Source organism: Mycobacterium sp. WUMAC-067, assembly GCF_020217485.1.
Classification (GTDB): Bacteria; Actinomycetota; Actinomycetes; order Mycobacteriales; family Mycobacteriaceae; genus Mycobacterium.
The window spans coordinates 1-56,019 of the sequence record NZ_JAEKMI010000005.1 but is presented as its reverse complement, the minus strand read 5'-3'; the positions used below and the strand labels follow the sequence as shown (position 1 = coordinate 56,019).

General features: G+C 69.5%; 57 protein-coding genes and 1 pseudogene (1 of these 58 only partly in view). 22 read left to right on the top strand and 36 right to left on the bottom strand.

What is annotated here, in order from left to right:
• Both ipdF and ipdE1 read right to left on the bottom strand, forming a co-directional pair.
• Positions 1-440, bottom strand: the 5' portion of a protein-coding gene (gene ipdF / locus JF781_RS04775) for a (5R,7aS)-5-hydroxy-7a-methyl-1-oxo-2,3,5,6,7,7a-hexahydro-1H-indene-carboxyl-CoA reductase (protein WP_225326251.1). The gene continues 349 nt to the left of window position 1, outside the view; only the first 440 of its 789 coding nucleotides appear in the window; it begins with the start codon at positions 438-440; its stop codon lies beyond the left edge, outside the window.
• The gene (ipdE1, locus tag JF781_RS04770) at positions 437-1,585 is read right to left on the bottom strand and encodes an acyl-CoA dehydrogenase IpdE1 (protein ID WP_225326250.1); all 1,149 of its coding nucleotides are present in this window, start codon (positions 1,583-1,585) and stop codon (positions 437-439) included. Before ipdE1 ends, ipdF begins: the two co-directional genes overlap by 4 nt.
• Positions 1,586-1,701: 116 nt before the next feature.
• Between ipdE1 and fadD3 the strand changes: the two genes are divergently transcribed.
• Genes fadD3 through JF781_RS04745 form a run of 5 tightly spaced genes read left to right on the top strand, consistent with a single transcriptional unit; the run spans position 1,702 to position 7,442 of the window.
• The gene (fadD3, locus tag JF781_RS04765) at positions 1,702-3,237 is read left to right on the top strand and encodes a 3-((3aS,4S,7aS)-7a-methyl-1,5-dioxo-octahydro-1H-inden-4-yl)propanoate--CoA ligase FadD3 (RefSeq protein WP_225326249.1); all 1,536 of its coding nucleotides are present in this window, start codon (positions 1,702-1,704) and stop codon (positions 3,235-3,237) included.
• Positions 3,237-4,382, top strand: coding sequence for an acyl-CoA dehydrogenase family protein (locus tag JF781_RS04760; protein WP_225326248.1), 1,146 nt, complete (start codon positions 3,237-3,239; stop codon positions 4,380-4,382). The genes fadD3 and JF781_RS04760 overlap by 1 nt, the downstream gene beginning before the upstream one ends.
• Positions 4,379-5,332 (top strand): acyl-CoA dehydrogenase family protein, encoded by a 954-nt coding sequence (locus JF781_RS04755; protein ID WP_225326247.1) that lies wholly within the window; start codon positions 4,379-4,381, stop codon positions 5,330-5,332. The genes JF781_RS04760 and JF781_RS04755 overlap by 4 nt, the downstream gene beginning before the upstream one ends.
• A complete protein-coding gene (locus JF781_RS04750) occupies positions 5,329-6,279 on the top strand; it encodes an acyl-CoA dehydrogenase family protein (protein WP_225326246.1) in 951 nt (316 codons plus the stop codon). Before JF781_RS04755 ends, JF781_RS04750 begins: the two co-directional genes overlap by 4 nt.
• Positions 6,276-7,442, top strand: coding sequence for a pyridoxal phosphate-dependent aminotransferase (locus JF781_RS04745; protein WP_225326245.1), 1,167 nt, complete (start codon positions 6,276-6,278; stop codon positions 7,440-7,442). The genes JF781_RS04750 and JF781_RS04745 overlap by 4 nt, the downstream gene beginning before the upstream one ends.
• 7 nt (positions 7,443-7,449) lie before the next feature.
• Here JF781_RS04745 and JF781_RS04740 read toward each other — a convergent pair whose 3' ends face one another.
• From JF781_RS04740 to hsaA, 5 genes are all read right to left on the bottom strand, one after another.
• Positions 7,450-8,280: an arylamine N-acetyltransferase gene (locus JF781_RS04740; protein WP_225326244.1), complete on the bottom strand. Its 831-nt coding sequence runs from the start codon at positions 8,278-8,280 to the stop codon at positions 7,450-7,452.
• A 115-nt stretch (positions 8,281-8,395) separates the two neighbouring features.
• A complete protein-coding gene (hsaB, locus tag JF781_RS04735) occupies positions 8,396-8,959 on the bottom strand; it encodes a 3-hydroxy-9,10-secoandrosta-1,3,5(10)-triene-9,17-dione monooxygenase reductase subunit (RefSeq protein ID WP_225326243.1) in 564 nt (187 codons plus the stop codon).
• A gap of 2 nt (positions 8,960-8,961) precedes the next feature.
• Positions 8,962-9,864, bottom strand: a complete 903-nt coding sequence (gene hsaC / locus JF781_RS04730; protein WP_225326242.1) for an iron-dependent extradiol dioxygenase HsaC — start codon at positions 9,862-9,864, stop codon at positions 8,962-8,964.
• Positions 9,861-10,736 (bottom strand): 4,5:9,10-diseco-3-hydroxy-5,9,17-trioxoandrosta-1(10),2-diene-4-oate hydrolase, encoded by an 876-nt coding sequence (hsaD, locus tag JF781_RS04725; protein ID WP_225326241.1) that lies wholly within the window; start codon positions 10,734-10,736, stop codon positions 9,861-9,863. The genes hsaC and hsaD overlap by 4 nt, the downstream gene beginning before the upstream one ends.
• Positions 10,737-10,739: 3 nt before the next feature.
• Positions 10,740-11,924, bottom strand: coding sequence for a 3-hydroxy-9,10-secoandrosta-1,3,5(10)-triene-9,17-dione monooxygenase oxygenase subunit (hsaA, locus tag JF781_RS04720; protein WP_225326240.1), 1,185 nt, complete (start codon positions 11,922-11,924; stop codon positions 10,740-10,742).
• Positions 11,925-12,136: 212 nt separating this feature from the next.
• Here hsaA and JF781_RS04715 point away from each other — a divergent pair, with 212 nt between their 5' ends.
• A complete protein-coding gene (locus JF781_RS04715; RefSeq protein ID WP_225326239.1) occupies positions 12,137-13,231 on the top strand; it encodes a ferredoxin--NADP reductase in 1,095 nt (364 codons plus the stop codon).
• A 52-nt stretch (positions 13,232-13,283) separates the two neighbouring features.
• Positions 13,284-13,817 carry a hypothetical protein gene (locus JF781_RS04710; RefSeq protein WP_225326238.1) on the top strand — a complete coding sequence of 178 codons (534 nt, stop codon included), beginning with the start codon at positions 13,284-13,286 and terminating at the stop codon, positions 13,815-13,817.
• 4 nt (positions 13,818-13,821) lie between these two features.
• Here JF781_RS04710 and JF781_RS04705 read toward each other — a convergent pair whose 3' ends face one another.
• Positions 13,822-14,712, bottom strand: a complete 891-nt coding sequence (locus JF781_RS04705; protein WP_225326237.1) for an SDR family oxidoreductase — start codon at positions 14,710-14,712, stop codon at positions 13,822-13,824.
• Positions 14,713-14,796: 84 nt separating this feature from the next.
• Between JF781_RS04705 and JF781_RS04700 the strand changes: the two genes are divergently transcribed.
• Entirely contained in the window at positions 14,797-15,369 is a 573-nt protein-coding gene (locus JF781_RS04700; RefSeq protein WP_225326236.1) for a TetR/AcrR family transcriptional regulator, read from the top strand.
• On the opposite strand, the gene JF781_RS04695 is transcribed toward JF781_RS04700, so the two are convergent.
• Entirely contained in the window at positions 15,366-17,513 is a 2,148-nt protein-coding gene (locus tag JF781_RS04695) for an acyl-CoA dehydrogenase (protein WP_225326235.1), read from the bottom strand. The two genes, JF781_RS04700 and JF781_RS04695, sit on opposite strands and share 4 nt — an antisense overlap.
• Positions 17,514-17,817: 304 nt before the next feature.
• Here JF781_RS04695 and kstR point away from each other — a divergent pair, with 304 nt between their 5' ends.
• Positions 17,818-18,417: a cholesterol catabolism transcriptional regulator KstR gene (kstR, locus tag JF781_RS04690; protein WP_008263559.1), complete on the top strand. Its 600-nt coding sequence runs from the start codon at positions 17,818-17,820 to the stop codon at positions 18,415-18,417.
• A 6-nt stretch (positions 18,418-18,423) separates the two neighbouring features.
• Here kstR and JF781_RS04685 read toward each other — a convergent pair whose 3' ends face one another.
• The gene (locus JF781_RS04685) at positions 18,424-19,512 is read right to left on the bottom strand and encodes a LacI family DNA-binding transcriptional regulator (RefSeq protein ID WP_225326234.1); all 1,089 of its coding nucleotides are present in this window, start codon (positions 19,510-19,512) and stop codon (positions 18,424-18,426) included.
• A gap of 127 nt (positions 19,513-19,639) precedes the next feature.
• On the opposite strand from JF781_RS04685, the gene JF781_RS04680 reads away from it, so the two are divergent.
• From JF781_RS04680 to JF781_RS04650, 7 genes are read left to right on the top strand one after another with little or no spacing between them, the layout of a single operon-like run.
• Positions 19,640-20,569: a metal ABC transporter solute-binding protein, Zn/Mn family gene (locus JF781_RS04680; RefSeq protein ID WP_225326323.1), complete on the top strand. Its 930-nt coding sequence runs from the start codon at positions 19,640-19,642 to the stop codon at positions 20,567-20,569.
• On the top strand, positions 20,566-21,387 hold the full coding sequence (locus tag JF781_RS04675; RefSeq protein ID WP_225326233.1) for a metal ABC transporter ATP-binding protein: 822 nt from the start codon (positions 20,566-20,568) through the stop codon (positions 21,385-21,387). The genes JF781_RS04680 and JF781_RS04675 overlap by 4 nt, the downstream gene beginning before the upstream one ends.
• A complete protein-coding gene (locus JF781_RS04670; RefSeq protein WP_225326232.1) occupies positions 21,387-22,247 on the top strand; it encodes a metal ABC transporter permease in 861 nt (286 codons plus the stop codon). Before JF781_RS04675 ends, JF781_RS04670 begins: the two co-directional genes overlap by 1 nt.
• 48 nt (positions 22,248-22,295) lie before the next feature.
• A complete protein-coding gene (locus JF781_RS04665; protein WP_225326231.1) occupies positions 22,296-23,006 on the top strand; it encodes a sensor domain-containing protein in 711 nt (236 codons plus the stop codon).
• Between the two features lie 21 nt (positions 23,007-23,027).
• Positions 23,028-23,786 (top strand): LamB/YcsF family protein, encoded by a 759-nt coding sequence (locus tag JF781_RS04660; protein WP_225326230.1) that lies wholly within the window; start codon positions 23,028-23,030, stop codon positions 23,784-23,786.
• Complete coding sequence (locus JF781_RS04655; RefSeq protein WP_225326229.1) at positions 23,786-24,712, top strand: MBL fold metallo-hydrolase; 927 nt, start codon at positions 23,786-23,788, stop codon at positions 24,710-24,712. Before JF781_RS04660 ends, JF781_RS04655 begins: the two co-directional genes overlap by 1 nt.
• Positions 24,713-24,715: 3 nt before the next feature.
• Positions 24,716-25,957: an SLC13 family permease gene (locus tag JF781_RS04650; RefSeq protein ID WP_225326228.1), complete on the top strand. Its 1,242-nt coding sequence runs from the start codon at positions 24,716-24,718 to the stop codon at positions 25,955-25,957.
• On the opposite strand, the gene JF781_RS04645 is transcribed toward JF781_RS04650, so the two are convergent.
• From JF781_RS04645 to carD, 6 genes are read right to left on the bottom strand one after another with little or no spacing between them, the layout of a single operon-like run.
• Positions 25,954-26,883: a glycerophosphodiester phosphodiesterase gene (locus tag JF781_RS04645; protein ID WP_225326227.1), complete on the bottom strand. Its 930-nt coding sequence runs from the start codon at positions 26,881-26,883 to the stop codon at positions 25,954-25,956. The two genes, JF781_RS04650 and JF781_RS04645, sit on opposite strands and share 4 nt — an antisense overlap.
• On the bottom strand, positions 26,884-27,816 hold the full coding sequence (gene rlmB, locus JF781_RS04640; RefSeq protein WP_225326226.1) for a 23S rRNA (guanosine(2251)-2'-O)-methyltransferase RlmB: 933 nt from the start codon (positions 27,814-27,816) through the stop codon (positions 26,884-26,886). It lies immediately after the preceding gene.
• Between the two features lie 12 nt (positions 27,817-27,828).
• Positions 27,829-29,238, bottom strand: coding sequence for a cysteine--tRNA ligase (cysS, locus tag JF781_RS04635; protein WP_225326225.1), 1,410 nt, complete (start codon positions 29,236-29,238; stop codon positions 27,829-27,831).
• A 49-nt stretch (positions 29,239-29,287) separates the two neighbouring features.
• The gene (gene ispF, locus JF781_RS04630; RefSeq protein ID WP_225326224.1) at positions 29,288-29,776 is read right to left on the bottom strand and encodes a 2-C-methyl-D-erythritol 2,4-cyclodiphosphate synthase; all 489 of its coding nucleotides are present in this window, start codon (positions 29,774-29,776) and stop codon (positions 29,288-29,290) included.
• Positions 29,773-30,462: a 2-C-methyl-D-erythritol 4-phosphate cytidylyltransferase gene (ispD, locus tag JF781_RS04625; RefSeq protein ID WP_225326223.1), complete on the bottom strand. Its 690-nt coding sequence runs from the start codon at positions 30,460-30,462 to the stop codon at positions 29,773-29,775. Before ispD ends, ispF begins: the two co-directional genes overlap by 4 nt.
• Before the next feature lie 16 nt (positions 30,463-30,478).
• The gene (carD, locus tag JF781_RS04620; RefSeq protein WP_003419482.1) at positions 30,479-30,967 is read right to left on the bottom strand and encodes an RNA polymerase-binding transcription factor CarD; all 489 of its coding nucleotides are present in this window, start codon (positions 30,965-30,967) and stop codon (positions 30,479-30,481) included.
• A gap of 345 nt (positions 30,968-31,312) precedes the next feature.
• On the opposite strand from carD, the gene JF781_RS04615 reads away from it, so the two are divergent.
• From JF781_RS04615 to disA, 3 genes and pseudogenes are all read left to right on the top strand, one after another.
• Positions 31,313-31,882: a hypothetical protein gene (locus JF781_RS04615; protein WP_225326222.1), complete on the top strand. Its 570-nt coding sequence runs from the start codon at positions 31,313-31,315 to the stop codon at positions 31,880-31,882.
• Positions 31,883-31,931: 49 nt separating this feature from the next.
• Positions 31,932-33,363: pseudogene (radA, locus tag JF781_RS04610) on the top strand (DNA repair protein RadA); the annotation flags it as partial.
• Positions 33,361-34,443 (top strand): DNA integrity scanning diadenylate cyclase DisA, encoded by a 1,083-nt coding sequence (disA, locus tag JF781_RS04605; protein ID WP_225326322.1) that lies wholly within the window; start codon positions 33,361-33,363, stop codon positions 34,441-34,443. The pseudogene radA and the gene disA, both read left to right, overlap by 3 nt.
• Before the next feature lie 12 nt (positions 34,444-34,455).
• Here the strand turns inward: disA and JF781_RS04600 are convergent, their stop codons facing one another.
• Together JF781_RS04600 and JF781_RS04595 are read right to left on the bottom strand one after the other, a co-directional pair.
• Positions 34,456-35,259, bottom strand: coding sequence for a hypothetical protein (locus JF781_RS04600; protein WP_225326221.1), 804 nt, complete (start codon positions 35,257-35,259; stop codon positions 34,456-34,458).
• A 148-nt stretch (positions 35,260-35,407) separates the two neighbouring features.
• A complete protein-coding gene (locus JF781_RS04595) occupies positions 35,408-36,025 on the bottom strand; it encodes a carbonic anhydrase (RefSeq protein WP_225326220.1) in 618 nt (205 codons plus the stop codon).
• Between JF781_RS04595 and JF781_RS04590 the strand changes: the two genes are divergently transcribed.
• The gene (locus tag JF781_RS04590; RefSeq protein ID WP_225326219.1) at positions 36,024-36,935 is read left to right on the top strand and encodes an A/G-specific adenine glycosylase; all 912 of its coding nucleotides are present in this window, start codon (positions 36,024-36,026) and stop codon (positions 36,933-36,935) included. The two genes, JF781_RS04595 and JF781_RS04590, sit on opposite strands and share 2 nt — an antisense overlap.
• A gap of 4 nt (positions 36,936-36,939) precedes the next feature.
• Here the strand turns inward: JF781_RS04590 and JF781_RS04585 are convergent, their stop codons facing one another.
• Positions 36,940-37,710 carry an alpha/beta fold hydrolase gene (locus tag JF781_RS04585; protein WP_225326218.1) on the bottom strand — a complete coding sequence of 257 codons (771 nt, stop codon included), beginning with the start codon at positions 37,708-37,710 and terminating at the stop codon, positions 36,940-36,942.
• 61 nt (positions 37,711-37,771) lie between these two features.
• Between JF781_RS04585 and mhuD the strand changes: the two genes are divergently transcribed.
• Both mhuD and JF781_RS04575 read left to right on the top strand, forming a co-directional pair.
• On the top strand, positions 37,772-38,092 hold the full coding sequence (mhuD, locus tag JF781_RS04580) for a mycobilin-forming heme oxygenase MhuD (RefSeq protein ID WP_003875625.1): 321 nt from the start codon (positions 37,772-37,774) through the stop codon (positions 38,090-38,092).
• The gene (locus JF781_RS04575) at positions 38,067-39,431 is read left to right on the top strand and encodes a class A beta-lactamase-related serine hydrolase (protein WP_225326217.1); all 1,365 of its coding nucleotides are present in this window, start codon (positions 38,067-38,069) and stop codon (positions 39,429-39,431) included. Before mhuD ends, JF781_RS04575 begins: the two co-directional genes overlap by 26 nt.
• Before the next feature lie 3 nt (positions 39,432-39,434).
• Here JF781_RS04575 and JF781_RS04570 read toward each other — a convergent pair whose 3' ends face one another.
• From JF781_RS04570 to ftsH, 17 genes are all read right to left on the bottom strand, one after another.
• Positions 39,435-39,983, bottom strand: a complete 549-nt coding sequence (locus JF781_RS04570) for a histidine phosphatase family protein (RefSeq protein ID WP_225326216.1) — start codon at positions 39,981-39,983, stop codon at positions 39,435-39,437.
• On the bottom strand, positions 39,980-40,756 hold the full coding sequence (locus JF781_RS04565; protein ID WP_225326215.1) for a CbtA family protein: 777 nt from the start codon (positions 40,754-40,756) through the stop codon (positions 39,980-39,982). Before JF781_RS04565 ends, JF781_RS04570 begins: the two co-directional genes overlap by 4 nt.
• 9 nt (positions 40,757-40,765) lie before the next feature.
• Positions 40,766-40,975 (bottom strand): CbtB-domain containing protein, encoded by a 210-nt coding sequence (locus tag JF781_RS04560; RefSeq protein WP_225326214.1) that lies wholly within the window; start codon positions 40,973-40,975, stop codon positions 40,766-40,768.
• A 90-nt stretch (positions 40,976-41,065) separates the two neighbouring features.
• Positions 41,066-43,609: an ATP-dependent protease ATP-binding subunit ClpC gene (gene clpC1 / locus JF781_RS04555; protein WP_020821484.1), complete on the bottom strand. Its 2,544-nt coding sequence runs from the start codon at positions 43,607-43,609 to the stop codon at positions 41,066-41,068.
• Between the two features lie 348 nt (positions 43,610-43,957).
• Positions 43,958-44,296: a histone-like nucleoid-structuring protein Lsr2 gene (gene lsr2 / locus JF781_RS04550; protein ID WP_008263502.1), complete on the bottom strand. Its 339-nt coding sequence runs from the start codon at positions 44,294-44,296 to the stop codon at positions 43,958-43,960.
• 130 nt (positions 44,297-44,426) lie between these two features.
• Positions 44,427-45,920, bottom strand: a complete 1,494-nt coding sequence (gene lysS / locus JF781_RS04545; RefSeq protein WP_225326213.1) for a lysine--tRNA ligase — start codon at positions 45,918-45,920, stop codon at positions 44,427-44,429.
• A 51-nt stretch (positions 45,921-45,971) separates the two neighbouring features.
• The gene (locus JF781_RS04540) at positions 45,972-46,796 is read right to left on the bottom strand and encodes a type III pantothenate kinase (RefSeq protein WP_225326212.1); all 825 of its coding nucleotides are present in this window, start codon (positions 46,794-46,796) and stop codon (positions 45,972-45,974) included.
• Between the two features lie 2 nt (positions 46,797-46,798).
• Complete coding sequence (gene panD / locus JF781_RS04535; protein ID WP_225326321.1) at positions 46,799-47,218, bottom strand: aspartate 1-decarboxylase; 420 nt, start codon at positions 47,216-47,218, stop codon at positions 46,799-46,801.
• Complete coding sequence (gene panC / locus JF781_RS04530) at positions 47,218-48,156, bottom strand: pantoate--beta-alanine ligase (protein ID WP_225326211.1); 939 nt, start codon at positions 48,154-48,156, stop codon at positions 47,218-47,220. The genes panD and panC overlap by 1 nt, the downstream gene beginning before the upstream one ends.
• Positions 48,153-49,064, bottom strand: coding sequence for a Rossmann-like and DUF2520 domain-containing protein (locus tag JF781_RS04525; RefSeq protein ID WP_225326210.1), 912 nt, complete (start codon positions 49,062-49,064; stop codon positions 48,153-48,155). The genes panC and JF781_RS04525 overlap by 4 nt, the downstream gene beginning before the upstream one ends.
• 128 nt (positions 49,065-49,192) lie before the next feature.
• On the bottom strand, positions 49,193-50,587 hold the full coding sequence (locus JF781_RS04520; protein ID WP_225326209.1) for a DUF6779 domain-containing protein: 1,395 nt from the start codon (positions 50,585-50,587) through the stop codon (positions 49,193-49,195).
• A gap of 86 nt (positions 50,588-50,673) precedes the next feature.
• Positions 50,674-51,150, bottom strand: coding sequence for a DUF3180 domain-containing protein (locus JF781_RS04515; protein WP_225326208.1), 477 nt, complete (start codon positions 51,148-51,150; stop codon positions 50,674-50,676).
• The gene (folK, locus tag JF781_RS04510) at positions 51,150-51,668 is read right to left on the bottom strand and encodes a 2-amino-4-hydroxy-6-hydroxymethyldihydropteridine diphosphokinase (protein ID WP_225326207.1); all 519 of its coding nucleotides are present in this window, start codon (positions 51,666-51,668) and stop codon (positions 51,150-51,152) included. The genes JF781_RS04515 and folK overlap by 1 nt, the downstream gene beginning before the upstream one ends.
• The gene (gene folB, locus JF781_RS04505) at positions 51,665-52,051 is read right to left on the bottom strand and encodes a dihydroneopterin aldolase (protein ID WP_225326206.1); all 387 of its coding nucleotides are present in this window, start codon (positions 52,049-52,051) and stop codon (positions 51,665-51,667) included. Before folB ends, folK begins: the two co-directional genes overlap by 4 nt.
• Positions 52,044-52,895 (bottom strand): dihydropteroate synthase, encoded by an 852-nt coding sequence (gene folP / locus JF781_RS04500; RefSeq protein WP_225326205.1) that lies wholly within the window; start codon positions 52,893-52,895, stop codon positions 52,044-52,046. Before folP ends, folB begins: the two co-directional genes overlap by 8 nt.
• Positions 52,892-53,494 (bottom strand): GTP cyclohydrolase I FolE, encoded by a 603-nt coding sequence (gene folE / locus JF781_RS04495; RefSeq protein ID WP_225326204.1) that lies wholly within the window; start codon positions 53,492-53,494, stop codon positions 52,892-52,894. Before folE ends, folP begins: the two co-directional genes overlap by 4 nt.
• 16 nt (positions 53,495-53,510) lie before the next feature.
• Entirely contained in the window at positions 53,511-55,949 is a 2,439-nt protein-coding gene (ftsH, locus tag JF781_RS04490; protein WP_225326203.1) for an ATP-dependent zinc metalloprotease FtsH, read from the bottom strand.
• Positions 55,950-56,019: the final 70 nt, after the last annotated feature.

The following is a 56,019-nucleotide window of genomic DNA, read 5'->3' as shown; positions in this document are numbered from 1 at the left end:
GGTGCCTCGCGGAAGTAGCGCAGCGCCGCGCGCGTGGCACGCAGCACCGACGTCAGCGTCACGTTGAGGACGCGATCCCATTCCTCGTCGGTCATGTCGACGACCGGCGTCTGTCCGCCGAGCCCGGCGTTGTTGACCAGCACGTCGATCCGGCCCATCCGGGCGGTGGTCGAAGCGATGAGGGCGTCGACTTGAGCGGTCGAGGTCACGTCGCAGACCACGTGCTCGACGCGGCCCTGGCCCAGCGCGGACAGCTCCTCGGCCGTCTCGCCCAGGCGCCGTTCGTGGTGGTCGGAGATCAGCACGTCGGCCCCCTCGGCCAGCGCCCGCCGCGCAGTCGCCGCGCCGATCCCGGTGCCGGCGGCGGCGGTCACGACCACCACCTTGCCTTGCAGAAGTCCGTGTCCGGCAATCTCTTTGGGAGCTTCGGACAGACTCATCCCTTGACCTCTCGCGGTAGGCCGAGCACCCGCTCGGCAATGATGTTGCGCTGGATCTCGTTGGACCCGCCATAGATGGTGTCGGCGCGGGTGAACAGGAACAGCCGCTGCCATTCGTCGAACTCGCCGTCGGCCAGGGTCAGGCCCGGTTTGCCGACGACGTCCATCGCCAGCTCGCCCAGATCGCGATGCCAGTTGGCCCACAACAGCTTCGACACGTTGTCCTGCCCCGGCTGCTCGACGTCCATGGTGGCCAGCGCGTACGAACGCATGGCCCGCAACCCGGTCCACGCCCGGGTCAGGCGCTCACGGATGAACGGATCGTCGGCCGCACCGGTGCGCTGCGCGAGCTCGGCCAGGTTGGAAAGCTCACGGGCGTAACGGATTTGTTGCCCGAGCGTCGACACGCCGCGTTCGAAGGTCAGCGTGCCCATGGCGACCCGCCAGCCGTCACCGGGCTCGCCGACCACCAGGTCCGCATCGGTGCGGGCGTCGTCGAAGAACACCTCGTTGAATTCCGAGTCACCGGTCAGCTGGATGATCGGCCGCACTTCCACGCCCTGCTGGTCCAGCGGCACCAGCAGATACGACAGCCCCGCGTGCCGCTTGGAGCCCTTTTCGGTGCGCGCGACCACAAAGCACCATTGCGCCCAGTGCGCCAACGACGTCCACACCTTCTGGCCGTTGATCACCCAGTGGTCGCCGTCGAGCTCGGCGGTGGTCGCCACGTTGGCCAGGTCGCTGCCGGCGCCCGGCTCCGAATAGCCCTGGCACCACAGCTCGGTGACATCCAGAATCCGCGGCAGGAAACGCTGCTGCTGCTCGGGCGTCCCGAACGCGATCAGCGTCGGCCCCAGCAGCTCCTCGCCGAAGTGATTGACCTTGTCCGGGGCGTCAGCGCGGGCGTACTCCTCGTAGAACGCCACGCGGTGCGCGGTGGAGAGACCGCGGCCGCCATGTTCGACCGGCCAGCCCAGGCAGGTGAGTCCGGCCTTGGCGAGATGTTGGTTCCAGGCCCGGCGTTCCTCGAAGGCCTCGTGCTCACGGCCGGGACCACCAAGGCCCTTGAGGGCTGCGAATTCGCCGACCAGATTGTCGGCGAGCCAAGAGCGGACCTCGGCCCGGAACTCCTCGACGTCCTGCATGCCTTGTAGGCTAACCTACCAAGCACTTGCTTTGTAGCTCGGTCACGAGGCATGCCATGTGGCGGCATGAGGAGGAACCGAGCGATCGCACTCAGAGCATTCGAGGAGCGTCGCCGATGACCACCGATCCCCGCACCGTGCCCGCGGCGCTGGATCGTTTCGCGGGCCGACTCCCCGATCACGACGCCCTGATCACCGAGGAACGATCCTTCACCGCCGCCGCCTTGCGCGACGAGGTGCACCGGGCGGCGGCGGCACTGATCGCGCTGGGTGTGCAGGCCGGCGACCGGGTGGCGATCTGGTCCCCCAACACCTGGCATTGGGTGGTGGCCTGCCTGGCCATCCACCACGCCGGCGCCGCCATGGTTCCGCTGAACACCCGCTACACGGCCGCGGAGGCCGGTGACATCCTGGCCCGCGTCGAGGCGCCGGTGCTGTTCGGCATGGGCGAGTTCCTGGGCAACGATCGCGTCGCCGATCTGGATCGGGCGGCGCTGCCCGCGTTGCGGCACATCGTGCGGATACCGATCGACGCACCAGATGGCACCTGGGACGAGTTCGTCGCCGGCGGCACCGACCTCGACGCGGTCGCCGCCCGGGCCGCGGCGGTCACGCCCGACGACGTCAGCGACGTCCTGTTCACCTCGGGCACCACCGGCCGCAGCAAAGGCGTGCTGTGCGCGCACCGGCAGTCGCTGTCGGCCTCGGCGTCGTGGGCGGCCAACGGCAAGATCACCGCCGACGACCGCTACCTGTGCATCAACCCGTTCTTTCACAACTTCGGCTACAAGGCCGGCATCCTGGCCTGTCTGCAGACCGGCGCGACGCTGATCCCCCACCTCACCTTCGACCCGCTGCGCGCGCTGCAGGCGATCGAGCAACACCGCATCACCGTATTGCCCGGTCCGCCAACGATTTACCAGACCTTGCTGGATCATCCGGCTCGCGACGATTACGACCTGAGCTCGCTGCGCTTCGCGGTGACCGGGGCGGCCACCGTGCCGGTCGTGTTGGTCGAGCGCATGCAGTCCGAACTCGACATCGACATCGTGCTGACCGCCTACGGGCTCACCGAGGCCAACGGCATGGGCACCATGTGCCGCGCCGACGACGACGCCGTCACCGTCGCCACCACCTGCGGGCGCCCGTTCGCCGACTTCGAATTGCGCATCGACTCCGGGGAATCCGGCGAATCGGGAGAGGTGCTGCTGCGCGGGCCCAACGTGATGCTGGGCTACCTCGACGACCCGCGGGCCACCGCGGCCGCCATCGACGCCGACGGTTGGCTGCACACCGGTGACATCGGCGTGCTCGACGCGGCCGGCAACCTGCGCATCACCGACCGGCTCAAAGACATGTACATCTGCGGAGGATTCAACGTGTACCCCGCCGAGATCGAGCAGGTGCTGGCCCGCCTCGACGGCGTGGCCGACGCCGCGGTGATCGGGGTTCCCGACGAGCGGCTCGGCGAAGTGGGCCGGGCGTTCCTGGTCACCCGGCCCGGCGCGCAACTCGACGAACAATCTGTGATCGCTTACACCCGTGAGCATTTGGCGAACTTCAAGGCGCCGAGGTCGGTGCGGTTCGTCGACGCGTTGCCGCGCAATGCGGGCGGCAAGGTGGTCAAACCACAACTGCGAGAGCTGGACTGATGGATCTGGATCTAGACGACGACACCTTGGCCTTCCAGGCCGAGGTCCGGGAATTCTTGTCGGCCAACGCCGAGTCGATCCCGACGAAGTCATACGACAACGCCGAAGGCTTTGACCAGCACCGGCGTTGGGACCGGGTGCTGTTCGACGCCGGGCTTTCGGTGATCACCTGGCCGAAGCGCTACGGCGGCCGCGACGCGCCGCTGCTGCACTGGGTGGTGTTCGAAGAGGAGTACTTCCGCGCCGGGGCGCCGGGCCGGGCCAGCGCCAACGGCACCTCGATGCTGGCGCCGACCCTGTTCGCGCACGGCACCGAAGAGCAACAGGCCCGGATCCTGCCGAAAATGGCCAGCGGCGAAGAGATCTGGGCGCAGGCGTGGTCGGAGCCCGAGTCCGGCAGCGACCTGGCGTCGCTGCGGTCCACCGCCACACAGACCGACGGCGGCTGGCTGCTCAACGGGCAGAAGATCTGGAGCTCGCGGGCGCCGTTCGCCGAGCGGGGATTCGGGCTGTTCCGGTCCGACCCCGGCGCCGAGCGCCACAACGGGCTGACCTACTTCATGTTCGACCTGAAGGCCAAGGGCATCACGGTGCGGCCGATCGTCCAACTCGGCGGCGACACCGGATTCGGCGAGATCTTCCTCGACGACGTCTTCGTTCCCGACGAGGACGTGATCGGCACCCCGCACGAGGGCTGGCGGGCGGCCATGAGCACGTCGAGCAACGAACGCGGCATGTCGCTGCGCAGCCCGGCCCGCTTCCTGGCGACGGCGGAACGGTTGGTGCAGCTGTGGAAGGACAGCGGCGCGCCGGCGGCGTTCGCCGACCGGGTCGCCGACGGCTGGATCAAGGCGCAGGCCTACCGGCTGCAGACCTTCGGCACGGTGACCAGGCTGGCCCTCGGCGGCGAGCTGGGCGCCGAATCGTCGGTGACCAAAGTGTTCTGGTCCGACCTCGACGTCGAACTGCACCAGACCGCGCTCGACCTCCTCGCCGCGGACGGGGAACTCGCCGGCCCGTGGACCGAAGGCCTGCTGTTCGCGCTGGGCGGTCCGATCTACGCCGGCACCAACGAAATTCAGCGCAACATCATCTCCGAGCGGTTGCTGGGCCTGCCGCGCGAGAAGTCCGGAGGCAAGAAGTGAAATTTGCGCTAGACGAACAGCAGCGTGACTTCGCCGCCAGCATCGATGCCGCGCTCGGCGCCGCGGACCTGCCCGGCGCCGTGCGCGCGTGGGCCGCGGGCGACACCGCGCCGGGCCGCAAGGTGTGGGAACAGCTGGCAAACCTGGGCGTCACGGCCCTGGCCGTGCCGGAGAAATTCGACGGCATCGAGGCAGAGCCGATCGACCTGGTCGTCGCCCTCGAGCGCCTCGGGCACTGGTGCGTGCCCGGCCCGGTGGTCGAATCCATCGCTGTGGCACCGATATTGCTCGCCTCCGACGACCACGCCGAGCGGTGTGCCGGGCTCGCGTCCGGCGAACTCATCGCCACGGTCGCGCTGCCGCCGCGGGTACCGCGGGCCGTTGACGCCGACGCGGCCGGCCTGGTGCTGCTGGCCGGCTTAAACGAGACTGATGGGGTCACCGAAGCCACCGCGGGTGACGAGCACGAGTCCGTCGACCCCAGCCGCCGGTTGTACGACGTGACCCCGACCGGCTCGACGTGGCGGGCGGACACCAAGCGCGCCTTCGAGTTCGGCGCGCTGGCCACCGCGGCGCAACTGGTCGGCGCCGCCGAGGCGCTGCGCGACGCCGCCGTCGACTACGCCAAGCAACGCACCCAGTTCGGCCGGGTGATCGGCTCGTATCAGGCGATCAAACACAAGCTCGCCGATGTGCACATCGCCATCGAGCTGGCCCGGCCGCTGGTGCACGGCGCGGCGTTGACGCTGGACCCGCGCGACGTGAGCGCGGCCAAGGCGGCGGCGTCCGAGGCCGGACTGCTGGCGGCGCGCTCGGCGCTGCAGACCCACGGCGCGATCGGCTTCACCCAGGAACACGACCTGTCGCTGTTGCTGCTGCGGGTGCAGGCCTTGCGGTCCGCGTGGGGGACGCCGGAGGAACATCGGCGGCGAGTGCTGGAGGCGCTATGAGTGAAGAACGGCAGATGCTGGCCGAGACCGTTGCCGCCCTGGTGGCCAAGCACGCCGGCCCGGCCGCGGTGCGCGCCGCCATGGAATCCGACCGCGGCTACGACGAATCGCTCTGGCAGCTGCTGTGCGAGCAGGTCGGCGCCGCGGCCCTGGTGATCCCTGAGGAGCTGGGCGGCGCCGGCGGCGAATTGGCGGACGCCGCAGCGGTTTTGCAGGAACTGGGCCGCGCCCTGGTGCCCTCCCCGCTGCTGGGCACCACGCTCGCCGAGCTGGCGCTGCTCAGCGCGCCCGAGCCGGACGCCGCGACGCTGGTGCGCCTGGCCGAGGGCGCCGCGATCGGCGCGCTGGCGCTCGATCCCGACTACGTGGTCAACGGCGACGTCGCCGACGTCGTGGTCGCCGTCGAGGACGGCCGGCTGAGCAGGTGGACCCGGTTCAGCGCGCAGGCCGTCACCACCATGGACCCGACCCGACGCCTGGCGCGGGTGCAACCGGAGGAGACCGAGGCGATCGGAACGGACCCTGGCCTGGCGGACACGGCGGCCATCCTGCTGGCCGCCGAGCAGATCGGCGCCGCCGAACGCTGTCTGGAGCTGACCGTCGAGTATGCCAAGGACCGCGTGCAATTCGGCCGGCCGATCGGCAGCTTTCAGGCGCTCAAGCATCGGATGGCCGATCTGTATGTCACCGTCGCCGCGGCGAAGGCCGTCGTGTCCGACGCGTGTGACGACCCCACTCCCACCAACGCCGCCGCCGCCCGGCTGGCCGCCACCGAGGCGCTGAACACCGTGGCCGCCGAAGGCATCCAGTTGCACGGCGGCATCGCGATCACCTGGGAACACGACATGCACCTGTACTTCAAACGCGCCCACGGCAGCGCGCACCTGCTGGATTCGCCCCGACAGTTGCTTAACCGCCTGGAATCCGAGGTACTCCAGACGCCGTGACCGACCGTGTCTCGCTGCGCGCGGGCATCCCACCGTTCTATGTGATGGATGTCTGGCTGGCGGCCGCCGAACGCCAGCGCAGCCACGGCGATCTGGTCAACCTGTCGGCGGGCCAGCCCAGCGTGGGCGCGCCCGAGCCGGTGCGGGCGGCGGCCGCGGCGGCGGTGCACTCCAACGAGCTGGGTTACTCGGTGTCGCTGGGCATTCCCGAGCTGCGCGCCGCGATCGCCGGGGACTACCGGCGCCAGCACGGGCTCGACGTCGAACCCGACGCCGTGGTGATCACCACGGGCTCCTCGGGTGGATTTCTACTCACCTTCCTGGCCTGCTTCGACGTCGGCGACCGGGTGGCGCTGGCCACTCCCGGTTACCCGTGCTACCGAAACATCTTGTCGGCGCTGGGATGCGAGGTGGTGGAGATCCCCTGCGGGCCGCAGACCCGCTTCCAGCCCACCGCGCGGATGCTCGCCGAACTCGACCCGCCGGTGCAGGGAGTCATCGTGGCGAGCCCCGCCAACCCCACCGGAACGGTTATCGCCCCGGACGAGCTGGCCGCGATCGCCGCCTGGTGCGATGCGTCCGGAGCGCGGCTGATCAGCGACGAGGTCTACCACGGGCTGGTCTACGAGGGCGCGCCGCAGACCAGCTGCGCGTGGCAGACATCGCGAAATGCCGTGGTGGTCAACAGCTTTTCGAAGTACTACGCGATGACGGGCTGGCGGCTGGGCTGGCTGTTGGTGCCGGCCGAGTTACGCCGTGCGGTGGATTGCCTCACCGGGAACTTCACCATCTGCCCGCCCGTGCTCTCGCAGCTGGCCGCGGTGGCGGCCTTCACCCCGGAGGCCACCGCCGAAGCCGACGGCCACCTGCACCACTACGCCACCAACCGCTCGCTGCTGCTGGACGGGCTGCGCGGCATCGGCGTCGAGCGCCTGGCCCCCACCGACGGCGCCTTCTATGTGTACGCCGACGTCTCGGATTACACCGACAACTCGATGGAGTTCTGCTCAAAACTGTTGGAAGAGACCGGCATCGCCATCGCGCCCGGTATCGACTTCGACACCGCCCGCGGCAATTCGTTCGTCCGGATGTCCTTCGCCGGGCCCACCGCCGACATCGAGGAAGCGGTGCGACGGCTCGGCCCGTGGCTTTCGGCCCGCTAGCCGAGGACTAGGCGTCCAGCACCTGCCCGATGCGGGCCTCGAGCGCACCGCGCTCGCCGATCCCGGTCACGTCGATGCCGAATCGGTCACCGAGGACGTCGACGACCGCCGCCGCATCATCGAGCCGGATTTTCTCGCTGCCGTCGGCGCGGTGGATGGTCAGGTTGCGGCCGGCCAGGTTGTAGCGGGCGTCGGCGGTCGTCACCGCAGCCATCAGCGCGGTCACGAAGTGCGACTCGGGGTGCGTGGAGACGTACCAGCTGCCCACCCTCAGATCGATCTGCGGAACGGTCTGGGTGCCGAACACGTACAGCGGTTTCCACTCGTCGCGGAGCAGGGCTTGCAGCACCAGGCCGTCGCCGCGATCGTTGAGCCGGTACGGCTCGTGCGTTGTCTGCTGGGCGTTTCCGGTCTCGAAGCGGATGGGTGAGGTCAGCGTCTGACCACCGAACCCGACGTCGACCAGATAGGAGCCCTGCGAGCCCGGGAACGTCACCGCCAACGCCGTGTGTGTCTGGGCGCCGGGCGGCGCGTCGGGCGGCTGCATCCACACCACCCGCCCGGCCAGGCGGCGCACCCGGAAGCCGATCTCGGCCAGCACGTACCCCATCAGGCCGTTCTGCTCGTAGCAGTAACCGCCCCGGCGCCGGTACACCAGCTTGTCGGTGAGGGCTTCGGGGCTCAGGTCGTCGACCGGCACCCCCATCAGCGGATCGAGGTTCTCGAACGGGATCGACCCGGTGTGCGCGGTCATCAGATCCTGCAGCACCTCAAGATTCGGCTCGGCCGCGCCGCGGTAGTCGATGCGATCGAAGTACGCGCCCAGATCCAGCGTCATGGAACCATTCTGGGCCCCGCGCGGGGCTCTACGGCGGCCGGGTGTCCCGCGGCCGTAACGCCACGGCGGAAGAACACGCGAAAAAGTCGCCGTGGCGTTACGCCCGCGGGACGCTCTAGAGCCAGGTGTCCTGGGTGGTGGTGGTGAGGAAGGCTTCCAGGTCATCGCGCCACTGCGCCGGCGTCGTCTTGTCCGGTTCGATGCCCGTGTATTCACCGCGATAGAACAGCAGCGGGCGCGGCTTGATCTTGGGCGCCTCCGAAAGCGATTGCACCGCACCGAACACCACGAAGTGGTCTCCCCCGTCGTGCGCGGAGGCCACCGTGCAGTCGATGTAGGCCAGCGACCCGTCGATGATCGGTGACCCGAGATCGGAAGGGTGCCAGTCGATGCCGGCGAATTTATCGGGTTCCTTGGAGCCGAACCTGGCCGAGACGTGCTTCTGGTGCTCGGTCAGCATGTTGACGCAAAACCGGCCGGAGGCCTCGATGGCCTTCCAGGACCGTGACACCTTGGTCGGGCAGAACAGCACCAGCGGCGGGTCCAGCGACAGCGCCGCGAACGACTGGCAGGCGAAGCCGACGGGGGCGTCGTCGTGCATCGTGGTGATGATGGTGATGCCGGTGCAGAACTGGCCCAGCACCTGCCGGAAGGTCCGCGGATCGATGGGCGCTGACATGGTCAGCCGCGCATGCCGACGGTGAAGTCGTGGCCCCACAGGCTGACCGCGGTGCTCTCCCGGGCGACCCAGTCGTTGTCTTCGACTTGCCTTCCCTCGCAACCGAATTCGATGTCGAACCCGCCGGGTGTCTTCATGTAGAACGACAGCATGAGGTCGTTGACGTGACGGCCGAGGGTGGCCGACATGGGCACCTTGCGGCGCAGCGCACGGTCCAGGCACAGCCCCACGTCGTCGGCGTTCTCGACCTCCATCATCAGGTGCACGATGCCGCTGGGCGTCGGCAGTGGCAGGAAGGCCAGGCTGTGGTGGCGCGGGTTGCAGCCGAAGAAGCGCAACCAGGCCGGCGCCCCGTCGGCGGGCCGGCCCACCACCTGCGGCGGCATCCGCATCGAGTCGCGCAGCTTGAACCCGAGGACGTCGCGGTAGAAGTGCAGCGCCTCGTCGTCGTCGCGGGTGGACAACACCACGTGTCCCAGGCCCTGCTCACCGGTGACGAACTTGTGCCCGTAGGGGCTGACCACGCGGCGGTGCTCAAGGGCGACGCCGTGGAAGACCTCCAGGCAGTTGCCCGACGGGTCGGAGAACCGGATCATCTCGACGACCCGGCGATCGGCCAGTTGCGCGGCGGTGGCTTCCTTGTAGGGGATGCCCTCGACGTCGAGCCTGTCCCGGATCTCTTGCAGGCCTTCGGCGTTCGCGCACTCCCAGCCGGCCTCCATGAGGTGGTCGCGTTCGCCGGGCACGATGACCAGCCGGGCCGGGAAGTCGTCCATCCGCAGATATAGGGCGCCCTCGGTGTTGCCGCTGCCCTCGACCATGCCGAGAACCTTCAGGCCGTACTCACGCCAGGCCGCCATGTCGGTGGCCTCGATGCGCAGATAGCCCAGCGAACGGATGCTCATCTCGCACCTCCCAGGAAATCGATGGTGAGCTTGTTGAACTCGTCGAACTTCTCCACCTGCGCCCAGTGCCCACATTGCCCGAAAACGTGCAGCTGCGCACGCGCAATGGTCTTGAGCGCGACCAGCGCCCCATCCAGGGGGTTGACCCGGTCCTCGCGGCCCCAGATCAGCAGCACGGGCTGGCGCAGGCGGTGCACCTCGCGCCACATCATGCCGAGCTCGAAATCGGTGCCCGCGAACGACATTCCCATCGCGCGAGTCGCCGTCAGCGACTCCGGCGTGCTGGCCAGCGCGAACCGCTCGTCGATCAATTCGTCGGTGATCAGTTTCTGGTCGTAGACCATCACCCGCAGGAACGCCTCGAGGTTTTCCCGCGTGGGCTCGGCCGAGAACTTGCCCAGCCGCTTGACGCCCTCGGTGGGATCCGGGGCGAACAGGTTGATGCTCAGCCCGCCGGGCCCCATCAACACCAGGCGCCCGGCGTGGTCGGGGTAGTCCAGGGCGAACCGCACCGCGGTGCCCCCGCCCAACGAATTGCCCACCAGCGGAACGCGTCCCAGGCCAAGCTGGTCGAAGAGGCCCGCCAGGGCCCTGGCCGCGTAGTGATTGAACTGCCCGTGCTCGGCGCGCTTGTCGGAATGGCCGTAGCCGGGCTGATCGACGGCGAGCACGTGAAACCGCTCGGCGAGCACCGGGATGTTGCGCGACCAGTTGGTCCAGCTCGCCGCCCCGGGACCGCCGCCGTGCAACAGCACGATCGTCTGATCGTTGCCGACACCCGCCTCGTGGTAGTGCAGCTTCAGCGGCCCGTCGACGTCCACCTCGGCGAAGCGGGAAGTCGATTCGAACGTCAGCGCTTCGACTGTGGTCATGGGTTAGACCATCGTGTCGCCGGGCGGCAACCCGAACTCGTTGTTCCCGAAGATCTGGTAGGCCCGCTCGGGGTCGTTGGCCGCGTGCACCCGGCCGGCGTGCGCGTCACGCCAGAACCGTTGCACGGGTTGGTCGTTGGCCAGGGCGGTAGCGCCGGACGCCTCGAACAACCGGTCGATGGAGGCGATGGCCCGGCCGGTGGCGCGCACCTGGTCGCGGCGGGCGCGGGCGCGCAGGTCGAACGGGATCTCCTTGCCGGCCGACAGCAGCGCGTACTCGTCGGCGACGTTGCCGCTCAGCTGCCGCCACGCGGCGTCGATGTCGCTGGCCGCCTCGGCGATGCGGACCTTGGCGAACGGGTCGTCCTTGGCCTTCTCGCCGGCGAACGCCGCACGCACCCGCTTGCCCTGGTGCTCGACGTGCGCGTCGTAGGCGCCGTAGGCCATGCCGACGATCGGCGCCGAGATGGTGGTGGGATGCATTGTGCCCCAAGGCATCTTGTAGACCGGGGCGGTGTTGGTCTCGTACCCGCCGGCGGTGCCGTCGTTCATCGCCTTGTAGGACAGGAACCGGTGCCGCGGCACGAAGACGTCCTTGACGACGACGGTGTTGCTGCCGGTGCCGCGCAGGCCGACGACGTGCCACACGTCGTCGATGCGGTACTCGCTGCGGGGGATCAAGAAACTGCCGAAGTCGACCGGGCGGCCGTCCTTGATCACCGGGCCACCCAGGAACGCCCACGTCGCGTGGTCACAGCCCGAGGACCAGTTCCACGCGCCGTTGACCAGGTAGCCGCCGTCGGTCACCACGCCCGCACCCATCGGGGCGTACGACGAGGAAACCCGGGTCTTGGGGTCCTCGCCCCAGACCTCCTCCTGGGCCTGCTGGTCGAACAACGCCAGATGCCAGTTGTGCACGCCGATGATGGAGCTCACCCAGCCGGTGGAGCCGCACGCGCTGGCCAGCCGCCGGACCGCCTCGTAGAACAGCGTCGGATCGCACTGCAGCCCGCCCCACTGTTCGGGCTGCAACAAAGTGAAGAAGCCCACGTCCTGCAGGTCCTGGACGGTCTCTTCGGGCAGCCGCCGCAGATCCTCCGTCGCCTGAGCGCGTTCCCGAATCCGCGGGAGCAGATCATCGATGCCAGCCAAAACCGACTGCGCATCACGCTGTTGAATGGACGTCACTTAAGTTTGCCTCCTGGGCCAGACTTACACAGCGGACTTACACCAGAGACTAGAACACGTTCCGATTTGTGTCGAGCAGGGTATTCCTGCGGCTGGTAGCGATACGAATCCACTTTTCTGTAACATGTTCTAGTTGCCCGTGGCGATCGCAAGAGCGGCGGAGCCGGTCGCAGCGGGTCGACACGTTTTGCGACGAAAGGAAGGCACGGGCCTTGACCGAGGCGGATCTGGACCAAGCAGCCGACGAGCCACTCGGTGACCACGTCCTTGAACTCAAGATCGCCGAGGTCATCGCCGAGACCGACGATGCGCGCTCTCTGGTGTTCGCGGTGCCCGACGACGAAGGGGATCCCGGCATCCCGCCCGAGCGGCTGCGGTACTCGCCGGGTCAGTTCCTGACGCTGCGCGTTCCCAGCGAGCGCACCGGGTCGGTGGCGCGCTGCTATTCGCTGTGCAGCTCGCCGTTCACCGACGACGCCCTGGCCGTCACGGTCAAACGAACCGCCGACGGCTACGCCTCCAACTGGCTGTGCGACAACGCGCGGGCGGGCATGCGGATCCACGTGCTGGCGCCGTCGGGCAACTTCGTGCCGAAAACGCTGGGCGACGATTTCCTGCTGATGGCCGCGGGCAGCGGGATCACCCCGATCATGTCGATCTGCAAGTCGGCGCTGGCCGACGGCGGCGGACAGGTGACGCTGCTGTATGCCAACCGCGACGAGGATTCGGTGATCTTCGCCGAGGCGCTGCGCGAGTTGTCCGCCAAGTACCCCGACCGGCTCACCATCGTGCACTGGCTGGAATCGCTGCAGGGCCTGCCCAGCGTCGCCGCGCTGGCCAAGCTGGCGGCCCCCTACACGGATCGGCCCGTCTACATCTGCGGCCCCGGCGCGTTCATGGATTCCGCCAAAGAAGCGCTGGAATCGCTGAAAGTCCCTGCGCCGCAAATACATATCGAAGTGTTCAAGTCGCTGGAGTCGGATCCGTTCGCGGCGGTGAAGATCGAGGACACCCCCGAGGGCGACCAGCCGCCGGCCACCGCGGTGGTGGAGCTCGACGGTGAGACCCACACCGTGTCGTGGCCGCGCAACGCCAAATTGCTCGACGTGCTGCTGGCCAAGGGCCTCGACGCGCCGTTCTCCTGCCGCGAGGGACACTGCGGCGCGTGCGCCTGCACCCTGCGCGGCGGCAAGGTGAACATGGAGGTCAACGACGTGCTCGAGCAGCAGGACCTCGACGAGGGCCTCATCCTGGCCTGTCAATCCCACCCCGAATCTGATTCGGTAGAAGTGACCTACGACGAGTAGTCGCGGGGTTAGGTTCACCCTTGGCGTCAGCAAACGGGGAAGGGGAGCATCGATGATGCGGCTGGTATCGGGATTCGCGGTCGTCGCAACGCTGCCGATGTTGCTGCCCGTCGGGGTGTGCGCCGCGGCGAGCAACACCGCCACCACGCTGTTCCCGCTCGACGGACCCAACCAGCTGGAGACGCGGGTCGTCCTCAACTGCTTCAAATCCGACGGCCACTGCGACTTCACCGCCGGCGCGGACATGCTCACGCCCGACGGCGTGAGCGGCTTCCCGCCCGGCCTGTGGGCCCGCCAGACCACCGAGATCCGATCCTCAAATCGGCTGGCCTATCTCGACGCGCACGCCGACGGTCAGTACGAGCGGGTCCACAAGTCGATGGGTTCCGACGAGATCACCACGATCTACATGGGTGAGGGCCCGCCGGAGAAGTACCAGACGAACGGGCGCATCGACTCCACCGATTGGCAGACGGGGCAACCCAAGACCGACAACAACGTCATCGCCTGCAGCCACATCCAGGTCGTCTACTCCGGGGTCAACATCACCTCCCCCAGCACCTGCGCGCAGACGACGTTCTCCTGATTTCTCAGTCCGGGTAGTCGCCGATCGCCAGGTCGTCGAGCAGGCTTGGGCCCGTCGGTTTCCATCCGAGTCGCCGGCGGGTCAGCGCGCTGGACGAGGGCTGGTCGGCGGCGAATATGGCGCCGAGCGGGCCGAAGGCCTCGGCCGGGGCGGATTCGACGGGCACACCGAGCCGGCGGCCGATCACCTCGGCGATCGCCCGCATCGGGTCTCCTTCGTCACCCACCGCGTGCAGTACCGACCCGGCGGGCGCCTGTTCGAGGGCGAGCCGGAACAGCGACGCCGCGTCGTCGCGGTGCACCGCGGGCCAGCGTTGCGCGCCGTCGCCCACGACGGCCGACACGCCGCGCTGCCGCGCAATCTGAATCAGAATGCCGGCGAAGCCGTAGCGCCCGCCGGCGTCGTGAACCGACCGCGGCAGCCGCACCACGGCCGATCGGACGCCTCGCTCGGCCAGGTCGATGACGGCTTGCCCGGTGCGGCCACGCCCGGCCATCGGGCCCTCGGCGTTGAACGGGTCGTCCTCGGTGCTGGCTCGACCGGCCACCGCGGGGGTGCCGCTCGCGACCACCAGCGGCTTGCCGGTGCCGGCCAGCACGTCGCCGAGCGCGGCGACCGCGCGGGCCTCGTCGCCGATCGCGTCCCCGATGGCGTCGCTCGCGGTGAAGTCGTGCGAGAACGCCAGGTAGGCGACGCCGTCGGCGTCGGCGGCGGCGCCGCGCAACACGTCGAGGTCGGCGATGTCGCCGCGCAGCGACTCGGCGCCGAGTCCGCTGATGGTCGCCGCCGCGGCCTCCGAGCGGGCCAGGCCCACGACCTTGTGATCGGCGGCGATCAATTCCGAGACGACGGCCGAGCCGATTCCTCCGCTGGCGCCGGTGACGAATACGCGCACGAGAAGCTCCTTCAGCTGATGCGACAATTGTCCCATCACCCTACACCCCTGATGGGACAATGGTCGCATCACTAGGGTGGGGCCATGGCTCGTTGGGAACCCGACGCGCGCGAGCGCCTGGTCGCCGCGGCACTCGACCTGTTCAACGAACGGGGCTACGACGAGACGACGGTCACGCAGATCGCCGAGCGCGCCGGGCTGACGAAAAGCACGTTCTTCCGGCACTTCCCGGACAAGCGGGACGTGCTGGCGGCCGGCCAGGACGCGATCGCGCAACTTCTGCGCGAGGGCATCGGCGCCGCGCCCGCCGACGCGACACCGCTGGCCGCCGTCTGCGCGGGCATGAAGTCGGCCGCGGCGGCGTTCACGTCATTCAACCGGGATCTGGCGCCCAGGCTCAAGGCCGCGATCGCGGCCAGCACCGAACTTCAGGAACGCAACGCGCTCAAACAGATTGGGCTAGCGCGCGCGGTGGCCGACGCGCTCCAGGCCCGCGGCGTGCCCGAGCCGACGGCGGTATTGGCCGCCGAGCTCGGTGCGCTGGCGTTCAAGACCGCCTACGCCCGCTGGGGCGAACCGGACGAAGACCGAGACTTGGGCTCGATGGCGTGCGAGGCGCTGCACGAATTGCACGCCGCCGCGGCCGATCTCGACTAGCGGGGCAAACCGAGCAGGCGCTCGGCCGCCACGGTCAGCAGGATCTGCTCCGTGCCGCCCGCGATCGTGAGGCAGCGGGTGTTGAGGAAGTCGAAGACCGCGGGGTCCCCGTCCGCCCGGCGGTCGACCAGGCCGCCGCCTTCGGCGACATCCATCGTGAATTCGGCCAGCGCCTGGCGGTAGCGGACGCCGATCAGTTTGCGCACGCTCGATTGCGCGCCGGGGTCCTGGCCGCCCACCGCGAGCTGAGCGATGCGCTGGTCCAGCAGCGCGCCGGTCTGCGCCAGGATGATCAGGCGCGCCAGCCGATCCTGCTCGGCGACGTCGAGATCCCTTGCCGCCAAGAGCTTCAACAGCTCTTCCATCGGGTTGCCGAGCGCCGTGCCGTTGGCCATCGCCACCCGCTCGTTGGCCAGCGTGGTGCGGGCCAGCCTCCAGCCGTCGTTGACCTCACCGACCACCATCTCGTCGGGCACGAACACGTTGTCCAGGAACACCTCGTTGAACAGCGAGTCGCCGGTGATCTCGCGCAGCGGCCGGATATCGATGCCGGGCGACTTCATGTCGACCAGAAAGTAGGTGATGCCTTTGTGTTTCGGGGCATCGGGGTCGGTGCGCGCCAGGCACACGCCCCAGCGCGCCTTGTGCGCCGCGGACGTCCACACCTTTTGTCCGGTCAGCAGCCAGCCGCCGTCACCGCGCACCGCTTTGGTGCGCAGCGACGCCAGGTCGGAGCCCGCGCCGGGCTCGGAAAACAGTTGGCACCACAGGAATTCACCGCGCAGCGTTCCCGGCACGAATTGCTCGATCTGCTCCGGTGTGCCGTGCTCGAGGATGGTCGGCGCGGCCCACCAGCCGATCACCAGGTCCGGCCGTTCGACGCCGGCGGCGGCCAGCTCCTGATCGATCAGCAGCTGCTCGGCCGGGGACGCGGCGCGCCCGTACGGCTTCGGCCAGTGCGGCGCCTGCAGGCCCGCCTCGGCCAGACCCACCTGTCGCTTTTCGGCGGGCAGCTCGGCGATCTCGGCGACGGCGGCGGCGATCTCGGCGCGCCGGCTCTCGACCTCGGTGAGGTCGATGCTCAGTCGCCGGCGCACGCCGCCCTGGGTGAGCGCGGTGATGCGCCGCTGCCAGCGCTCGGCGCCACCCAGGAACCGGCCGATGGCGTGCGCGCGGCGCAGGTACAGGTGCGCGTCGTGCTCCCAGGTGCAGCCGATGCCGCCGAGCACCTGGATGCAGTCCTTGACGTTGGCCTTCACGGCGGTGATGCACGTGCTCGCGGCCAGCGCCGCCGCGATGGAGCACTGGGATTCGTCGCCCTCGGCTGCGGCGCGCGCGGCGTCGGCCGCGGCCACCTCGGCCTGCTCGGCGCGGCACAGCATCTCCGCGCACAGGTGCTTGATGGCCTGGAAGCTCCCGATCGGCTTGCCGAACTGCTCGCGCACCTTGGCGTAGTCGACGGCGGTTTCCAGCGCCCATCGGGTGATGCCGGCCGCCTCGGCCGCCAGGACGGTCGCGGTCAATTCCGCGACGCGCGCGCCGTCTTCCGATACCAGCGTGGCCGGGGCCGAGCTGAGCACCACCCGGGCCAACGGCCGGGAGAAGTCGGTGGCCTGCAGCGGCTCGAGCTGCACGCCCTCGCCGGCGGTGTCGATCAGCAGCCATTTCCCGTCGGCCGGAGCCAACAACACGGCGCCGCGCACCGTGTTCGAGGCGCCCAGCGCAAACGGCAACGTGCCCGACGCCGTCGACGTCGCGCCGTCGAACCGCACGTCACCGTCGAGCGCCAGCCCGGCGAAGCGCTCCCCGCCGGCCAGCGCTTCCAGCAGTTCGGGGTCGGCGACGACGAGCGTCGCCAGCGCGGTCGTCGCGACCGGCCCGGGGATCAGCGCTTTGGCCGCCTCCTCGACCATCGCGCACAGGTCTTCGACGCTGCCGCCCGCCCCGCCGGATTCCTCCGGGATCGCGACGCCGAAGATCCCCAGCTCGGTCAGCCGGGAGAACACCGGTCGCCACGCGTCGGGCTCGCCCTGCTCGACGTCGCGGATCGCCGCGGTGCCGCCCGGTCCCGACGTCGCATTGCGGGCCCAATCGCGCACCAGGGCGCGCGCGGCAAACTGCTCATCGGTGACGGTCGCTACCACCTGAAGGGGCCTCCGATCTTTCCGCAAGCGGGGACATCTCCACCGCGAGTTGGCGCGCAACCCGCTCACCGGAGACTAGAACGTGTTCTAATAATGCCAGTGATCGACCGTGAAGTCGAACGCCATCGCAGCAGCACATGCGCTTGTCCCCGGCGGTATGGAGGTGGGAAATTCACACGCAGAATGCGTATCGTTTGCAAACGAACCGCCCGGAACAGGAGCAAACCGTCACATGCCAGCCAGCGCCAACGCCAAGGCCACTTCCAAGGCTAGTTCCGACTCGCAGCCGCGCGAGGTCATAAACGTGGCGGTGCTGGCGGAGTCTGAACTCGGGTCGGAGGCGCAGCGGGAACGCCGCAAGCGCATCCTCGATGCCACCATGGCCATCGCGTCCAAGGGCGGCTACGAGGCGGTTCAGATGCGTGCGGTGGCGGATCGCGCCGACGTGGCGGTGGGGACGCTGTACCGATACTTCCCGTCGAAGGTGCACCTGCTGGTGTCGGCGCTGGGCCGCGAGTTCGGCCGCATCGACGCCAAGACCGACCGCTCGGCGATGACCGGGGGCACACCCTTTCAGCGGCTGAACTTCATGGTGGGCAAGCTCAACCGCGCGATGCAGCGCAACCCGCTGCTGACCGAGGCCATGACGCGCGCCTACGTGTTCGCCGACGCGTCGGCGGCCAGCGAGGTCGACCAGGTCGAAAAGCTGATCGACTCCATGTTCGCGCGCGCGATGGCCGACGGCGAACCGACCGAGGACCAGTACCACATCGCCCGGGTGATCTCCGACGTGTGGCTGTCGAACCTGCTCGCCTGGCTCACCCGCCGGGCCTCGGCCACCGACGTCAGCAAGCGGCTCGACCTGGCCGTGCGGTTGCTGATCGGCGACCAGGACTCCAAGTAGCGGCGCTCACCCCGGTGGGCCGGCGGTGCGGCCGCGGATCAGCTCGGTGTCGAGGAGTTCGGAAATCTCCGTGACCGGCAGACCCGATCGCGGGGGCGTCAACAACAGCTCGCCCGCGCGGCGGCCCTTTTGCAGGCTCGACTGCGACACCGTGGTCAGGCCGCGGTTGATGGCCTCGGGCACGCCGTCGAATCCGGTGACGGTCAGCTGGCCGGGCACGTAAATGCCATGTGCCCGTAGGTAATCCATGGCGGACAGGGCCAAGATGTCCGCGGTGCACAGCAGCGCGGTGATGCGCGGATTGGCTTCCAGCGCCACCTTGGCGGCCGTGCCGCCCGATTCGGCCAGGTGCTCGTAGCTTTCCACCACGGTCAGCGAATCCGGGTCGATGCCGGCGGCCGTCATCGCCTCCCACACGCCGATGATGCGCTCACGTTGCACGTCGAAGGCGGGCGAGCGCAACCGCTCGGCGTCCACCAGGCCCTGCCGCCGGTCCCGGCCCAGCCGCATGGTCAGCAACCCGATCTCGCGATGCCCCAGGCCGAGCACGTATTCGGCGAGCTCACGCATCGCCGCGCGGTCGTCGATGCCCACCCGCGAGGCGCCGGCCAGACCCTTGGGCTGATCGACCACCACCACCGGCAGCCGTCGCTGCAACACCACCTGCAGGTAGGGATCGTCGTCGCACACCGAATACACCACGAAGCCGTCCACGCCGGCCGACAGCACCGCGTCCGTTCCCTCTTTCAGGCTGCGGCTGGGCCCCACGGCCACCAGTAGCAGCCCCTGCCCGACCGCCTCGCATGCCTGCGCCACCCCGGTGACGAAATCGCGGGCGGCGGGGTCGCTGAAGAAATAGGTCAGCGGCTCGGCCATCACCAGACCGACCGCGCCGGCCTTGCGGGTCCGCAGCGATCGCGCCACCGGGTCGGGGCCGGCGTATCCCAGCCGCTTGGCCGTCGCGAGCACGCGTTCGCGCAGGTCGGCGGAGAGCTGATCGGGACGGTTGAAGGCGTTCGAGATCGTCGTGCGCGACACGTTGAGCTCGTCGGCCACCGACGCCAGGGTCGCTCGCCGGCGCGGTGTGGGGCTCACGTTCGGTGACGCTACAGCGGATCGGTCCGCGGCCCATGCGCTTCCGCCCGCGGCTTTGTAATGGAAACGATTTTCATTAGTATTGTGGATCGGCTTGCTGGCGGGCGGGAGGAAATCGGACGTGCGCATGGCACTGACGGGTGGGCGACCGCGCGCCCGCGCGACGTGTCGGCTGGCGGCCGTCCTGGCCGTGGCCGGCTCGTCGGTGCTGATCGGCTGCGGCGGCCACCAGGCGCATCCGCACGCGTCCGCCGTCGTCGCGTCGACCGACGTGTGGGGCAGCGTCGCGCGGGCCGTCGCGGGCCGCCATGTGCCGGTCAAGTCCATCCTGAGCGGGGCGGAAACCGACCCGCACTCCTATGAGGCCAGCCCCTCGGACGCCGCCGCCATCGCCGACGCCGCGCTGGTCGTCTACAACGGCGGCGGCTACGACGGATGGGTCGACGACGTGCTGGCCCGCCAGCCCGGGGCCAAGCCGGTCAACGCCTACTCGTTCCTCGAGAACGACGGGCAACCGCGCAACGAGCACGTCTTCTACGACCTGGGCGTCGCGAAGTCGGTGGCCGCCACGATCGCCGACCGGCTCGCGACGATCGACCCGGGCAACGCCGCGGACTACCGCGCCAACGCCGCCGCGTTCGAGCGCGACGCCGACGCCATCGCCGGCACCGAACACGGCGTCGCCGCCACCCACCCGCACACCCCGGTCGTGGCGACCGAACCGGTCGCCTTCTACCTGCTCAAGGCGACGGGCCTGCTGAACCGGACTCCGCCCGCCTTCGCCGCGGCCATCGAGAACGAGACCGACCCCGCGCCGGCCGATCTGGCGTTGGTCCTCGACCTGATCGACCGGCACCAGGTGTCGGCGCTGATGGTCAACCCGCAGACGTCGACGGCCACGATCGCCAGCCTGCGCGACACCGCGCGGCGCGCGGGTGTGCCGGTCACCGAGGTGGCAGAGACTCTGCCGGACGGCGCGGATTACCTGAGCTGGCAACGCAATACGGTCGACCAGCTGCTGGCCGCGCTCCAGTCGAGCCGGCCCGTCCAGCCGTGACGATCGAAACGGCGCCCGCCGTTGACGGGCACGCGGACACCGTCTCACTGCGCGGGGCCCGCCTGGCGTTCGGCGACCGGGTGTTGTGGGACCACCTGGACCTGTCGGTGCCGCGCGGCGAGTTCATCGCGGTGCTCGGCCCCAACGGCAGCGGCAAGACGTCGCTGCTCAACGTGCTCCTCGGGCAGCTGCCGCTGAGCGCCGGCGTCGGCTTGGTGGACGGAAGACCGATCACCTCGGGCAGCCGGCGCATCGGCTATGTGCCGCAACACCGCCCACTGGATCACGACGTGATGCTGCGGGGGCGCGACCTGGTTCGGCTGGGTATCGACGGGGCACGCTGGGGCGCGGTCCCGCTGCGGCCCCGCGACCGCGTCCGGCGGCGCGAAGCCGTCGCCCGGGCGCTGAGCCAGGTCAACGGCGAGCACCTGGCGGATGTGCGGGTCGGCGTGATGTCGGGCGGCGAGCTGCAGCGGGTGCGCATCGCCCAGGCACTGGTCAGCGACCCGACGCTGCTGCTGTGCGACGAGCCGCTGCTGACGCTGGACCCGGCGAACGCGAAGCTGGTGTCGGCGCTGATCGAGCGGCGCCGCCGGGAGGCGGGGACCACGGTCATCGTCGTCACCCACGAGATCAACCCGATCCTGCCGTATGTGGACCGGGTGCTGTATCTGGTCGACGGGCGGTTCAGGATCGGTGCCGTCGACGAGGTGATGACCAGCCAGACGCTGTCTGCGCTGTATCGATCCGACATCCAGGTGGTGAAGGTCAAGGACGGCTACGTGGTGGCCGGCGAGCGCACCGACGGGCACGGCTGATGGAGCATCGGCTCGCCGACATGGGACACCACCTGTTCTCCTTCGACATCACCGCGCATCTGCTCAGCCACGACTTCGTGCAGCAGGCGCTGGTGGCGGCCGCCCTGCTGGGGTTGGTGGCCGGGCTGATCGGGCCGTTCATCGTGATGCGGCAAATGTCGTTCGCCGTGCACGGGTCCAGCGAATTGTCCTTGACCGGAGCCGCTTTCGCGCTGCTGGTCGGGTTCGGGGTGGGTGTGGGCGCGCTGATCGGCAGCGCACTGGCGGCGGCGCTGTTCGGCGTCCTCGGCCGGCGCGCCCGGGAACGCGATTCGGTGATCGGGGTGGTGCTGGCGTTCGGCCTGGGCCTGGCGGTGTTGTTCATCCACCTCTACCCGGGCCGGACCTCGACCAGTTTCGCCTTGCTGACCGGCCAGATCGTCGGGGTCGGCTACACGGGGCTGACGATGCTGGCGCTGGTCTGTGTGCTCGTCATCGCCGTGCTCGCAACGTGTTACCGCCCCCTGCTGTTCGCCACCGTCGACCCCGACGTCGCCGCCGCCCGCGGCGTGCCGGTGCACACGCTGGGGATCGTGTTCGCCGCGCTGGTCGGGGTGGTGGCGGCCCAGGCGGTGCAGATCGTCGGGGCGCTGCTGGTGATGTCGCTGCTGATCACGCCGGCGGCCGCGGCGGCCCGGGTGGTCACCTCACCGGCGGCGGCCATGCTGACCTCGGTGGTGTTCGCCGAGGTGGCCGCGGTCGGCGGGATCGTGTTGTCGCTGGCGCCGGGCGTGCCGGTGTCGGTCTTCGTCGCGAGCATCTCGTTTCTGATCTACCTGGTCTGCTGGCTGGTGGGGCGCCGACGGGAGGCTGCCACTTAGGCTGGCCGCACACATCGTCGGAAAGGCCGGGAAAGGCTGGGAAAGACCATGGCGCGCAGGCGAATCGCGGTTCTGGTGCAGGCGGCGGTGTCCACCCTCGCGGTCGGCTGCACCACCGTCGTCGCCGGCAGCGCTGTGACCGCAGACACCTCCGGACCGCTGCCGCGGACCCCGGTGGCCGTCGCGGCCCTGGACGGCCTGCTGCTCGACGTGAACGAGATGAACTCCGCGCTCGGGGCGGGGATGCGGCTTAGGAACCGGACGGAGGCGATGTGGGACGCGAGCCCGACCTTCAGCGACAGGGGCTGCCTGGCGATGGACGGCCCCGCCCAGCAAGCCGTGTACGCGGACACCGGCTGGACCGCGATGCGCGGCCAGCACTTCGACGACAGCTTCGACGACCCCAGGGTCCGCAATGATTCGGCCACCGAGGCGGTGATCGCCTACCCCACCGCGCGCCAGGCCAACACCTTCTACGACGCCTCGGTGCGACGATGGTTCGCCTGCGCCAATCGCAAGTTCTCCGAACATCCCATGGACAAACCCGAAGTCGTGTGGACCGCGGGCGACGCGCACAAAGTCGGCGGCACGCTCAGCACGTCGGAAGTTCAGGAATCCAGCGACGGCTGGACGTGCCAGCGGGCGCTGACCGTGCGCAACAACGTCGCCATCGACATCGCCACCTGCGGCTCCTTCCTGGCCGGCGGGTCCGCCGTCGACATCGCCCAGCAGATCGCGGCCAGGGTCGCCGGGCAGTAGCCCGACCCATAAGCTGATCGGGTGGCCGGTATCGACCTCAACGCCGACTTGGGCGAGGGCTTCGGCGTCTGGCACCTCGGAGACGACGACGCCATGCTCGAAATCGTCACCAGCGCCAACGTGGCGTGCGGGTTCCATGCCGGGGACCCCGCCGGGCTGGTGCGGGTATGCAGCTCGGCCGCCCGGCGCGGGGTGCGCATCGGGGCCCAGGTGAGCTATCGCGACCTGGCCGGGTTCGGCAGGCGCTTCATCGACGTCGCCGCCGACGACCTGGTCGCCGACGTGGTGTATCAGATCGGCGCGCTGCAGGCGATCGCGCACGCGTCCGGTTCTCGCGTGTCCTACGTCAAACCGCATGGGGCGCTGTACAACACGATCGTGACCAACGGCGAACAGGCCGCCGCGGTCGCCGAGGCGGTGCGCCTGGTGGACGACGGCCTGCCGGTACTGGGCATGGCCGGTTCGGCGTTCTTCGACGAGGCCGCCCGCCGCGGTCTGCGCACCGTGGCCGAGGCGTTCGCCGATCGGGCCTACCGGCCGGACGGCCGGCTGGTCCCCCGCCGCGAACCGGGCGCGGTGCTGCACGATCCGGCGGCGATCGCCGAGCGCGTCACCACCATGGTGGCCACCGGCCAGGTCACCGCGGTCGACGGAAGCCGGCTCGATGTGAGCGTGGAATCGGTTTGCGTGCACGGTGATTCGCCGGGAGCGGTGAAGATCGCCGCCGCGGTTCGCGATCGCCTCACCGCGGCCGGCACCGACCTGCGGGCCTTCTGCTGATGCGGCTGAAACTCGGGCGCCCCGACATCGCCCGGTACGCGGACCGATTCGACGCCCCCGCGGCCGGACCCGACGCGCTCTCGGTGACCTGGATGGGCGTGGCGACGCTGCTGATCGACGACGGCTCGTCGGCGTTGCTGACCGACGGCTACTTCTCCCGGCCGGGCCTGGCCAAGATCGCGGCCGGCAAGGTGGCGCCGTCGCCGGCGCGCGTCGACGGATGCCTGGCCCGGGCCAAGGTGTCGCGACTGGCGGCCGTCATCCCGGTTCACACCCACATCGATCACGTGCTGGACTCCGCGCTGGTCGCCGACCGCACCGGAGCCCAGCTGATCGGCGGGCAGTCCGCGGCCAACGTCGGGCGCGGCTACGGCCTGCCGGAGAATCGGATCGTCGTCGCGGTCGGCGGGCAGCCAATTCGGTTGGGCGCCTACGAGATAACGCTGGTGGAGTCCCACCACTGCCCGCCCGACCGGTATCCCGGGGTGATCGACGAACCGCTGATCACCCCGGTGAAGGCCTCGGCGTACCGCTGCGGGGAGTCGTGGTCGACACTGGTGCACCACCGGCCGACGGGCCGGCGGCTGCTGATCCAGGGCAGCGCCGGTTTCGTCAAGGGGGCGCTGGCCGGCCACCGCGCCGACGTCGCCTACCTGTCCGTTGGACAGCTGGGGCTGCAGCCGCGGTCGTATCTGGTCGACTACTGGGCCGAGACCGTCCGCGCGGTGGGGGCCCGCCGGGTGATCCTCATTCACTGGGACGACTTCTTCCGCCCGCTGACAAAGCCGTTGCGCGCCTTGCCCTATGCGGGCGACGACCTGGACGTCTCCATCCGCATCCTCGACGAGCTGGCCGCACAGGACGGTGTCGCGCTGCACCTGCCCACGGTGTGGCGGCGCGAGGACCCGTGGAGCGAAGCGGTCTAGACATTGGCCCTGACCGTTGCGCTGTTGCTGCTCGCCGTTGTCCTGGGGTTCGCGGTCGCGCGCCCGCGGGGCTGGCCCGAGGCGCTGGCCGCGGTTCCGGCCGCGCTCATCCTGATCGGGATCGGCGCGATCTCGATCCATCAGGCGGAGAAGGAGATTGCCGACCTGTCCGGGGTGGTCGCCTTCCTGGGCGCGGTGCTGGTGCTGGCCAAGCTGTGCGACGACGAGGGCCTGTTCGAGGCCGCCGGCGCGGCGATCGCGCGTGGACGCGTCGGGTCGGGCGCGCTGCTGCGGCGGGTGTTCGTGATCTCCTCGGTGATCACCGCCGTGCTGAGCCTGGACGCCGCCGTGGTGCTGCTGACCCCGGTGGTGCTCGCCGCCGTGCGACGACAGCGCACCCGGGTGCGGCCCTACGCCTACGCCACCGCCCATCTGGCCAACGGCGCCTCGCTGTTGCTGCCGGTGTCCAACCTGACCAACCTGCTGGCCTTCCACACGGCCAACATCTCGTTCACCAAGTTCACGCTCGTGATGGCGCTGCCGTGGCTCGGCGCGGTGGCCACCCTCTATGTGATCTTCCGGTGGTTCTTCGCCAAAGACCTGCGGGTGCAACCGGAGCCGGAGCAGCTCGGCGCGCCACCGCGCCCACCGGTGTTCGTGTTGACGGTGGTCGCGCTGACGCTCGCCGGGTTCGCGGTCGCCCAGTCCGTGGGGGTGGCGCCGGCCTGGGTGGCGCTGTGCGGCGCCTCGGTGCTGGCGGCGCGCAGCCTGCGCCGTCGGCACACGTCGGTGTCGGAGATCGCGCGCTCGGTCAATGTGTCGTTCCTGGTGTTCGTGCTGGCGCTGGGCGTCGTGGTGCAGGCGGTCATGCTGGGCGGGATGGACCGGGCGATGTCGGCGGTGCTGCCGTCGGGCTCGAGCCTGCCCACCTTGCTGGCGATCGCCGCGATCGCCGCCGCGCTGGCCAACGTCGTCAACAACCTGCCGGCCACGCTGGTGCTGCTGCCGCTGGTCGCGCCGGCCGGGCCGGTGGCGGTGCTGGCGGTGCTGATCGGGGTCAACATCGGGCCGAACCTGACCTACGTCGGGTCACTGTCGAACCTGTTGTGGCGACGCGTGCTTCGCAAGCACGACGTCGACGCCGGGGTCGGCGAATACACCCGCCTCGGGGTGTGCACCGTGCCCGCCTCGCTGGCGGTGGCGGTGCTCGCGCTGTGGGCCTCGGCGCGGCTGCTGGGCCTCTAGCGCCGAGGGTATGCCGGCGGCAACGGCATGGACAGCTCGGCGAGGACGCCGCGCAGCACCGTCGGATAGTCGGTGATGATGCCGTCGACCCCGTACCCGATCTGCCGGCGCATCGCGTCGGCGTCATCGACGGTCCACGGAACGACCTTGAGCCCCAACGCATGCGCGCGCTCGACGTAGGGATCGCCGGTGACCAGACGGTAATCCGGTGAGACGGTGTCGGCGCCCACCGCCAGCGCGTCGATCACCGGATCACCGGGAGTCTGCTCGTCGTACAGCGCCACCAACGGAATCGACGGTTCGGCCCGGCGCACCAGCGGCAGGGTGCGCCAGTCGAAGCTCTGTATCTCCACACGCTCGGTCTTGCCCGCGGCCCTGACCGCGGCCAGTATCACGTCGACGAACTCCTGCGGCTCGGCCGACGCGCCGGGCTCATCGGCCTCCACCTTGGTTTCGATGTTGTAGCGCACGGCGTCGGCGCCGTAGGAGTCGGCGAGCGCGAAAACCTCGGGCAGCGTGGCGATCTTGTTGCCCCGCACCACTTCGGCGTGCGGGAAGTCATCCAGCCGGCGCCCGCAGTCCAGGGTTCGGAGCTGCGCCAGGGTGAGCTCGTGCACGAGTTTGCCGACGTAGGGATACTGCGGGTCTCCGGCGAACGCGGGCGCGGTGTCGCTGCATTTCTCGGCGGCGATCGCCGGATCGTGCCACACCAGCGGTTGCCGGTCCCGGGTGAGCACGATGTCGAATTCCAGTGTGGTGACGCCCAATTCGAGCGACCTGGCGAAGGCCCGCAGCGACTGCTCGGTGGCCTCCCCGCGTCCGCCGCGGTGGGCCTGCAGGTCGAATCCGGGCGCTTGCGCTGATGCGGCCGGCGACGCCACGAGCACCGTCGCCGCCAGCAGGGCGGCGACGAGGCGGGCGATCACCTAACCCCTGCGCTGACGGGAGATTTCGGCGAGCACCACCCCGGCGGCCACCGAGGCGTTCAGCGATTCGGCATTGCCGGCCATCGGAATGGACACCACCTCGTCGCAGTTCTGCCGCACCAGCCGCGACAGCCCCTTGCCTTCCGACCCGACGACGACCACCACCGGGTCGGTGCCGTCGAGGTCGTCGAGCGTGGTGCCCCCGCCGGCGTCCAGCCCGATCACCCGCAGGCCGCGATTCGCCCAATCCGTCAGTGTCCTGGTGAGATTGGTGGCCCGGGCCACCGGGACCCGGGCGGCCGCCCCGGCGCTGGTGCGCCAGGCCACCGCCGTCACCGAGGCCGACCGGCGCTGCGGGATCAGGACGCCGTGACCGCCGAACGCCGCGACCGAACGCACGATGGCGCCCAGGTTGCGCGGATCGGAGATGTTGTCGAGAGCGACCAGCAGCGCGGGCGGCGAGCCGGTCGCCGCCTCGAGCAGGTCGTCGGGGTGGGCGTAGTTGTACGGCGGCACCTGCAACGCGATGCCCTGGTGCATGTGGTTGCTGGTCATCCGGTCCAGGTCGGTGCGCGGGACCTCGAGGATCGCGATGCCCAAATCGGCCGCGCGGGAGACGGATTCGGTGAGCCGCTCGTCGGCTTCGCTGCCCAGCGCCACGTAGAGCGCGGTCGCCGGCACGCCGGCGCGCAGGCATTCCAGCACCGGGTTGCGCCCCAGCACCGTCTCGGTCTCGTCGGTCCTACCCCGCGCGGGCCGGCGCGACGCCGACTGGGCGCGCTTGGCGGCGGGGTGGTTGGGGCGCATGTGTGCGGGAGGCGTAGGGCCGCGGCCCTCCAGCCCGCGGCGGCGCTGGCCGCCCGAACCGACCGTCGGGCCCTTCTTGGTGCCTGCCTTGCGGATTGCGCCACGGCGTCGCGAGTTGCCGGCCATATACGTGGTCCCTTACTGTTCCGGGCCGGCCTGCAGCGACCACTGCGGCCCGTCGGCGGTGTCGGTGACCTCGATGCCGGCGTGCTTGAGCCGGTCGCGGATCTCGTCGGCGAGCGCCCAGTTGCGCTGCTCGCGCGCCTTCTCCCGATTCTCCAGCTCCGCGTGCACCAACACGTCGACGGCGGCCAGCGCCGCCGACGTCTCGTCGCGGGATTCCCAGCGCTCGTCGAGCGGGTCGCAACCCAGAATGCCCATCATCGCGCGGATCGCCCGGGCATGGCGTAGCGCGCCCTCGTGATCGCCGGTGTCCAGCGCGCGGTTGCCTTCGGCGCGGGCGGCGTGCACCTCGGCGAGCGCGGCCGGCACCGCGAGGTCATCGTTGAGGGCCTCGGCGAACCGCGGCGTGCATTCGCCGGGCTCGACGGCACCGACCCGCACCCGCACCCGGTGCAGGAATTCCTCAACGCCGACATAGGCTTTCACCGCGTCCTGCAGGGCGGTCTCGGAGAATTCCAGCATCGACCGGTAGTGGGCGCTGCCCAGGTAGTAGCGCAACTCGGCGGGGCGCACCCGCTGCAGCATCGCCGGGATGGCCAGCACGTTGCCCAGCGATTTGCTCATCTTCTCGCCGCCCATGGTCACCCAGCCGTTGTGCAGCCAGTAGCGGGCGAACCCGTCGCCGGCGGCCCGGCTCTGGGCGATCTCGTTCTCGTGATGCGGGAACACCAAATCCATTCCGCCGCAATGGATGTCGAATTCGGTGCCCAGATAGGTGCGGGCCATCGCCGAGCATTCTAGATGCCAGCCCGGCCGGCCCCGGCCCCACGGGGTGGGCCAGGACGGCTCGCCAGGCTTGGCGGACTTCCACAGCGTGAAGTCGCGCTGATCGCGCTTGCAGGTGGCCGAGCCTTCGCCCTGATGGACGTCGTCGATCTTGTGGCCGGACAGTTGCCCGTATTCCGGGTAGCTGAGCACGTCGAAGTAGACATCGCCGCCGGCGGCATACGCGTGCTCGGTTTCGATCAGCCGTTCCATCAATTCGATCATCTGGGTGATGTGGCCGGTGGCCCTCGGCTCGGCCGACGGCGGCAGCACGTCCAGGGCGTCGTAAGCCGCGCTGAAGGCGCGTTCGTAGGTGGCGGCCCACTCCCACCACGGCCTGCCCGCCGCGGCGGCCTTGTTGAGGATCTTGTCGTCGATGTCGGTGACGTTGCGGATGAAGGCGACGTCGCAGCCGCGCGCGATCAGCCAGCGGCGCAGGATGTCGAAGGCCACCCCGCTGCGGACGTGGCCGATGTGCGGCAGGCCCTGGACGGTGGCGCCGCACAGGTAGATGGAGACGTGGCCCTCGCGCAGCGGAACGAAATCACGCACGGCACCGGCTGCCGTGTCGTGTAGCCGCAAGCGGGCGCGATCGGTCACGACGTGCCAGCTTACCGGGTAGTTCCCCGGCGCCCGGCGCTGCGCGGGCTTAGCCGGTGGGGACCACCAGCGCGGTGGCGATGGCGGCCAGGCCCTCACCGCGTCCGGTCAGCCCTAACCCGTCGGTGGTCGTCGCCGACACCGACACCGGCGCCCCCAGCAATTCCGACAACACTCGCTGCGCCTCGGCGCGGCGCGGGCCGACCTTCGGCCGGTTCCCGATGACCTGCACGGCGGCGTTGGAGACCCGGAAGCCTTCGCCCGACGCCAGGTCGGCGACGTGGCGCAGCATGTCCGCGCCGCTGATGCCCTCGAAGCGAGGATCGTCGACCCCGAACACGGCGCCCACGTCGCCGAGCCCCGCCGCCGACAGCACCGCGTCACACAGCGCGTGCGCCCCCACGTCGCCGTCGGAATGGCCGGCGCAGCCGTCGGCCTCGGCGAAGAGCAGGCCCAACAGCCAGCACGGCCGGCCGGGTTCGATCGGGTGCACGTCGACGCCCAGGCCGACCTTGGGAAGGGGAAGGGGCGCGCTCACCGGCGCACGATCGCATCGGCCAGCATCAAATCGAGCTGAGTGGTGATTTTGAAGGCCAGCGGATCGCCGTCGACCACCTGAACCTGCCCGCCGACGTGCTCGACCAGCGACGCGTCGTCGGTGAATCCGGTCGCGCCGGCGGCCGCTCGATAGGCGCGCAGCAGCAGTTCGGTGGCGAACCCCTGTGGCGTCTGCACCGCCCGCAGCCCGTCGCGCTCCGGCGTCCCCAGGACCACCCCGTTGGCGTCCACGGCCTTGATGGTGTCATGCAGCCGCAACGCGGGCACGACGGCGTCGTGGCCGGCGCGCAGGGCGTCGACCACGCGGGTGATCAACGTCGGGGGAGTGAGCGCGCGCGCCGCGTCGTGCACCAACACGAACGCGGGGCTACCGGCGAGGGCGGCCAGGGCCAGGTCGACGGATTGGGTGCGGTCGGGCCCGCCGGCCACGACGGTGGCCCGGTCGGCAAGGACGCGCTTGGCCTCATCGATCCGGTCGGCGGGGACCGCCGCCACGACGTGATCGACCACGCCGGATTCCAGCAGGCCGGCGACGGCGCGCTCCAGCAGGGTGCGGCCGGCAACCTCGCAGAATGCCTTGGGAATTCCCGCCGCCAGCCGTTCGCCCGACCCTGCGGCCGGGACGACGGCGATCACGTTGCCCGAGGTGCCCGTCTCCGGGGCCACCGAAGCGTCAGGGCCTTCAGGAAGCGGCGGCCAGAACCTCGTCGAGGATGGTCTCCGCCTTGGCGTCGTCGGTGCTCTCCGCCAACGCCAATTCACCGACGAGAATCTGGCGGGCCTTGGCCAGCATGCGCTTCTCACCTGCCGACAGGCCACGCTCCTGGTCGCGGCGCCACAGGTCGCGCACTACCTCGGCCACCTTGTTGACGTCGCCGGAGGCAAGCTTTTCGAGATTGGCCTTGTAGCGGCGCGACCAGTTGGTCGGCTCCTCGGTGTGCGGGGCGCGCAGCACCTGGAACACCTTGTCGAGACCTTCCTGTCCGACGACGTCACGGACGCCGACATATTCGGCGTTCTCCGCGGGAACTCGAACGGTCAGGTCTCCCTGCGCCACCTTCAAGACGAGATATTCTTTTTGTTCCCCTTTGATCGTCCGGGTTTCGATCGCCTCGACTAACGCAGCACCGTGATGTGGGTAAACAACGGTGTCGCCGACCTTGAAGATCATCTGATTCGAGCCCCTTTCGTTACTTCATCCTAACACGGCCGCCTAACCACGCGCGAAGCAACGATGCAGGTCAGGGGCACAACACGCGCAGATTAGGGGTTGACATGGGGAGCAAGTCGTGCAATGGAGCACATTACCAACGCCCCCGTTCGGCCTTCGAAGCGGCTTCGAAGCGGTTTGGGAAGAGGCTCGGAAGCGGTTTGGGAAGCGGCTCCGGCGGCGGCGCGAAAGCCCTCGCGCCGCGCTCCCGCGCTGGTCCCGCGCCCCGCGCTACCGCGGGCACGGCGTGCCTACTACTGTGCATAGTTGCATAAGTCGAACGGGCCGAGCAGGAGGCTGTAGAGAGTGAACCGCTTCAAGATCCGCCTCGGCCTCCCCGCGTTCGCGTCCCGGGTCGCTATCGCCGGCGTGGTGGCCGTCGCGGCCGCCCTACTCAGCGGTTGCGGAGCCGGTCAGGTCTCGCAGATGGCGGTGCAGGAGCCCGCCATCAACGGCAACAAGGTCACCTTCAACAACGTGGCGTTGCGCAACATCCACATCCAGGCCACGCAGACGGGTGACTTCCTGCAGCCGGGCCGGGCGGTGGACCTGGTGCTGGTGGCCGTCAACCAGTCGCCAAGCGCCCCAGACAGACTGGTCGGCATCACCAGCGACATCGGCACCGTGGCGGTCAGCGGCGACACCCGGTTGCCCGCCGGCGGAATGCTGTTCATCGGCACGCCGGAGGGCCAGAAGGTGGCGCCGGGCCCGATCGATTCCAGCACCGCGGCCAAGGCGACCGTCACCTTGGCCAAGCCCATCTCGAACGGCCTCACTTACAACTTCACCTTCACTTTCGAGAAGGCCGGACAGGCCACCGTGCAGGTCCCGATTTCGGCCGGAGTGACCCCGCCGCACCAAAATCACGCGGGGTGACCGCCTGTCGTGACGGGGGCTTGTCGTAGCGGCTCGATACCGTCATCACGTGGCAACCGCGCGCTCGCAATACCGCTGCTCGGAATGCCGGCACGTCACCGCGAAGTGGGTCGGCCGCTGCCTCGAGTGCGGCACCTGGGGCACCGTTGACGAGGTCCCGGTGCTCAGTACCGTCGCCGGGCGCCGCGCCGCCCGGGCGGCCGGGTCGCAGGCCGTGCCGATCACATCCATCGAGCCGGGCGCCAGCCAGCACCGCACGACGGGCGTAGACGAACTCGACCGGGTGCTCGGCGGCGGCGTGGTGCCCGGCTCGGTCACGCTGCTGGCGGGCGATCCGGGCGTGGGCAAGTCGACGCTGTTGCTCGAGGTCGCCCACCGCTGCGCGGAGTCCGGCCGCCGCGCGCTGTACATCTCCGGTGAGGAGTCCGCCGGCCAGATCCGGCTGCGCGCCGACCGCATCGGCTGCGGCGGGGACGAGGTGTACCTGGCGGCCGAATCCGACCTGCACACGGTGCTCGAGCACATCGCCACGGTCAAGCCCGCGCTGGTGATCGTGGACTCGGTGCAGACCATGTCCACCACCGAGGCCGACGGCGTCGCCGGCGGCGTCACGCAGGTGCGCGCGGTGACGTCGGCGCTGACGGCCGCGGCCAAGGCCAACGGGGTCGCGCTGATCCTCGTCGGACACGTCACCAAGGACGGGGCCATCGCGGGGCCGCGTTCCCTCGAGCACCTCGTCGATGTGGTCCTGCACTTCGAGGGTGACCGCAACGGCTCGCTGCGGATGGTCCGGGGCATCAAGAACCGGTTCGGCGCCGCCGACGAGGTCGGGTGTTTCCTGTTGCACGACAACGGGATCGAAGGCGTCGCCGATCCGTCGAACCTGTTCCTGGATCAGCGCCCGGCGCCGGTCCCCGGCACCGCGATCACGGTGACGCTCGACGGCAAACGTCCGCTCATCGGCGAAGTGCAGGCGCTGCTGGCGACGCCGTCGGGCGGCTCGCCGCGCCGCGCCGTCAGCGGCATCGACAATTCGCGGGCCGCGATGATCACCGCCGTGCTGGAAAAGCACGCCAAGTTGCCCGTCGCCGCCCACGACATCTACCTGTCTACCGTCGGCGGCATGCGGCTGACCGACCCGTCATCGGATCTAGCGGTCGCGGTCGCGCTGGCCTCCGCGCTGGCCGACCTGCCGCTGCCCACCACCGCGGTGATGATCGGCGAGGTGGGACTGGCCGGGGACCTGCGGCGGGTCAGCGGCATGGAGCGGCGGCTGAGCGAGGCCGCGCGGCAGGGCTTCACCATCGCGCTCATCCCGGACGGCGACGACCCCCGGCGCGACATCGTGCCGCGCGGGATGCGGGCGCTGCGGGCGCCCACCATCGGCGCGGCGCTCGAGCACATGATCGACATCGCCGGCCGCCGCGGCGGGCCCGCCAAGCCGTACCGGCTGGACGCATGACGCGATGGGCCGCAGAATGCACGCTGTGACCCGTCCGACGTTGCGTGACACCGTTGCCCGCCTGGCACCGGGGACCGGGCTGCGCGACGGTCTGGAACGCATCCTGCGCGGCCGCACCGGCGCGCTGATCGTGCTCGGCAACGACGAAAACGTCGAAGCCATCTGCGACGGCGGCTTCGCCCTGGACGTGCGTTACGCGCCGACCCGGCTGCGCGAGCTGGCAAAGATGGACGGCGCCGTGGTGCTGTCCACCGACGGCAGCCGCATCGTGCGGGCCAACGTGCAGCTGGTTCCCGATCCGTCGATCGCCACCGATGAGTCGGGGACTCGGCACCGCTCGGCGGAGCGGGCGGCGATCCAGACCGGATACCCGGTGATCTCGGTGAGCCACTCGATGAACATCGTGACGGTGTACGTGGGCGGGGAGCGTCACGTCGTCGCAGATTCCGCGACCATCCTGTCGCGGGCCAATCAGGCCATCGCCACCCTCGAGCGGTACAAGATCAGGCTCGACGAGGTCAGCCGGCAGCTATCGCGGGCCGAGATCGAGGACTTCGTCACCCTGCGCGACGTCCTGACGGTGGTGCAGCGGCTCGAGCTGGTCCGGCGGATCGGCCAGGTGATCGACAACGACGTGGTCGAACTCGGCACCGACGGGCGCCAGCTGCGGCTGCAACTCGACGAACTGCTGGGCGGCAACGACATCGCCCGGGGGTTGATGGTGCGGGACTACCACGCCAGCCCGGAACCGCTGTCCGAAGCGCAGATGACCGCGACGCTGGACGAGCTGGATGCGCTCTCGGATACCGAGCTGCTCGACTTCACCGCTCTGGCAAAGGTTTTCGGCTACCCGACGACGACGGAGGCGCAGGATTCGGCGGTCAGCCCGCGTGGCTACCGCGCGCTGGCCGGCATCCCCCGGTTGCAGTTCGCCCACGCCGACCTGCTGGTCCGCTCGTTCGGGACGCTGCAGAACGTGCTGGCGGCCAGCGCCAGCGACCTGCAATCGGTCGACGGCATCGGCGCGATGTGGGCGCGCCACGTGCGGGAGGGCCTCTCGCAGCTGGCGGAGTCGACGATCACCGACTCACTGAGCTGATACGCGTTGGGCTCAGCCGGCCGGGGGCATCGGCGGGGCCTCCGGCTGCGGCACGGCCCCGGGCTGGCCCGGCCCGGGCACGGGGCCCGGCGGCGGTGGGGGCTGGTTCATGATGAACGGCACCGGCATCGAGCGCAGGTTGCCCAGCTGTACGACCAGGTTGTAGGTGCCCGGCCCGATCGCCGGCCGCGGCAGCGGGCAGTGCGGCGCCGAACCCATGCCCGTCCAGGTCACCGCGGTGGTCACCTGCTCGCCCGGCGTGAAGGTCTTGATCAGTGTCTCGTTGGACGGCGCGCAGTCCAGGTTCGACCACAGCCGCTTGTTGTCCAGCGAGTAGACGTAGGCCGCCAGCACCGCGGCGCCGACGTCGCGCTTGCAGGCGACCAGCCCGATGTTGGTGACGACCATGGTGAACTTCGGCTGGTCACCGATGAAGTACTGGGGCGCGTTGGTCAGGCCCTTGACCGCCAGCGTCGAGTCGGGGCAGTCGTCGCCCTCCTTCAGCACCGGCGGCGGCTGCACGGCGGCGGTGGGGGTGGGCGTCTCGGGGCTCTGGCCCTGCGCCGGCGGCGCCCCCGGCGCGGGGCTTTCCGGTCCCGCCGGTGGGGGCGCCTGGGGCGCAGGCGATCCCGGCTTGCTCTGAGCGGAGTTCGGCTTGTCGGTGCTGGCGGGCTTGGCGCCCGAGCTGTGTCCCATGAACGCGATGACGGTGGCGGCCACGATCCCGATCACGACGACCGCGATGCCCACGGCCAGGCCTCTGCGCCGCCAATAGATCTCGGTGGGTAGCGGGCCACGCGGTTCCAGATCGAGCACGTTCGCAGCGTAGGCCCAGGTCACGCCGATTTGGCTGACCCGACTCGGCGTGTCGCTAGGTTTGCCGGCCAATCGCCGTGTTAGTGGCGGCCGATCGCGTGCCCCATTCGCCCGCGATCCGGCCCGCTATTCGCCGCCTATTCGCCGCTTATTCGCCGATGTCGCCGACGTGGTCGCACAACGCCGCCTGCCCGTCGGCGAGGTGGTAGGTGACACCGGCGACCGCCACCGTGCCGTCGGCGATGCGCTCGGCGATCGCCGTGGACCGCGACACGAGCTGCGCCACGGTTTCGCGCACGTGTCGTTCCACGAACTCTTCGACGCGGCTCAGGCCGTCGCGGCGGCCCATGAGGATGGACGGCGCCACCCGCTCCACCACATCGCGCACGAAACCGCCGGGGATGGATCCCTCATCGATCGCGCCCAGGGCGGCCTTGATCGCGCCGCAGCTGTCGTGACCCAGCACGACGATGAGGGGCACGTTGAGCACGCTCACCGCGAACTCGATGGAACCCAGGACCGCGGTGTCGATGGCCTGCCCCGCGGTGCGCACCACGAACATGTCGCCCAGGCCCTGATCGAAGATGAGCTCGGCGGCGACCCGGCTGTCCGAGCAGCCGAACACGACCGCGGTGGGACTCTGACCGGCGGCCAGGCTGGCCCGGTGCTCAACACTTTGGCTGGGATGCTGCGGCTTACCGGCGACGAATCGCTCGTTACCCTCTTTGAGTGACTTCCATGCGGTTACCGGACTGGTGTTAGGCATGGCTGCCATCATGCCGGAACACCCAGAGCCCGGCCCGGCATACATACCAGTTACCAATCTTTTGGCCTGGTATGAGCGATCCCGCCGCGACCTGCCCTGGCGAGAGCCCGGGGTCAGCGCCTGGCAGATCCTGGTCAGCGAGTTCATGTTGCAGCAAACGCCGGTGGCCCGGGTGTTGCCGATCTGGTCGGACTGGGTGCGGCGCTGGCCGACCCCGTCGGCGACGGCCGCTGCCAGCGCCGCGGATGTGTTGCGCGCCTGGGGCAAGCTGGGTTATCCGCGGCGGGCCAAGCGTTTACACGAGTGCGCCACCGTCATCGCGCGCGATCACGACGACGTCGTTCCCGATGACGTCGACACGCTGCTGACGCTGCCCGGCGTCGGCAGCTACACGGCGCGCGCCGTCGCCTGCTTCGCCTATCGCCGGCGGGTGCCGGTGGTCGACACCAACGTGCGCCGGGTGGTGGCGCGCGTCGTGCACGGCCTGGCCGACGCGGGCGCGCCGTCGGCGAACCGTGACCACGCCGACGTGGCCGCGCTGCTGCCCGACGACGAAACCGCACCGCAGTTCTCCGTCGCGCTGATGGAGCTGGGAGCGACGGTGTGCACCGCGCGCGCCCCGCGGTGCGGGCTGTGTCCGCTGGGCCGGTGCGCCTGGCGGCACGCGGGCTTTCCCGCCGCGCAAGGACCGCCGCGACGCGTCCAGACCTACGCGGGCACCGACCGGCAGGTCCGCGGCCGGTTGCTGGATGTGTTGCGCGCCAAGGATTCCCCGGCCACCAGGGCCGAGCTGGATGTCGCGTGGCTGACCGATACCGCGCAGCGCGACCGGGCGCTGTATTCGCTGCTCGCCGACGGTCTGGTGACGCAGACCCGCGACGGCCGGTTCGCGCTGGCCGGCGAGGAGTAGCGCGTCAGGCCCGCGAATCCGGCGCGGCCAGGAAAGCCTCCACCGCTGCGCGGTATTCCTCGGGCGCTTCGTCGTGGATCAGGTGACCCGCCTGCGGAACCCGCAAATACGTTGCCGCGGTGGCGCTTTCGGCCATCCGCTGCATCTGGCCCGGCGGGGTGACCGAGTTGCCGGCCTCGATGAGCAGCGACGGCACACGCACCGCCCGCCACTGCGCCCAGTAGTCGCGGGTACCCCATTCCGCGGCGATCTCGATCCATCGCGAGGTGTGCCCGTGCAGCCGCCAGCCGGTTTCGGTGCGGTCGAACGCCTCCAGGAAATACCGCCCGGCGACGGGACCGAATTCGGCGAACACCTGCTCGGCGGAATCGAATTCGACCGGAAGCGCGTGCAGCCACGGCTCCCAGGGGCCGGTGGTGCGGCCGCGGAAGTCCGGCGCCATGTCCTCGAGCACCAGGGCGGAAACCAGTTCGGGGAGCTCGGCGGCCAGGCACCACGCGTGCAGGGCACCCATCGAATGCCCGACGATCCTGACCGGCGCGCCCAACGCGCTCACCGCATCACCCAGGTCGGCCACGAACCGCTCGGTGCTGATCGGGTGCGGATCGTCGACGTCGCGTCCCCGGTGCCACAGCGCGTCGTAGCTGTAGACGGTGCCCACGCGGGTCAGCCACGGCAGTTGACGCGTCCACGTGGTCCCGCGCCCCATCAGGCCGTGCACCAGCACCAATGGTTCGCCGCGCCCCCCGCGGCGAGTCAACAAATCGCTGGGCATGCCACCATCTTGCGTGGACCGCCCTCGTTGAACGGTGCGGGGGGCGGGGTAGCCTAGCGGCATGCCGCCAGTGGTGAAGATCAACGCAATCGAAGTTCCCGCCGACGCCGGCCCCGAACTGGAGAAGCGGTTCGCCCACCGCGCGCATGCGGTGGAGAATCAGCCCGGCTTCCTCGGCTTCCAGTTGCTGCGTCCGGTCCAGGGCGAGGACCGCTACTTCGTGGTGACGCACTGGGAGTCCGATGAGGCGTTCCAGGCGTGGGCGAAGGGTCCCGCCATCGAGGCCCACGCCGGCCATCGGGCCAACCCGGTGGCGACCGGGGCGTCCCTGCTGGAATTCGAGGTTGTGCTGGACGTTGCCGCAAACAAGCAGGCTGGCTAGCGGGCGGTCGGCCTGGCGCCGCGCGCTGGCGCTGAGCGCCGCCACCACACTGATCGTGACCTCGGCGCCCGGTTGCGCCCCCTCCCCCTCGCCGCAGGCGAACGCGGCGAACGCGGGACGCCAAATCGACACCCGGACCCCGCCCGGCATCCGGGCCCAGCAGACGTTGGACATGCTCAACTCGGATTGGCCCATCGGGCCGGTCGGGGTCGGCACGCTCGCCGCTGCCGACAAGGTCGAGTCGGTGGAAACCACCATGGAGGCGCTGTGGTGGGATCGTCCGTTCAGCCTCGACGGCGTGGACATCGGTGCGAGCGTGGCCACGCTGCACCTGACGTCGTCTTACGGTGCCCGCCAAGACATCCGGATCCACACCGACGACGGCGGGTGGGTGGACCGGTTCGACCTGGACACCCGGGCGCCCACGGTCAGGTCGTGGCAGGACATCGACGCGGTGCTGAGCAAGACCGGCGCGCGCTACTCCTATCAGGTCGCCAAGGTCGATGACGGCCACTGCAACCCGGTGGCGGGCACCAACACCCGCGAATCCCTGCCGCTGGCATCGATTTTCAAGCTGTACGTGTTGCACGCCCTGGCCGGCGCCATCAAAAACGGCACGGTGTCCTGGGATGACCAGCTGACCGTCACCGACAAGAGCCGGGCCGTCGGCTCGTCGGGTCTGGCGCTGCCCGCCGGCGCCCACGTCTCGGTCCGCAAGGCCGCCGAGAAGATGATCGCCACCAGCGACAACATGGCAACCGATCTGCTGATCGAAAAGATGGGCACGCACGCCATCTCCGAAGCGCTCGCCACGGCCGGCCATCACGACCCGGCCAGCATGACTCCCTTCCCCACCATGTACGAGCTTTTCTCGGTCGGCTGGGGCAGACCCGACCTGCGCGGCCAATGGGAGCACGGGTCCCCGCAAGTGCGGGCCCAGCTGCTGGAGCAAGCGAATTCCACGCCGTACGACCCGGATCCGATGCGTGCTCACTCGCCCGCGTCCTCGTACGGCGCGGAGTGGTACGGCAACGCCGAGGACATCTGCCGGGTCCACGCGGCGCTGCAGGCCGACGCGGTCGGCGCGGCGGCTCCGGTGCGCGAGATCCTGTCCGCGGTCGCGGGTATCCAGCTGGACCGCAACGTATGGCCCTACATCGGCGCGAAAGCCGGTGGCCTGCCGGGTGATTTGACGTTCAGCTGGTACGCCGTCGACAAGACGCGCCAGCCGTGGGTGGTCAGCTTCCAGCTGACCTGGCCGCGCGATCACGGGCCGACCGTGACCGGCTGGATGCTGCAGGTCGCCAAGCAGGCCTTCGCGTTGATCGCGCCGAAGTAGCTGTCACAACCGCAGCGTCCAGCGTCCGTCGCGGAAATGCATGAGGACGCGGCCCGCCGGTGCGACGTCGATGCGCCAGAACGACGCCGGCGGGATGCCCAGCGCCGCCAGGATCGCCGCCCGGATCACCGCGGGGTGCGTCACCGCCACCACGGGTGAGGTGTTGGCGGTCAACGACTTCAACCAGCCGGCCACCCGGTCGACGAGGTCGGTGATCGACTCGCCGCCGTGCGGCGCCCGGGTGGGATCGGTCAGCCACGCCTCGAGCTCCCCGGGGGGCACGTCCCCGAGCGCCATGCCTCGCCACCGCCCGCAATCGAGGTCGGAGAGCCGCGGCTCCGTGACGGATTGCAGGCCCAGCAACGCCGCCGTCTCCCGAGCGCGCCGCTCGGGTGCGACGAAATGGCGTGCCCCAGCGGGGATTTCGTCGGTCACGGCTTTGGCCTGGCGGCGGCCGACGTCGTTGAGCGGCTCGTCGGCGGGAAACCGCCCGGCCGCCATCGCAGCGGTCACCGCGTGCGAGACGAGCGTCAGCCGGACGACCTGCGTCACGCCGCGGTGCTCGGGGCGCGCTCACTCAGTAGCCGGGACGCCACCACGGAGAAGACCAGGCCGATGCCCGCCCACAGCACCAGCTGAGTCGCCAGCGATACCAACCTGAACTCATAGAGGACGTCGGCGGGAAAACCCGGATAGATGATGGCGCCCGCCGCGTCGCGCAGCGGTCCCGGCGTCTCGTCCACGCCCGGCAGCAGCACCGCCACCACGACGATCGCCACCAGATAGGACCCGGCCGCCAGCAGCCGCGCGTTCCCCACCCCGAAGCGGGCGGTGAGCGAACGCGCCAACCATGCCGCGCCGATCGCCAACACCACCGACGCCAGCACCATCACCAGATACCAGCCGGTCCGCGCGCCGATCGTGTCGGACTGGCCGACCGCCGGCGGGTTCGGCGGATACTTCAGAAACGGCACCACGTACACCGCCCAGAACGCCCCGGCCGCCAAGAGCAACGAAAGCGCCTGCGGCCGCGCATGATTCGTGCGGGCATAGACGACGCTGAACAGCACGGCGAACAAGGCGCCCATGGCGAGGCCGAAGATCAGCACCCCGAATCCCAGCCCGGCGTTGGCCTGCACCGTCCGGGTGAACAGCTCGGCGCCGTGCTCGTGCACGCCGTGCGCGTTCTCGGCGTCCGTGCGGCCGTCCTCAAAAGCGATCGCGCGCCCGATGACGGGCTCGGCGCACAGCCGGGCGAATACGAACGCCAGCACCGAGCCGACGGCACCCGCCAGAAGTCCGCCCCCGATCAGGCGTTTCTCCACGAGACCGGCTCAGTGGCAGGGGAAGCCGAGGAGATGGCGCGCGTCGTGCACGAACTCGTGCACATGCGAGTCGCTGCCGAACAGCGACACCGCCCCCTGGTCGACGCCGACGAAGTACAGCGCCAACAACGCGAGAAAGACGGTCGCCGCCAACCAGAGCGCGGCGCTTGCCGCCGACAGGTCGAGCGGACGGGTGCGGGCTACCTGGGAGTTCGCCACGAGAGCCTCCTTGTGCGGTGCACGCCCTTCTCGACGCGCAAGTGTGAACCCTGCGACGCGGCACACAATCCACGCGCCGCCGGGTTCACCCTACTGCGCGTCCGGCGCCTGCGGTGCGGCGTGCGCCCCGGCCTTGGCCAGGTCCGGCTCGGCCGGCGGCTTGCGGGTGCCGGTGAAGGTGAACTTCGCGTCCTCGCCGGCGCTCTCGCCGTCCCAGTTGTCGACGTCGACCGTGACGACCTGGCCGGGACCGACCTCCTCGAAGAGGATCTTCTCCGAGAGCTGGTCCTCGATCTCGCGCTGGATGGTGCGCCGCAGCGGACGGGCACCCAGCACGGGGTCGAAGCCGCGCTTGGCCAGCAATGCCTTGGCCTTGTCGGTCAGCTCCATCGCCATGTCCTTGCTCTTGAGCTGGTTGCCGACGCGCTGGATCATCAGGTCGACCATCCGGATGATCTCGTCGCGGGTCAGCTGGTGGAACACGATGATGTCGTCGATGCGGTTGAGGAACTCCGGGCGGAAGTGCTTCTTCAGCTCGTCGTTGACCTTCTGCTTCATCCGCTCGTAGTTGTTCTCACCGCCACCCTGGGTGAAGCCCAGGCCGACCGGCTTGGAGATGTCGGACGTGCCGAGGTTCGAGGTGAAGATCAGCACGGTGTTCTTGAAGTCCACCGTGCGGCCCTGGCCGTCGGTGAGCCGACCGTCCTCGAGGACCTGCAACAGGCTGTTGTAGATCTCCTGGTGCGCCTTCTCGATCTCGTCGAACAGCACCACGGAGAACGGCTTGCGGCGCACCTTCTCGGTGAGCTGGCCGCCCTCCTCGTAGCCGACGTATCCCGGCGGGGCGCCGAACAACCGCGACGCGGTGAACCGGTCGTGGAACTCGCCCATGTCGATCTGGATGAGCGCGTCGTCGTCGCCGAACAGGAAGTTGGCCAGCGCCTTGGACAGCTCGGTCTTACCGACACCGGACGGGCCGGCGAAGATGAACGAACCCGACGGGCGCTTGGGGTCTTTCAGCCCGGCGCGGGTGCGGCGGATCGCCTTGGAGACGGCCTTGACGGCGTCCTCCTGGCCGATGATCCGCTTGTGCAGCTCGTCCTCCATGCGCAGCAACCGGGTGGTCTCGGCCTCGGTGAGCTTGAACACCGGGATGCCGGTCCAGTTGCCCAGCACCTCGGCGATCTGCTCGTCGTCCACCTCGGCGACCACGTCGAGATCGCCGGAGCGCCACTGCTTTTCGCGCTCGGCACGCTGGGCCACCAGCTGCTTCTCCCGATCCCGCAGGCTGGCCGCCTTCTCGAAGTCCTGGGCGTCGATCGCCGATTCCTTCTCCCGGCGCGCGTCGGCGATCTTCTCATCGAACTCGCGCAGGTCTGGCGGCGCCGTCATCCGGCGGATCCGCATCCGGGCGCCCGCCTCGTCGATCAGGTCGATCGCCTTGTCCGGCAGGAACCGGTCGTTGATGTAGCGGTCGGCCAGGGTGGCCGCCGCGACCAGTGCCGGGTCGGTAATCGAGACCCGGTGGTGCGCCTCGTAGCGGTCGCGCAGACCCTTGAGGATCTCGATGGTGTGCTCCACCGTCGGCTCACCGACCTGCACCGGCTGGAAGCGGCGCTCCAGGGCGGCGTCCTTCTCGATGTACTTGCGGTACTCGTCGAGCGTGGTGGCGCCGATCGTCTGCAGCTCGCCGCGGGCCAGCTTGGGCTTAAGGATCGACGCGGCGTCGATCGCTCCCTCGGCGGCACCGGCACCCACCAGGGTGTGCAGCTCGTCGATGAACAGGATGATGTCGCCGCGGGTGTTGATCTCCTTGAGCACCTTCTTCAGGCGTTCCTCGAAGTCACCGCGGTAGCGCGAGCCCGCGACCAGCGAGCCCAGGTCCAGGGTGTAGAGCTGCTTGTCCTTCAGCGTCTCCGGGACCTCGCCGTGCACGATGGCCTGCGCCAGGCCCTCGACGACGGCGGTCTTGCCGACGCCGGGCTCGCCGATCAGCACCGGGTTGTTCTTGGTGCGCCGGCTCAGCACCTGCATCACCCGCTCGATTTCCTTCTCGCGGCCGATGACCGGGTCCAGCTTGCCTTCCATCGCGGCGGCGGTCAGGTTGCGGCCGAACTGGTCGAGCACCAACGAGGTGGACGGGCTGCCGGACTCGCCGCCACGGCCACCGGTGCCCGCCTCGGCGGCCTCCTTGCCCTGGTAGCCGCTCAGCAGCTGGATGACCTGTTGGCGCACCCGGGTCAGCTCCGCGCCCAGCTTCACCAGCACCTGCGCCGCCACGCCCTCACCCTCACGGATCAGGCCCAGCAGGATGTGCTCGGTGCCGATGTAGTTGTGGCCGAGTTGCAGCGCCTCGCGCAGGCTCAGCTCGAGAACCTTCTTGGCGCGCGGGGTGAACGGGATGTGGCCCGACGGGGCCTGCTGGCCCTGGCCGATGATCTCCTCGACCTGGCTGCGGACGCCCTCGAGCGAGATGCCCAGCGACTCCAGCGACTTCGCGGCGACGCCTTCGCCCTCGTGAATCAAACCCAGCAGGATGTGCTCGGTGCCGATGTAGTTGTGGTTGAGCATCCGGGCCTCTTCTTGCGCCAGGACGACGACCCTGCGGGCACGGTCGGTAAATCTTTCAAACATCGGGTTACCTGCTCTCCCTCAACATCGGTACAAACTGGTTAGCGGCCCTTCTAGCAACCCTGCCGGTTCCCTGTGGCCGGAATCGCGTACCTGCCATCCACTGTAATGGTCGGCTTGCCAGCGGGCCTAACCTTGTGCGGCCTCGTTCGCTGCGGACGCAACTTGGTCCTTCCGGCCGTAAATCTCTCCTGCGACTGCCTGCGGCGTTACGCGCCGTATGGACGCCGTACGGAGAGGAAACGTCGCAAAGTCTCAATTCGTTTCCCGGGACGCCCGTCGATCATTTCGCGCCCAGCGAAATGACAAACCGGCGCCCGGGCGTGGACCCGGGCGCCGGTTCGAAGACTGTCAGGTTGCCGCGTGGAACGCGTCGATGACGTCGGCCGGGATGCGGCCGCGCGTCGACACGTTGTGCCCGTTCCGGCGAGCCCATTCGCGGATCGCTGCGCTCTGCTCGCGGTCGATGGCGCCGCGGCCGCGTCCCGAGCCGGAACGCCCGCGCCGGCGGCCGCCGACGCGGCGGCCGGCTTCCACCCATTGCTTCAGATCTCCGCGAAGTTTCGCGGCATTCTTGGACGAAAGATCAATCTCATAGGTCACCCCGTCAAGCCCGAATTCGACCGTTTCGTCGGCTGCGCCGGCACCGTCGAAATCATCGACCAACGTGACGGTCACTTTTTTTGCCATTGGCTTACCCTCGCATTTCGTCCTGAGCAGTTACTGAGCAGATTGGAACGACCTCCCCGGTCACCAATGTGCCATAACAACGCAGCATACTCAATCTGTACGGACGCTGCAGCGTTGAGCTTTTCGACTACTAGTGCGGGCGAACAATGGGGAACAAAACTGTCTCCCGAATTGACAGTCCGGTCAAAGTCATCAACAACCGGTCGATACCCATTCCCGTTCCGGTGCATGGCGGCATCGCATACTCGAGTGCGGCGAGAAAATCTTCGTCGAGCACCATGGCCTCGTCGTCGCCGGCGGCCGCAGCGCGCGCTTGGTCGGCGAACCTCTCCCGCTGCACCACCGGATCGTTCAACTCCGAGTACCCGGTGGCCAGTTCGACTCCGCGCACATACAGGTCCCACTTCTCTGTGACGCCCGCGATGCTGCGGTGCTGACGCGTCAAAGGTGTTGTCTCGACCGGGAAATCCCGCACGAACGTGGGTGCGACGAGCGAGTTGCCCACCGTGTGCTCCCACAGTTCCTCGATGATCTTTCCGTGTCCGTAGCCGCGGTCACGCGGAATCTCGACACCGAGCCGGTCGGCGATTCCGAGCAGCTTTTCGACCGTCGCCTCCGGTGTGATCTCTTCACCGAGCGCCGCCGACAGCGACGGGTACATTTCTATAGAAGCCCATTCTCCGTCTATGTCGTAGACACTGCCGTCGGGCAGCGGTAGTTGTCTGGTTCCGATCGCCTCGTCGGCGACCTCTTGAATAAGCTCGCGCGTCACTACCGCCGAATCGTCATACGTTCCGTAGGCCTGGTAGGTCTCGAGCATGGAAAATTCGGGAGAATGTGTGGAATCCGCACCTTCGTTTCGAAACACGCGATTTAGTTCGAAAACTCTGTCGAAGCCACCGACGACGCAGCGCTTGAGGAACAGTTCCGGTGCGATCCTCAGGTAGAGATCGATGTCCAGCGCATTGGAATGCGTGATGAAGGGCCGCGCGGCCGCGCCGCCGGCCAGCGTCTGCAACATTGGGGTTTCGACTTCGAGAAAGCCGCGCCGTTCCAATGCGTTGCGGATGGCGCGGATGACCGCGATTCGCTGCCGGGCCACGGTGCGCGCCTGCGGGCGGACGATCAGGTCGACGTAACGCTGCCGCACCCGCGCTTCTTCACTCATCTCCTTGTGCGCGACGGGCAGCGGGCGCAACGACTTGGACGCCATCCGCCACGAATCGGCCAGCACCGACAATTCGCCGCGCCGCGAGCTGATCACGTTGCCGTGCACGTAGACGATGTCGCCCAGGTCGACGTCGGCCTTCCACGCGTCGAGGGAATCACGACCCACCTTGTCGAGGCTGACCATCACTTGCAGGGTGGTGCCGTCGCCCTCCTGCAGCGTGGCGAAGCACAGCTTTCCCGAGTTGCGGGCGAAGATCACCCGGCCCGCGACGCCGACGAGGTCATCGGTCGCCGTGTCGACCGGCAGGTCGGGGTGGGCGGCGCGGACCTGCGCCAACGTGTGGGTGCGTTCGACGGCGACCGGGTAGGGATCGCGCCCCTCGGCGAGCAGCCGAGCGCGCTTATCCCGGCGGATCCGGTACTGCTCGGGAATATCTAGGTCGTCGGCACTCACGACGTGCCAGCTTAAATCAACTCTGGTGGCGCCTTTGACCGGCGGGCCGCCCTAGCGGGCCGTCTTCAGCCGGCCGCGCTGGGCGTCGCGGTTGCGTTCGAAGACCAGCCGCAGGCCGTGCAGGGTCAGGTGCTGTTCGTAGTGGCTGACGGTTTGCAGCTCGGGCAGCAGCAGGGGCGCGGTGTGTCCGGTGGCCACGATCGCGACCTGATCTCCCAGGTCGGTCCCGAATCCCGCCACGTCCTCACGGATGCGCCCGACCAGGCCGTCGACCAGCCCGGCGAATCCGAACACCGCCCCGGCCTGCATGCACTCGACGGTGTTCTTGCCGATCACGGATCGGGGTCGGGTCAGCTCGACTCGGCGCAGCGCGGCCGAGCGGGCCGCGGCGGCGTCGGAGGAAACCTGCAACCCGGGCGCGATCGCGCCGCCGAGGAATTCACCCTTGGCCGACACGACGTCCACGCAGATCGAGGATCCGAAGTCGATGACGATGGCGGCCGTGCCGAACTTGTGAAAGGCCGCCAGGCAGTTGACTATTCGGTCGGCGCCGACCTCTTTGGGATTGTCCACCAGCAGCGGGATGCCCGTGCGCACCCCGGGCTCGATCAGCACGTGCGGCACCGACGGCCAGTACTGGTCGAGCATGAGCCGCACCTCGTGCAGCACCGAGGGGACGGTCGAGAGGGCGGCGGCGCCGGTGAGCCGCTCGGAATCGTCGCCGATCAAACCGTCGATAGTCAGGGCCAATTCGTCCGCGGTGATTTCCGCTTCGGTGCGAATCCTCCACTGCTGCACGACGTTTGCGTGCTCTTTGGCGCCCGATATCAGCCCGACGACGGTGTGGGTGTTACGGACGTCGATCGCCAGCAGCACGGCTACCGCGCAACGATCCGGGGATCCAGCAGCTCGGCCGCGTCTGCGGGCACGAACGCCGGGTCGTTGCCGAGGTCGATCGGCTTGTTGTCGGCGTCGACGAAGACGATCCGCGGCTGATAGGTCCGGGCCTCCGCCTCCTCCATGGTCCCGTACGCGATCAGGATCACCAGATCGCCGGGGTGGACGAGATGTGCTGCCGCACCGTTGATTCCGATCACTCCGCTGCCGCGTTCGCCGGTGATGGCGTAGGTGACGAGCCGGGCACCGTTGTCGATGTCGACGATGGTCACCTGTTCGCCTTCGAGCAGGTCCGCGGCGTCCATCAGATCGGCGTCGATGGTCACCGAGCCCACGTAGTGCAGGTCGGCCTGCGTGACGGTGGCCCGGTGGATCTTCGACCTGAGCATCGTCCGTAGCATCAGTTCCTCCAAGGTGATTGGGCGTATTCGTGATTACCGTCCGGCCCGGAGGTGCCGGCGGGAGTTTCGATCTGCATTTCGACGTTGTCCAGCAGCCTGGTGGCGCCCAGCCGCGCCGCGACCAGCAGCCGGGCCGACCCGTGGGCGGGCGCCGGACGGAGCCCGGCGTCGCGCAATTCGAGGTAGTCGACCGTGAGCGCGGGCACGGCGTCGAGCACCGCGCGCGCCGCGTCCAGCGCGGCCGCCCCGCCGCGGTGGGCGGCATGGGCGGCGGCGGTCAGCGCGGCCGAAAGCGTCACGGCCAGTTCACGTTGCGTGGGGTCCAAGTAGCGGTTGCGCGACGACATCGCCAGCCCGTCGCCTTCCCGCACGGTCGGCACTCCGACGACCTGCACGTCGATGTTGAGGTCGGCGACCATCTGGCGGATCACCACCAGCTGCTGATAATCCTTCTCGCCGAAGAAGATCCGGTCCGGGCGCACGATCTGCAGCAGCTTGCACACGACGGTGAGCACGCCGGCGAAATGGGTGGGCCGGTGGCGGCCCTCGAGTTCGGCGGCCAGCGGCCCGGGCTGCACCGTGGTGCGCAAACCGTCGGGGTACATCGCCGTGGCCGTTGGGGCGAAGACGATTTCGACGCCTTCTTCGCGCAGCAGCGCGAGGTCGTCGTCCATGGTCCGGGGATAGGCGTCGAGATCCTCGCCGGCGCCGAATTGCAGCGGGTTGACGAAGATCGAGACCACGACCACCGACCCGGGCACCCGCTTGGCGGCACGCACCAGCGCCAGATGGCCGTCGTGCAGCGCGCCCATGGTGGGCACCAGCATCACCCGGCGGCCGGTGTGGCGCAGGGCGCGGCTGACGTCGGTGACGTCGCGCGGGTTCGGGTACAGGTTGAGTTCGCCCGCCTTGAAGGCCGGGGGCTTGCCGGGGGTCATGGCGCCAGCACCTCGACGATGTCTTGGGGAGCGCGTGCGCGCTGGGCGGTGCGCAGGGCGTTCACCCGATACGCCTGCGCCAGTTCGGGTCCGACCTGGGCGAGCGCGGCCAGATGCCCGGCGACCGCGGCCGCGTCGCCACGCGCGACCGGGCCGGTGAGCGCGGCTTGCCCGCGTTGCAGGGTGTTCTCCAGCGCGGCCCGGGCCAGCGGCCCGACGATGCGTTCGGCGATGCCGCCCGGCTGGTCGGCGACGGACTGCTGGCCGAGCAGCTCGCTGCCGCGCAGCGCGGCGCGCAACGCCTCCAGGGCGTCCGCGAGCACGGTCACGATGTGGTTGCCCGCGTGGGCCAGCGCCGCGTGGTAGAGGACGCGGGCGCCCTCGGCGACGCAGAACGGCTCTCCGCCCATCTCCAGGACGAGCGATTGACCGATCGCGTATCCGACCTCGTCGGCCGCCGTGACGCCGAAGCAGGTGTCCGGCAGCCTGCTGATGTCCTCGTCGGAGCCGGTGAACGTCATGGCCGGGTGGATCGCCAGCGGGATGCAGCCCTGTTCGGCCAGCGGAGCGAGGACGCCCACCCCGTTGGCGCCGGACGTGTGGACCACGATGGTGCCGGGCCGCACGGCCGAGGTCGCGGCCAGCCCGGACACCAGACCGGCCAGTTCGGCGTCGGGAACCGCGAGCAGCAGCAGTTCGGCGGCGGCGGCGACGTCCGGCGGCGTCGCCACCGGGGTGTCGGGCAGCCGGCGCTGGGCCCGCTGCCGCGACGCATGGGAGATGGCGCTGCACGCCACCACGACGTGGTCCGCGCGCTCCAGCGCGACACCGAGCGCGGTGCCCACCCGGCCGGCGGAGATGATGCCCACCTTGAGCCTGGCCGGGCGCAGACCGTCGAACTGCACCATCGCAGACGACCTCACAGATTCTTGGTTTCGTTCCGGTCCCACCGGGTGGGTACCGTTCGGTCACTGAGACTCTAGCCGATTACCAGGCGTTTCCCAATGTGAGGAAGCTCCCAGCTCAGCCTTCGCGGCTATTCACGTCTGCGGCGCCGGCCGCCTTCGGAGGGCTGCACCTGCAGGCGGGCCAGCAGGTCGGCGACCGACTGGCCGCCCGTCGAGGTGGTCTCGCCGACGGCGTCGGCGTCCTCGGGCTGCGGTTCACCGCCGTGCCGGGGCGCGTGCTCCGGTACCGGCGGTGGCGCCAGCCGCGGTGGCGGGGGCGCGGCGGCGGGCGGGCCCTGGTGCACCGGGGGTGGCGGCGCCTGCGGCTCGCTGCCGGGAGCGAAATTGCGCATCCCGTAGTCGCGGTACTCCGCCGAGTGGCGGGACCGTGCCCGGCGGCCGGACTCGGTGTAGGGCGGTGGGGGTGGTGGCTCGACGGGCAGGCCGTCCCAGGCTTCGTCCCGGGGTTCGCCTCGGGATTCCTCGGGGCCCGAATGCCGTGCGCGCCGCCGCCCGCCCGCCGATTCGCCGGGGGCGTCCGCGGCCCAGTTGCTGCCCGGCGCCCCGGGCGGCAACCACTGCCCTTCGGTGGCCGCCGGCTGCCATTCCTGGCGTCGCCGTTCCGCCTGCGGTTGCGGTTCGGGCTCCGGCGGGGGCTGCGGTTCGGGTTGCGGTTCCGGCGGCGGCGGTTGGTGACGAGGTTCGAACCGCGGCTCCGGCGGTGCGGAGTAGGTGGGCTCCTGCGGTGCGGCGTAGGCGGGATCCGGCGCCGGATACGCGGGTTCTTGGGCCGGTTCGTACTGGTAGCGGGCACGTTCCCGCCGGGGAGGCGGCGGCTGACGGGGCGGCAGCAGGGGTTCTTCGGGCACGTCGATGATGGCCGTCTCGTCGGCGCGGCCCCGCGCGTTGTCCTGGGGCACCGACGTGACCCGATCGCTGGACACCCAATCGACGGGGTTGTCGCGCGGGGTCTCCCCGTTGCGATCCCACTCGCTGTACGCGCGCTCCGGTTGCGGCTCGGTCTCGACCGTCCCGAGGGCCGGGCGGTGCGCGAGGTCGGTGTCGAACAGAATCTCCAGGCTGGTGCGCAATGAACTCAGCTCCGCGCGCAGCTCGGCCAGATCGTCGGCGGCCTGGGCGCGCAGCTCCGAGGCCAGCTCGCGACGCAGCTGGGACTCCACGGTCAGTTCGTATTCGCGCCGGGCCGAGATCTCGCGGTCGAGCTGGAGGTCGTAGACCAACTTGAGGTCGCGGACACGGGCCTGGTCGGCGTCGCTTTGGCGGCGATAGAGCACGGACACGAAGGCGCCGGCGACCGCGGCCCACAGCGCCAGGATCACAGCGAGCTTGAGGAGTTCCACCCGATTGGTGAAAACCAATGCGGAACTGGCACCTATCGCGAGGACCAGCAACGCGGTCAAGAGCACCCACCCCGGCCTGCGGCCGCCGCGCCGGACCCGGGCGCCGCGGGACAGAACGGTCATGGCCTGACTGTACCTGCGCGAGGTCAATCCGCGTGTCGCCCTACTCCGGCGATTCTCACGTGGGTTGATCCGCGACTCGATCGGCGCTAGGTTTCGGCGCCCTCGCCGTGATCGGTCGGGTCGTACGGGGACTTGCAGCAATGTTGCAGCCACAGCGCGGCAACCACCAATGCCAGCGCGCTGATGGCCGCCACCACCGTTCCGGAGGTGTCCTCGGCGGCGGCCCGCAGCCAGGACCGGCGCGGCAGGAAGTACACCAGCAGTCCCACCCACCAGCCCAGCATCAGCGCCCCCACCCAGGCCGAGGCCTTGGCGACCATCAGGCTGCGCGCCACCGCGAGCGGGTGCAGCCTGCCCGGACCGGGGCCGATTTCGCCGTCGCTGATCTTGGCGCGCACGTAGCGCGCCCACAGCGCCTCTCCGATGGCCACCGCCAGCAGCGACAGGCCGGTCAACACCGTGATCGGGGGAAACCACCGGTACAGGCCCGTGACCAGCAGGTAAGCCAGCACGGCAGCGCCGACGACCGCGGCCGACAGGTCACGCTTGCGGGTGGGTCCCATCAGGTTTTGCGCTCGAGCGTCAGGCTGGTCGGCCGCACACCCTCGCGGTCGGCATCTTCCAACTGGGCGAGCAGGCCGGCGACCGGTTGCGGACCGCCGGCCAGGGTCAGCCGCGCGTCCGGGTCGACGGCCAGCCACGGGATCAGCACGAAGGCCCGTAAATGGGCCAGCGGATGCGGCAGCGTCAGGTTGTTCTCCCGGGAGGTCACCTCGGTTTGCCCGTAACAGGCGATGAGATCGACGTCGAGGGTGCGCGGCCCCCAGCGCTCGCCGCGGACCCGGCCCGCCGCCCGCTCGAACTCCTGCGCCCGGGCCAGCCAGCCCTGCCCGTCGCAGGCCGGGTCGTCGGCGATCAGCACCGCGTTGAGGAACGGCGCCTGATCCACCCGGCCCCAGGGGTCGGTCTCGTACACCGGCGACACGGCGAGCACCGTGTCCCCCAGCCCGTCGACGACCGACTGCAACCGCGCCAGCCGGTCCCCCAGGTTGGAGCCGACGGACAACACCACACGCGTCATAACGGCACCACCGAACCTCGACCCCGCCGCGACCGCCGCACCACCACCGAGACGTCGGCGAACTGCTGCGGGATGGGGGCTTGCGGCTTGTGCACCACCACCTCGACGGCGTGCACGCGTTCGTCGTCCATCACCTGATCGGCGATCTGGGCGCCGACGGTTTCGATCAGGTTGCGCGCGGGTCCCGCCACGACGTCGGCCGCCAGCTGGGCCAGCGCGGCGTAGTCGTAGGTGTCGACGAGGTCATCGGTGGCGGCGGCCGACGCCAGGTCGATCCACACCGTGACGTCGATGACGAAGTCCTGCCCGTTCGCGCGTTCGTGGCCGAAAACCCCGTGTTGTCCGCGAACCTTCAACCCGCGCAACTCGATTCGATCAGACATCGTGTTCAGCCAGCCCAGTGTGAGTTTCATCGTTCCACGCCGCCACCACCTTGAGCGCATCGACCGTGGCGCGCACGTCGTGCACCCGCACGCCCCAGGCCCCGTGCAACGCGGCCAGCGCGGAAATCACCGCGGTCGCCGTCTCGCGCCCGTCGGGCGGGCGCGGAGAGCCGTCGGGCCCGGCCAACAACGTACCGAGGAACCGTTTGCGCGATGCGCCCAGCAGCACCGGGATCCCGGTGCCGACCAATTGCGGCAACGCATGCAGCAGCGCCCAATTGTGTTGTGCCGTCTTGGCGAATCCCAGCCCGGGATCGATCATCAGCTGGGCGGGATCGACACCGGCGCACACCGCGGCGTCGACGCTGGCCAGCAACTCGGCGCGCACCTCGGCGACCACGTCGCGGTAGCTCGGGGCCGCGTGCGGACGCTCGGCCGAAACCGAGCGCCAATGCATCAGCACCCAAGGCACTTTCGCCTCGGCCAGCAGCGGCGCCATGGCGGGATCGGCCCGGCCGCCGGACACGTCGTTGACGATCCGCGCGCCGCTGCCCAGTGCCGCCCGCGCGACATCGGCGTGCATCGTGTCGATGCTCACCGTAACGCCTTGTGACGCAAGCTCTTTGATGACGGGGGCGACCCGGGAGGTCTCGACACGGGAATCGACGCGCGTGGCGCCGGGGCGGGTCGATTCCCCCCCGACGTCGACGATGCTTGCGCCGTCGGCGACCAATGCCAGTCCCTGTGCCACGGCTTTGTCGGGATCGAGATAGCGGCCGCCGTCGGAGAACGAATCGTCAGTGACGTTCAGAACTCCCATTACCTGCACAGGCGCCAGGCTCACTTACGCAGGATGAGGTCGAGCGCTTCGGCTCGAGAAGCGGCGTTGGTTTTGAACAGACCGCGCACCGCCGAGGTCGTGGTCGTCGCCCCGGGTTTGCGGACACCGCGCATCGCCATGCACAGGTGCTCGGCCTCGACCACGACGATCACGCCGCGCGGATTGAGCTTTTTCACCAGGGCGTCGGCGATTTGGCTGGTGAGCCGTTCCTGCACCTGGGGCCGCTTGGCGTACAGGTCGACCAGCCGTGCGATCTTCGACAGGCCGGTGACCCTGCCGTCGTTGCCCGGGATGTAGCCGACGTGGGCCACCCCGTGGAACGACACCAGGTGGTGTTCGCACGTGGAATACAGCGGGATTTCCTTGACCAGCACCAGCTCGTCGTGATCCTCGTCGAACATGGTGTTCAACACGGAGTCCGGATCGGTGTAGAGCCCGGCGAACATCTCCTGGTAGGCGCGGGCCACGCGGGCCGGGGTTTCCCGCAGGCCGTGCCGGTCCGGGTCTTCGCCGATCGCGCACAGCAACTCGCGGACCGCGGCCTCGGCACGCTCCTGGTCGAAGACCCGCATCTGGAACATCGCGGTGTCCGGCAGTGCCATCGAATCCTCCGTTTGCTCAGCCGTGGGCCGGCGGATTGGACCGGCTTACGTCGTCATCCTGCCGGTCGGGTGAGCCACCCTCCGGGGCGGGCTGGCCCGGTGGGGGATACGGCGGATACGGCGGGTACGACGGCTGCGCCTGACCCGGCTGACCGGCACGACCCGGCCCGCCCGGATACCCCTGCTGGTGGCCGGCGTGGCCCTGCTGTCCGGGATACGGCTGCGGGCCCGGGTAGCTGGGCGCCGGTTGCTGCCAGTAGGGCTGCTGGGGCGACTGTGCCGGCGGATGCCAATAGTTGGGCTGCGGCTGCTGCGGCTGCTGCGATTGCTGCGGCGGCCATCCCGGCGCGCGCCAACCGGCCGGCGCGCCGTAGTCGGGTTGGGTGGGCCCGGGCGGCGCACCCTTACCGCTGCCCTGGCTCCCGTGAGAACCGTTGCCGCCGTTGGCGTTTCGGGAGGCCTCCAGTCGTGCCGCTTCGCTGGCCCGTGCGATGGCCGCCTTGAAGGCCGGCTCGGGGGTGGGCGGCGGCCAGGGCTCGCCACGCTCGATGGCCAGCTCGCCGGGGGTCTTGATCGGCGGCTTGTCCGACGGGATGCGGCCACCGAAGTCGTCGAACATGGTGAGCCGCGGGCGCTTTTCGACGCCGGAGAAGATGCCTTCCAGCTCGGCCCGGTGCAAGGTTTCCTTTTCCAGCAGCTCGCCCGCCAGGGTGTCGAGGATGTCGCGGTATTCGGTGAGGATCTCCCACGCCTCGGTGTGCGCGGCCTCGATCAGCTTGCGGATCTCGTCGTCGATGTCGCGGGCGACCTCGTGCGAATAGTCCGCTTGCGTTCCCATGGTGCGGCCCAGGAACGGGTCGCCGTGTTCCGAACCGTATTTGACCGCACCGAGTTTGGAGCTCATCCCGAATTCGGTGACCATGGCGCGCGCGATCTTGGTGGCCTGCTCGATGTCTGACACCGCGCCCGTGGTCGGCTCCCGGAACACCAACTCCTCGGCGGCGCGCCCGCCCATCGCAAACACCAACTGCGCGATCATCTCCGAGCGGGTCCGCAGTCCCTTGTCTTCCTCCGGTACCGCCACCGCGTGCCCGCCGGTGCGGCCCCGCGCCAGGATCGTCACCTTGTAAATCGGTTCGATGTCGGGCATCGCCCAGGCCGCCAGGGTGTGGCCGCCTTCGTGATAGGCGGTGATCTTCTTTTCCTGCTCGCTGATGATGCGGCCCTTGCGGCGCGGGCCGCCGATCACCCGGTCCACCGCCTCTTCCAGGGCGGCGCTGGTGATGACGGTGCCGTTCTCCCGGGCGGTGAGCAGCGCCGCCTCGTTGATCACGTTGGCCAGGTCGGCGCCGGTCATGCCGACGGTCCGCTTGGCCAGCCCGGCAAGGTCGGCGTCCGGGCCGATCGGCTTGCCCTTGGAGTGCACCTCCAGCACCGCTTTGCGACCCGCCAGGTCCGGGTTGGACACCGGGATCTGCCGGTCGAAGCGGCCGGGCCGCAGCAGCGCCGGGTCCAGAATGTCCGGCCGGTTGGTGGCCGCGATCAGGATGACGCCGGCCCGCGGGTCGAACCCGTCCATTTCGACCAGCAACTGGTTCAGCGTCTGCTCGCGCTCGTCATGCCCGCCGCCCAGGCCCGCGCCGCGCTGGCGGCCCACGGCGTCGATCTCGTCGACGAAGATGATGCACGGGTTGTTCTGTTTGGCCTGGTCGAACAGGTCGCGCACCCGGGACGCGCCGACACCGACGAACATCTCGACGAAGTCGGAGCCGGAGATGGTGAAGAACGGGACGCCGGCCTCGCCCGCCACCGCGCGGGCAAGCAGGGTCTTACCGGTCCCGGGCGGACCGTAGAGCAGCACGCCCCGGGGGATCTTGGCGCCCAGCGCCTGATAGCGGCCGGGGTTCTGCAGGAAGTCCTTGATCTCGTAAAGCTCCTCGACCGCCTCGTCGACGCCGGCGACGTCGGCGAACGTGGTCTTGGGCATGTCCTTGGAAAGCTGCTTGGCGCGCGATTTGCCGAATCCGAAGCCCATGCGGGCGCCGCCCTGCATGCGGGAGAACATCACGAAGAGCCCCACCAGCAGCAGCAGCGGCAGGACGTAGACCAACAGCTCGCCCAGGATGCTGCCCTGGTTGACGACGGTGCTGACCTTCGCGTTCTTGGCGGTCAGCGCGTTGAACAGGTCGACCGCATACCCGCTGGGATATTTGGTGATGACCTTGTCGGAATTGTCCGTGTCGCCATTGCCCTTCTTCAGGGTCAGGCGCAGCTGTTGTTCACGATCGTCGATTTGTGCGCTTTTGACGTTGTCGCCGTTGATTTGGGACATCGCCACAGACGTGTCGACGGGCTTATAGCCGCGAGTGTCGTCGCTGAAGTAGAAGAACGACCAGCCGAGCAGCACCACGACAGCGATCGCCGTGATGGTGCGAATAACGTTTTTCCGGTTCATCAATCATCGGCCTTGCTGGCCAGGTCCTTCCCCGATATACACGCAGCTGGAAAAGTCCAGGCTACCGCCT

Coding starts and splice junctions, on each gene's coding strand:
- lsr2 (WP_008263502.1), bottom strand. CDS start 44,296: ATGGCAAAAAAAGTGACCGTCACGTTGGTCGATGATTTCGACGGTGCC.
- JF781_RS04670 (WP_225326232.1), top strand. CDS start 21,387: ATGGAGCATCGGCTCGCCGACATGGGACACCACCTGTTCTCCTTCGAC.
- JF781_RS04525 (WP_225326210.1), bottom strand. CDS start 49,064: ATGGTGCAGTTCGACGGTCTGCGCCCGGCCAGGCTCAAGGTGGGCATC.
- hsaC (WP_225326242.1), bottom strand. CDS start 9,864: ATGAGCATCCGTTCGCTGGGCTATCTGCGCATCGAGGCCACCGACATG.
- JF781_RS04740 (WP_225326244.1), bottom strand. CDS start 8,280: ATGACGCTGGATCTGGGCGCGTACTTCGATCGCATCGACTACCGCGGC.
- folB (WP_225326206.1), bottom strand. CDS start 52,051: ATGTCTGATCGAATCGAGTTGCGCGGGTTGAAGGTTCGCGGACAACAC.
- JF781_RS04520 (WP_225326209.1), bottom strand. CDS start 50,587: ATGACCGTTCTGTCCCGCGGCGCCCGGGTCCGGCGCGGCGGCCGCAGG.
- hsaB (WP_225326243.1), bottom strand. CDS start 8,959: ATGTCAGCGCCCATCGATCCGCGGACCTTCCGGCAGGTGCTGGGCCAG.
- JF781_RS04680 (WP_225326323.1), top strand. CDS start 19,640: ATGGCACTGACGGGTGGGCGACCGCGCGCCCGCGCGACGTGTCGGCTG.
- JF781_RS04655 (WP_225326229.1), top strand. CDS start 23,786: ATGCGGCTGAAACTCGGGCGCCCCGACATCGCCCGGTACGCGGACCGA.
- panD (WP_225326321.1), bottom strand. CDS start 47,218: ATGCTACGGACGATGCTCAGGTCGAAGATCCACCGGGCCACCGTCACG.
- carD (WP_003419482.1), bottom strand. CDS start 30,967: ATGATCTTCAAGGTCGGCGACACCGTTGTTTACCCACATCACGGTGCT.
- disA (WP_225326322.1), top strand. CDS start 33,361: ATGCACGCTGTGACCCGTCCGACGTTGCGTGACACCGTTGCCCGCCTG.
- ipdE1 (WP_225326250.1), bottom strand. CDS start 1,585: ATGCAGGACGTCGAGGAGTTCCGGGCCGAGGTCCGCTCTTGGCTCGCC.
- panC (WP_225326211.1), bottom strand. CDS start 48,156: ATGACCCCCGGCAAGCCCCCGGCCTTCAAGGCGGGCGAACTCAACCTG.
- JF781_RS04700 (WP_225326236.1), top strand. CDS start 14,797: ATGGCTCGTTGGGAACCCGACGCGCGCGAGCGCCTGGTCGCCGCGGCA.
- rlmB (WP_225326226.1), bottom strand. CDS start 27,816: ATGGCCGGCAACTCGCGACGCCGTGGCGCAATCCGCAAGGCAGGCACC.
- JF781_RS04595 (WP_225326220.1), bottom strand. CDS start 36,025: ATGCCTAACACCAGTCCGGTAACCGCATGGAAGTCACTCAAAGAGGGT.
- folE (WP_225326204.1), bottom strand. CDS start 53,494: ATGGCACTGCCGGACACCGCGATGTTCCAGATGCGGGTCTTCGACCAG.
- hsaD (WP_225326241.1), bottom strand. CDS start 10,736: ATGACCACAGTCGAAGCGCTGACGTTCGAATCGACTTCCCGCTTCGCC.
- JF781_RS04585 (WP_225326218.1), bottom strand. CDS start 37,710: ATGCCCAGCGATTTGTTGACTCGCCGCGGGGGGCGCGGCGAACCATTG.
- JF781_RS04710 (WP_225326238.1), top strand. CDS start 13,284: ATGATGCGGCTGGTATCGGGATTCGCGGTCGTCGCAACGCTGCCGATG.
- JF781_RS04590 (WP_225326219.1), top strand. CDS start 36,024: ATGGCTGCCATCATGCCGGAACACCCAGAGCCCGGCCCGGCATACATA.
- JF781_RS04515 (WP_225326208.1), bottom strand. CDS start 51,150: ATGGGACCCACCCGCAAGCGTGACCTGTCGGCCGCGGTCGTCGGCGCT.
- clpC1 (WP_020821484.1), bottom strand. CDS start 43,609: ATGTTTGAAAGATTTACCGACCGTGCCCGCAGGGTCGTCGTCCTGGCG.
- JF781_RS04750 (WP_225326246.1), top strand. CDS start 5,329: ATGAGTGAAGAACGGCAGATGCTGGCCGAGACCGTTGCCGCCCTGGTG.
- JF781_RS04665 (WP_225326231.1), top strand. CDS start 22,296: ATGGCGCGCAGGCGAATCGCGGTTCTGGTGCAGGCGGCGGTGTCCACC.
- mhuD (WP_003875625.1), top strand. CDS start 37,772: ATGCCGCCAGTGGTGAAGATCAACGCAATCGAAGTTCCCGCCGACGCC.
- ftsH (WP_225326203.1), bottom strand. CDS start 55,949: ATGAACCGGAAAAACGTTATTCGCACCATCACGGCGATCGCTGTCGTG.
- JF781_RS04760 (WP_225326248.1), top strand. CDS start 3,237: ATGGATCTGGATCTAGACGACGACACCTTGGCCTTCCAGGCCGAGGTC.
- fadD3 (WP_225326249.1), top strand. CDS start 1,702: ATGACCACCGATCCCCGCACCGTGCCCGCGGCGCTGGATCGTTTCGCG.
- folK (WP_225326207.1), bottom strand. CDS start 51,668: ATGACGCGTGTGGTGTTGTCCGTCGGCTCCAACCTGGGGGACCGGCTG.